This window comes from Pseudoalteromonas sp. S3260, assembly GCF_005886925.1.
GTDB lineage: Bacteria > Pseudomonadota > Gammaproteobacteria > Enterobacterales > Alteromonadaceae > Pseudoalteromonas > Pseudoalteromonas tetraodonis.
Genome location: NZ_PNCV01000015.1, coordinates 1 through 57,671 on the forward strand (window position 1 = coordinate 1; position 57,671 = coordinate 57,671).

Sequence of the window (57,671 nt, forward strand, 5' to 3'; positions counted from 1 at the left end):
AACCTAGTGGGCTAAGTAAAAACCGAGCAACAAAGAGTAAATCGCCCCTAGGCAGAACCCTTCGAGCAGGGTCTGTTTGGCATTTATGCTGCGTTATCGCCTATTTATGGGGAATAACCACACTACATAGGCTCTGCCTTGCCTAAAAGCCAAACATACAGCTGCAAATTAAACCTCGAAAGATAAACAGGCCCTTTACATCACTATAAACACACCACACCGAAGCGATAATAAAGACCACTGCAAACGATTTTGTACATCAGTATTCATTGAACCTGTCATAAAATTTCCTTAAAAAAGATATAAATAAACTAATAAGCAATAAAGACCGTACAAACTCCCTTTTATTTCATAATAATTGTAAATAGCTGTTAAGCTTGTTTAATAAATCGATTAACAAAGCAGCTATTTTTAATATTTTAATAAATAACAATATTGTTAAATTGCTGAAAGTTATTTTTAAACCTTTCGGTCTTTTATAACCATCAACATACAATTACAGAGAGAAAACGTTTGAAATATTCATCCTTGGCCGTATCTATAGCCGCTTTATTAAACACACCCGCTATTGCTTTTGCTACAACAAAGCCTGTAACAGAAAATGCTATAGAGCGTATTGAAGTAGCGGGCCAAAGTTTAAATTCTCAAGGACTTTCTGTTAAAGATGCAACCATAATGGCCCCTTTGGCGATAATTTAGCACTGCAAGATATAGCACGTTCAGTCACGCCTATTTCAAAAGAGCTGCTAGAACAACTTAACATTACTACCTTGCAAGACGTACTTGCTGTGAGCCCTAATACGTATGCCGCCAGTGGCTTTGGGGCACCAAGCTTACCCACTATTCGAGGCCAATTAGGTGAGCTCTTTCAAGATGGAACTCGTCGCCAAGCGGGTAATAACGGCTTTGGTGTGCCGTTATCATTTAACGCGGTAGAACAAATAGATGTAGTTAAAGGCGCCCCTCCGGTATTGTTTGGTTCAAGCCAGCGCAATGGTGGTTTTGTTAATTTACACTCAAAGCAAGCCTCAACTGAAGAACACAAAGGTAAAGCGAAGCTCTCTGCGGGTCGCTGGGATCAATACACCGCTCAGCTTGATTACACTGCACCGATTGTAAAAGACAAAATTGGTTTTCGTGTGAGTTATGAACACCTTGATCATGGAAGCTACTACGATTACTCAGGGAATAAAAGCGACAGTCTTTTTGCAGCACTGCGAGTATTGCCTGATGATAAAAGCAGCTGGGATATTAACTTTGAGCTATACCACGTTGAGTTTACCGACAACGCCGGTATTAACCGCCCTACTCAAGCACTCATCGACCATGGCCTTTATATTACCGGCCAAGGCGTTCAAGCAAACGGCAGCACAGTACCCGCAGCGGGTTCAATTGTATCTCCAACAGGGTTAGTTAACATTGATCGCAGCACGGTACTTACCGATCCTGATAACCAAAACGAAGCCACTACTTACCTATTACACAGTATTTATAAGCGCGAGCTTTCAGATAAAGCGTCGCTTAAAAATATTAGTTATTTTCAGCACTTAAAACGTGATGAAGTGGCTCAAAACAGTTTTGTTGAAATTATAGATGGTGCCGATACCGCACAAAACCGCACTGAACTAACGTATCAATGGAATAATGAACAGTAAACTATCTTAACCTTTGATGTGCGCTACAACAAAGTACTTGGCTACAGCCAGTTTACCACCGAGGCCGACACGCCAATTGATTTAACGGGCCCACTTTCAAACCGTCGCATTCCATTAACCGATGCGCAAAAAGCACGCTTAGTTGAGCTGCGCCCCGGTGTATTTGTATCCCCAGGTGGTCAATACGATATAAACGGCGGTGGCAGTGGCGATTTTAACTTATCAGACACCACCGACTCGCGTTCTTGGCAAACTGGCTTTGCTATAAACAAGACTCACAGTGGACAAATAAACTGCGTACCAGTGTGGGTTACCGCCTTGATTATTATAATGTAGAAGCACACGATCCCATAGCGCCACAAGGACAAACAGCAGCCAGTGATAGCATTAACGACACACTGCAATCTGGCCAAATCAGTTTTAATTACAAGCTCAATACTGATTTTACAAGTTACGGCACAGCAAGTTACAACGAAGCGACTTCAAATAGTATGGCCGGTGGTAACACCTTAGGTGGTGACAACACGATTAGTGCGCAAAACTTTGCAACCGAAAACACGCTGGTAGAATTTGGCTTAAAATACGCGCCTACCAACAGCGATTGGTATGCTGATGGCGCCCTATTTAGCCAGCGCCGTAGTTTACGCAACCGCGATGGCAGCAATACCGGTATTCGTACCTCAGGTTTTGAAGGCCAAGTATTTTACGACGCTTACCCATATTGGTTAAGTGCAGGTTATAGCTATATTGACGCGCGCTACGATAACTCTGCGACTGGCCAAGACTCGGCGCAAATTGCTGATGCGTTTGATAACTCACGCCCAGATATTATTGCCGGTAATGGTATAGGCGCGCCAAGTTATACAGCGTTTGCCCCTTCAAATAGCCAAGTACAAGGTATTCCTGAGCAATCGTTAAGCGTTAATGGTAGTTATTCAATTAATGAGAAATGGCAGGCAGGTTTTTCAGCTTTATATACAAAGAGTTACCCGCTGGACTTTTTACAAACAGTGAAAATTCGTGACCAATACACGTTAAACGTCAATACCAGCTACGCGTTTACGCCTAGCACTAAGTTGCGATTAGATGTGAACAACGTCACAAATCAAGATAACTGGCGTCCAGTGTTTGAAGGCGGCTATTTTGGCGCAACATTGGCATTTCCTGAATTACCAATAAACGCCAAGCTTACCCTAACGCATAACTTTTAAGCCCAAGAGATAATATGATTAAAAAACTATTGTTAGTATTGATTGCAGCAGCCGGTATTGGCATGTTCTTTCATTTTAATTTGCACCAGTTACTTACACTCGATGGCTTAAAAGGGTCGATGGATCAGTTTAACCAATACAAAGCGCAATCGCCGTTGTTAGTTATTGGCGGGTTCTTTTTGCTCTATGTGGTAGTAACGGCTCTCTCTTTACCTGGCGCAGCTATTTTAACATTGGCCGCAGGCGCATTATTTGGCTTAGTAGAAGGCTTACTGGTGGCGTCGTTTGCCTCAACGATTGGTGCTACCCTTGCCTTTTTAGTGTCACGCTATTTATTACGCGACACCATTAAAAAACGGTTTCCTGAGCGTTTAGCTGCTATCGATAAAGGCGTAGATAAAGAAGGCGCTTTTTATCTTTTTACTTTGCGTTTAGTGCCGGTATTTCCGTTCTTTTTAATTAACCTATTGATGGGCTTAACCGCTATTAAGTCGTGGACTTTTTATTGGGTGAGCCAAATTGGTATGTTGGCAGGCACCTTTGTATTTGTGAATGCCGGTACTCAACTTGCACAAATTGAGCGTTTATCGGGCATTTTGTCACTAGATTTAATTCTGTCATTTGCTCTATTAGGTGTATTCCCACTGATTGCGAAAGCGATTTTAAATGTATTTAAAAAACAACGGGTTTATAAAAACTACACTAAGCCCAAAAAATTCGACCGTAACATGATTGTTATTGGCGCGGGTGCAGGCGGCTTAGTTACCAGCTATATTGCCGCCGCAGTAAAAGCCAAAGTCACCTTAATTGAAGCCGGCGAAATGGGTGGTGACTGCTTAAACACTGGCTGTGTGCCTAGTAAAGCGATTATTAAAAGTGCAAAAATAGCACAGCAAATGCGCCATGGCGAAAACTATGGCCTTGAAAACACTACACCGCAGTTTTCCTTTAAAAAAGTAATGGCACGTGTACATCAGATCATTGCTGATATAGCCCCGCACGACAGCATAGAGCGCTACACAAATTTAGGTGTGGAGGTTTTAAAAGGCTATGGAAAATTGATTGACCCGTGGACAGTAGAAATTAAACTTAACGATGGCAGCACGCAAACTCTTACCGCTCGCACACTTGTTATTGCCACCGGTGCTCGCCCGTTTGTACCGCCACTGCCAGGTATTGAAGAAACCGGTTACGTTACCAGCGATACTTTATGGAGCAAATTTGCCGAGCTCGACGAAGCGCCCAAAAAACTGGTTGTTTTAGGTGGCGGCCCGATTGGTTGTGAGCTTGCACAAAGCTTTGCCCGTTTAGGCTCAAGTGTGACGCAAGTTGAAATGACTCAGCGCGTTATGATTAAAGAAGATGTTGAAGTGTCAGCTTTTGCACACCAATCACTGACCGATAGTGGCGTTAATATTTTAACCTCACACCAAGCGCTGCGCTGTGAAGCACGCGAGGGTAAAAAGTACCTCGTGGTGAAACACAACGACACCGAAATTGATATTGAATATGATGAGCTACTGTGTGCCGTTGGCCGAAGCGCACGCCTCAAAGGCTATGGCCTTGAAGAGCTTGGTATAGAAACTAATCGCACCATAGTAACTAACGACTACCTAGAAACACTCTACCCTAATATTTTTGCCGCAGGCGATATTGTAGGCCCGTACCAGTTTACTCACGTTGCGGCTCATCAGGGGTGGTACGCGGCGGTTAATGGCTTATTTGGCCACTTTAAAAAGTTTAAAGTAGATTACCGTGTTATTCCATGGACCACCTTCATTGATCCAGAAGTCGCCCGCGTAGGCCTAAACGAGCAAGAAGCGATTGATAAAGGCATAGACTATGAAATCACCCGCTTTGAGTTTGAAGAGTTAGACCGCGCCATTACTGAGAGCGCCAATAATGGCTTTATTAAGGTGATCACTCCTAAAGGAAAAGACAAAATACTCGGAGTTACTGTGGTTTCTGAGCATGCAGGCGATTTAATTGCTGAATTTGTTTTAGCCATGAAACACGGCCTTGGCCTTAATAAAATTCTAGGCACAATTCACAGCTACCCAACATGGGCAGAAGGCAACAAATATGCCGCTGGTGAATGGAAACGTAACCATGCTCCACAAACTGTTTTAAACATGCTTGAAAAATACCATGCATGGCGCCGAGGTTAAGCCTTTGTATACGTTATTGAAGTTTTTAGTTTTAAGTGCACTACTGGTCACGGCGTTTAAAAGTAGTGCACAAAACCTGCACGATAGTTGGAACACGCTATTAACTAAACATGTTGTCGCTATTAATCATGGGCACAGCACTGAGGTTGATTACGCTGCAATTAAACACGAGCACTACCATTAGCGGTGACAGTTTTTCAGTTGGGCTACCTGTTGCACCTAATTCACTACAAAATTGTTAACAATGGCTGTAGCCTTCATAAAATAGACTTGCTACATAAACGCCAATGAATATCCATAATGTGGCTATTAACCCTGAATAAACCGCAATCGTTTCAAACATCATCAAAATCCTTTTTAGGAACTAACACTTAGCTAACAAGCCAAAACCAGCTCTACAGTTATCGCAAATGCGGTATCTCCGGCACAGAATCTCCCTGAAAGTTTACAGTTTTATAGTGCGCTAATTGCTCACTTTTAAATAGGGAGGGAGGCAAACAACTGAACTATTTACTCATACACATTTTATCCTGCTTAGTGGATGCCTGATGTCTAAAATTTGATTACTTATTTGTACCTCTAAAAGCGCAGCGTCTCTTTACCCTCTTTGTGTATAATTCACTAAATTTTTTTGAACTGAGAAAAATAAATGAGAAATAAATGAGCGGGCTTCGAGTGACGAGCAGCGAGCTTGTGAAAACAGCCTGAAACCTAATCATAACAGCCCTGAACTATGACCTTTAACCTACTCTTTCAGCGCAGCGCTTCTTTGCTCTCTTTATGCATAATTCATTAAGATTTTTTCGTCTCATTAATAAATCATTTCTTTATCATTATAATTAACCACTAATCAAATGCTATCGGTATTAGTTTTAAAAAACAAAGCGCTACAAAAATGTAGCGCTTTCATTACTTATAGGTTGTTTGTTTAAACTAAAACGCGTTATTAAAAAAAGCCAAGCGGATCTTCGCTGTAACTTACTAGCAAGTTTTTAGTTTGTTGGTAATGATCCAGCGCGAGTTTGTGAGTTTCGCGGCCTATACCAGACTTTTTATAACCGCCAAACGCTGCATGTGCTGGGTACATATGGTAACAATTAGTCCATACACGACCTGCTTCTATTTTGCGACCAAAGTGATAAGCACGATTCATATTACGGCTCCATACCCCTGCGCCTAAACCAAATTCTGAGCTGTTAGCCAGTTCAAGTGCTTCGGCTTCGTCTTTAAAGGTCGACATTGAAATAACGGGGCCAAAAATTTCTTCTTGGAACACGCGCATGTCATTACGTCCTTTTAATAGTGTAGGTTGAATGTAATACCCGCCGTTTAGCTCGTCGCTTAATTGCTCAACATGGCCGCCAGTTAATACTTCAGCACCTTCTTCTTTACCAATTTCAATGTAGCTTAAAATTTTATCAAACTGGGCTTTAGAGGCTTGTGCGCCTACCATAGTTTCGCTATCAAGCGGGTTGCCACGTTTAATTTGTTTAGTACGTTTTAAAATACGTTCTATAAATTGCTCATAAATATCTTCTTGAATGAACAAGCGTGATGGACAAGTACATACTTCACCTTGGTTAAAGTAGGCAAGAATGGCACCTTCAATTGCTTTATCTAAGTATGAGTCGTCTTTTTCCATAACATCGCTAAAGAAGATATTAGGTGATTTCCCCCCAAGCTCTACCGTTGAAGGAATAATATTTTCGGCTGCACATTTTAAAATATGTGAGCCCACAGGGGTTGAGCCTGTAAAGGCAATTTTAGCAATGCGCGTACTGGTTGCCAGTGCTTCACCTGCTTCTTTACCAAAGCCGTTTACCACATTTAAAACACCTCCTGGGAGTAAATCGCCAATAATTTCCATTAACACTAAGATTGAGGCAGGTGTTTGCTCGGCAGGTTTTAATATTACACAGTTACCTGCTGCAAGTGCAGGCGCTAATTTCCATGCGGCCATTAATAATGGGAAGTTCCACGGAATAATTTGCCCTACAACGCCTAGAGGCTCATGAAAATGATACGCCACCGTGGTTTCGTCTATCTCGCCAATACTGCCCTCTTGAGCACGCAAACAACCGGCAAAGTAACGAAAGTGATCGGCGGCCAGTGGAATATCAGCGGCAAGGGTTTCACGAATCGCTTTGCCGTTATCCCATGTTTCGGCCACTGCAAGTAGCTCCAAGTTTTGTTCAATACGGTCGGCAATTTTTAATAGTATATTGCTGCGCTCGGCGACTGAGGTAGTGCCCCACTGGGTTTTTACTGCATGGGCTTTGTCGAGTGCAAGGTTTATATCGTCTTTATCTGAGCGCGGTACTTTACAAAATACCTTGCCATTAACTGGGCTTATATTATCAAAGTACTGGCCGTTGACTGGGGCAACCCACTCGCCGCCAATGTAATTACCATACTGCTGTTTAAATGTGACGAGTGCGTCTGGTGAACCTGGGTTTGCGTAAATCATATGTGTGTTCTCTTGTTGTTGTTAGCTAAAAGTCTAAGCCGAAATTTGTTAGAGTAATGTAGCAACTTGTTTTATATTTAATCGGTATTGATTGACATTAGACCATTAAGCGCTTAAAAACTTGCTTAGCTGTCCAAAAAAGTTGTCTGTGAGTCCACATTAAAAACGCTCTATAACGATTAAAAAAGGCTGAACATGCACACATCTCAGTTAAATAAAAAACGCCAACAACTTGATGTACTGATTGAAAACAAAGTGACCTTTGCTGCCGATAACTCTGAGCTAAGTATTTACGATACCTATAAAAGTGCGCAAAAAGTGGCGTTGCACTCAAACGAATTACTGTTTTGTGCCATGCTCAGTGGTAAAAAAATAATGCATGTTGAGAGCAGTCAATACCACAAAGCGTTTTTACCACATGAATCGTTTGTATTAGCACCTGAGCAAAGCGTGCTGATTGATTTTCCGCATGCATCCTTAAACGCACCCACAACCTGTTTAGCCATTGAAATAAGCACCGATAAAATAACCAATGTGGCTAATGCGCTTAATATGCAGCAAAGTTTTGCAAACGATGCCTTGTTTGAATACAACCCTAATTTAGTGCATACCCAACATAATACTCAAACGCAGCAGTTATTAGAGCGCATGGTGCATTTATTTAGTGAGCAAGGCGCCGAGCGACACTACTTAATTGATTTATCGTTAAACGAATTGATCACCCGTTTATTACAACAACAGAGCCGTGATTTATTGCTGGCAAACTGCGATAAGCTGCGCCTAAAAAGTAACGTGAGTGATGCACTGCATTATATTGAGGAGCATTTAAGCGAAAACCTCGACATAAACACCCTTTGCAAAATAACCTGTATGAGTCGTAGTAAGTTTTACCAGCAATTTAAACTTGCTTTTGGTACTAGCCCTGCACTTTGGCAGCAACAACTTAGGCTTAAAAAAGCCCGCACGCTTTTATTAGAAGGCCACGCTATAAGCAAGGTGTGCTACGATCTGGGTTTTAATAGCGCCAGTCATTTTAGTCGTTTATTTAAGCAAACTTTTGGTATTGCACCAAAAGCGTGTCGCCACTAACCTAACACAACAGTTTTTGTTATATTAAACAGCCTAATATGCTAGATTGTTTGCAATGTTGTAAGTAGTAATGAGTCACCGATGAGTAAACCCACCCGCTGGACATTAAAGAGTATTGCCAAAGAATTAGGTGTGTCTAATGCTACGGTATCAAATGCATTTAATCGCCCGGATCAACTCTCTGCTAAACGCCGCGAAGCCATACTTAAAGCGTGCAAAGAGCTGGGGTATTATGGCCCTAATAAAGCGGCGCAATCTTTGCGAAGTGGCACGTTTAATATTGTTGCATTAGTCCTTCCTGATAGCGTGGAATACATGGTATCAGACCCTGTTGCGAGCAGTTTTATGCGGGGAGTAACCTCGGTACTTGAAAAAAATAATATTAATGTTTTATTGTTTTCAGGCAACAGTGACAACCTCAACAGCGTTGTTGATTTTGTCGATGGTTTTATTTGTTATGGTCGCCCGCGCAATAAAGCACTAGTAGAGCAACTAAAAACAGTCTCTAAACATGTGGTGACGGTTGATTTTGACATTGCCCGTAACGCCTCAATTAATGTTAATAACGAGCAAGCCAGTTATGAAATAGCCAAACATGTTTTGCATAATCAAGATGATAAAGTGGCTATATTAGGTTTAAGATTACTTGATGAAAATGTATTGTGCCGGGTATACGAACATCACGAATTTGAAACTGGCCAATCTATTTCGCATCAACGTTTGCGTGGCTATCAACGCGCCTTAAGTGAGGCCAATATAACGGTTGCCGACGACCGCATTTGGAATATTCCTGAAAGCAGTGAGCGCTTTGCAAATATTGCCGCAAAAGAGGTATTAACAGCCTCCCCTCGCCCTAACGTGATTATATGCATGAGCGATTTAATTGCCCTTGCCACCATGCGAGAAGCCATAAAACAAGGGATAAAAATAGGCAGTGAGCTGCGTATTGTGGGGTTTGATGGCATAGAAGAAGCCGCTCGTTTTGTACCTCGCCTCACTACAATTCATCAAAATAGCCAAGAAAAGGGCGTTATGGCTGCTAACTTATTTATTTCTAAAGAAGAAAAACAATATGAAGTAGGTTACGCACTCGATATTGGTGCAAGTAGCTAAGCACTGTTAATAAAGCAAATAAAAAAGCCAAGCAGAAACTGCTTGGCTTTTGGTTTTTCAACAAATAAAGCTATTAAGCCAATAAACTTTGTAAGTTTAGAGTGCTTTCTTGAGTGCCATTAAGCTGCGTAATAAGCGCAGTACGGCTTGCAAAGTCAATCCTCAAAGAAATTGATTGTTGTTCAAGCTTCCACATTAAACAACAAACACTTGCGCCGCCTTGAGCCGAAAATTCACCTGCAAATGCGGGGTGTTCGTTACGCATTTTAATTAGCTCTATGAGCCCTTTTACTACCGGTTTATTAAGGGCTTGCTCTATTTTAGCCGCGTTCAAATATGGGCGATTTATATCACGGCCAACATTGGTTTTTGCTAACAGTTCCATATCGTTTTCACAAGCAAATAAGCCGCCGTAATAAACTTGCGGTACACCTGGCGCAAAAAATTGAATTGCTCGCGACAGCAAATAGTCAAAATCATTAGCGCCTAATGCATTGTAATAAGTACAGTTTACTTGATATAAGTCGACATTACTGGCAGCCGCGCCTGTTGCTTGGCGGCTTTGATTGTTACTATTTGCATGCATGGTTTCTACTAGGTTATCAATTTGTTCTGCATTTAATAAGCCTGGTTTTTCGCCCATTGGGCCTGCATCAATTATGCCTATGCCATCATGGGTGTCTAGTACCGTTAAACAATTACGCGGCGATATTTTTAGCCATTTGAGTAATGCATCCGCATTGTTATTAAACAAGCTATGTAGAATAAGTGGTGGCAACGCAAAGTCATAAACCATATTAACGCGCTTAGCTACATCTACTTGTGTTTGATAATGGCTATGAATTTCTGCAATGGTTTCCATGCCTAAATCGTTGGCTTGCTTTGATAAGTTATCTAAGTAGCCAAACGTTTCATCTAGCATAAAACAATTAGTACCCGCCTGCTTAATGGCATAACCCGCTGCATCTAAACGAATAATATTAACGTTGTTAGCAGAGAACTTAGTAAGTACATTATTTAAATACGCAATTCCTGCCTCTACTTTTACGTTTATATCAATTTGATTATCGGTAAAAGTGGTCCAAAAATCATACGTTTGACCATCACCGCATTTCATTGGCGTAAAACAACTGCCTGGGCGTGGACGGTAAATAGCTTGCTGCTCAGCCTCGCTCATGCCATTGGGGAACACGTCCTCTTTGGTTAAAAATAAATCCCAAAATTCTGACGCTTTACCTTTAGCCAGTACATCTTGAAACTGAAAAGATTGCGCCGACACATGGTTCACTATGAGATCAGCCATTAAATCATGGTCTTTACCGAGTGCCTTTATGTCGTCCCAAGTACCGATTCGAGAATCAACTTCACTATGATCAATCGGGTCAAAGCCTGCATCGCTGCCATCAATTGGGTTATAAAATGGCAATAAGTGCACACCACCAAAAACGCCCTCTAATGGGCCATGTAAAAGAGTGGTAAGTGCATTTATATCTTGGCCAGTAATTCGATCAGCGTATGTGATCAATTGAACTTTATTCTTCATCATTGTGTGATTACCATGTTGAAACTTAATCGATTAAGATATATCTTTAACTAGCACGTACGAATTTACAAGTTATTTTTATAAATTTTACATACAAATATCGTGGCGACATTAATACTATAATCAGTAACTGACTGACTTACTGGGTGTTAAGAACGCATTTAACGAGGAAAAGCACATGACAAAATCACACACACACGTAAGCAGCGATCCGTTGCAACAAATTCGCTGGCTCACATATATGATGTTTTTTATGTTTGCCATGACCTCCGATGCCGTAGGCATGATCATTCCCGAGCTCATAACTGAATTTGGTTTAAGCATGACCCAAGCCAGCGCATTTCACTATGCGCCTATGGCACTCATTGCCTTTAGCGGATTATTTTTAGGCTTTTTAGCCGATAGCCTCGGGCGTAAAAAAACGATTATGCTTGGGTTATTACTATTTTCTGCGAGTTGCTTTTTATTCGCCATTAGTAGCAGCTTTATATTTTTTATTTTTTTGCTTTGCTGTATTGGCTTAGCTATTGGCTTATTTAAAACCGGCGCTTTAGCGTTATTAGGTGATATTTCTCATAGCAACGCAGAGCACACTAAAACCATGAACAAAGTAGAAGGCTTTTTTGGTATTGGTGCCATTGTTGGGCCTGCACTTGTTGGTGTATTACTGGTACAAAATGTAAGTTGGACTTATTTATATATTATTGCTGGTATTATGTGCTTAATTTTAGCGTTTTTAGCGTGGCGTGCAGAGTATCCGAGCGTTGTTAAAAGCACTGAAAAGCCCGCTTCACTTGCTACCACCATGAAAATGATAAAAAACCCCTACGCGCTTGGCTTTTCGCTCGCCATTGCGCTTTATGTTGCAACCGAGGTTGCCATTTATGTATGGATGCCGACGCTGTTAAAAGACTACACAGGCTCTTGGCCCCTTTTGGCAACCTATGCACTCACCATATTTTTTATACTGCGTGCCGCAGGTCGTTTTATTGCGGTGTGGTTATTAAACCGCTATAGCTGGCAAGGTGTTATGGCTTACTTAAGTTTAGGTATCGCATTATGTTATGTGGGTACTTTAGTCGGTGGCGTTGATTGGGCTGTTGGTTTATTGCCGCTTTCAGGGTTATTTATGTCGATGGTTTACCCGACCTTAAACTCCAAAGGAATATCGTGCTTCCCGGTACAACAACATGGCGCAGTTGCTGGGGTTATATTATTTTTCACTGCACTTTCAGCCGCATTAGCACCTTTATTTATGGGTATGATCAGCGATTACTTTGGTCATGTACGTTATGGTTTTTATCTTGCAACCGGCTTTGCCATTATTTTATTTTTAGCGATGCTTTTTAACTATTTCCGTGACCCATCAGCCAGCGCTTTACAAGAGAGCAACCTAATAACTGAGTAAATCAACAAATTGGGTGCTAAAAAACACTATATAAATCAATAGATGAGTAAAAAAACAGCAAATAAAGAATAAAATAATTTGCTTATTGTAAAAGATTTGTTATTTTTACTTAATCGATTAAGTAAAAATAACAACCCCTTCGGGCTCACAAAACGAGGCGTTCACATGACAACACACAACACACCTTTATATTTAATGAGTGCTTTAGCGCTGGCTGTAAGCCAAGGCGTTTATGCACAACAAGAAGAGCAAAACACACAAGCGCAAGCTAACAAAGGTCTTGAGACTATCGTTGTAACCGGTGTACCACGTCGTACAACCATTATGGCATCAAGCTCATCAGTGAGCAGCCTATCGCTTGCTCAAGTTGAAGTATCTACACCCCGTTCAACTGCTGAAGCGTTTAGAATTATTCCGGGCGTACGCTCAGAATCAACCGGCGGTGAAGGTAACGCAAACATTGCTGTACGCGGCTTACCTGTGGCCTCTGGTGGTGCTAAGTTTTTACAATTACAAGAAGACGGTTTACCCGTTATGCAATACGGTGATATTGCTTTTGGTAACGCTGATATATTTATGCGCCTAGATAATACCGTACAAACTATCGAATCAATTCGTGGTGGTTCGGCCTCGACTGCAGCAAGTAATGCACCGGGCGGCATAATTAACTTTATATCTAAAAATGGTGAAAACGAATCAGGCAGTGTTTCTACAACACTGGGCCTTGATTACGACACTATTCGTACAGACTTTGAATACGGCACTTACCTTAGTGATAGCGTACGTTTTCATGTAGGTGGTTTTGTGCGCCAAGGTGAAGGCCCGCGTGAAACAGGTTACACATCAAATAAAGGTGGGCAAATTAAAGCCAACCTTACCAAAGACTTTGAAAACGGTTACGTGCGTCTTTATTACAAACATTTAGATGACAAAAGCGTGGGTTACTTACCAATGCCAATGTATGCAAATGGTGACTCAATCCCAGGGTTTGACGCACAATCAGATACCCCGCATTCAGCATTATTTACTAAAACAGTGCGTTTAAATGGCGAAAATCAAATTAGTAGCGGCGATATTCGCGATGGCATGAACCCGCAAGTTGACTCAGTGGGTTTTGAAGCTGTATTTGACTTAGATAACGATTGGCGTATTGAAAACCGTTTTCGTAAATCCTCTATTAGCGGTAACTTTAATTCACTTATTCCTGCTGAAGTAGGCAGCGCGACTGCTATTGCACAAAGTATTGGCGGCGCAGGTGCAACGCTTAGTAATGCAAATACCGGAGCTGCATTTAATGACGATTTAGCCATGCGTATTCATACGTTTGACGTCACAATGAACGACTTTGACTCTATTGTGAACGACTTCAAACTAACTAAATCACTAAGCGATGATACAAGCGTTACGTTTGGTTACTATGCTTCAACGCAAAATATTGCTATGTCATGGTTATGGAACTCTTACCTTATGGAGCTTAAGGGCGATAATGCGGCGCTACTAAATGTAACAGCTGCTGATGGTACAGCGTTTTCTGAAAATGGTTTATATGCATACGGAACGCCTTTTTGGGGTAACTGTTGTCAGCGTGATTACGATACAGAATACGATACCCGCGCCCCGTACGTTTCATTTTCAACAAAAATGGGTGATGTAAGTATTGATGCCAGTGCTCGTTACGATAGTGGTGAAGCACGCGGCAACTATGCAAGTGCCGTTACCTCAACGGTCGATATGAATCGCGATGGAGTGATTTCAGTTCCTGAACAAAATGTAGCAGGCATTGATACCGCAAATGCTAGCCCAGTAAATTACGATTGGGATTATGCATCCTATTCAATTGGGGCTAACTACCAAATAGATTCAAGCCTTGCGACATTTGCAAGACTGAGTAAAGGTGGCCGCGCAAATGCTGACCGACTTTTATTTGGTAAAGTACGCGCTGACGGTTCGGTTGCTGATGAAGATGCCGTTGATGAAGTAAACCAGTATGAATTTGGGGTTAAAAAACGTTTTGATTCACTCTCAGTTTTTGCAACAGCGTTTTATGCAGAAACAGAAGAGCAAAACTTTGAAGCAACATCGCAAACCTTTTTTGACCGTGAGTACGAAGCAAAAGGGATTGAAATTGAATCAACTTACTTCATCGATGCATGGGATTTTCGTGGTAACTTAACATGGACTGATGCAGAAATTGCTAAGGATGCACTTACACCTGAAGTGGTAGGTAATACGCCACGCCGCCAAGCTGATTTAATCTACTCTTTAATGGCTCGTTATAGCTTTGATAAAGGTGCTGCCGGTGTCAACTTTATTGGTACTACTGATGCTTACGCTCAAGACAATAACGACCTTAAATTTGACGGTTACACTCAAGTAAATGGCTTTGTAAGTTACGATTTATCTGAAAACCTTAATATTGCACTTAATGTAAATAACTTATTCGATACGGTAGGTATTACAGAAGCTGAAGAAGGCTCAATTCCAGATAATAACATTATTCGCGCCCGTACTATTAATGGCCGCACAACATCAATAACGCTTAAATACGCGTTTAACTAACCATCTTTAGTGTAACAAACGCTGAAGCTATGTTTTTCAGCGATTGTTACACTAACTTTAATTAGTTTTAATAATTCTCCCTTGAATTTTGACCTAGCTCTGCTGGGTTTTTTAGGATTTACACTATGACCAAATTACTTAGCCTCGGCGAGCTACTTATTGATATGCTGCCACAAGATTCTCAAAACAGTGCTTATTTGCCCATTGCAGGAGGTGCCCCTGCCAATGTAGCGGTAGGTTATGCAAAGTTAGGCGGCAAGGCTGCTTTTTGTGGCGGTATGGGTGATGACTACTTTGCTAAACAATTAAGTAAATCGCTTGAGCAATATAAAGTAAGTACAGAGTACTTATTTACGATTAAAGACTCTCAAACGGCCGTGGTTATTGTGAGTTTAGATGAAACCGGTGAACGCAGCTTTAATTTTTATCGCCACAATACGGCTGATTTACTGTTAACGAGTGATCACTTAAGCCATATTAAATGGGATGAATTGAGTACCCTACACTTTTGTTCCAACACGTTAACCAATCCAGCCATTGCAAACACCACCGTGTGTGCTTTAAAGCTGGCTAAAAACAACCATAAACTCGTTAGCTTTGATGTAAATTTACGCTATAGCTTGTGGCAAAATAGCAATGACATTGAACACAATGTACACGCGTGTTATGCCTATTGCGACATTGTTAAGCTATCGCGTGATGAGCTGAACTTTTTAGCTGAGCAAACACAGCAAGCACCTGATGATTACTTACAATCTATTTTAGATACAGGTGTTAAATTGGTATTTTTAACCGATGGCTCTGCACCGGCAACGGTTTACCACAAGGCGTTTATATTAAACAAATCGGCGCCAATCATTAATGCTGTGGATACTACCAGTGCCGGTGATGCGTTTATTGCAGGCGTGTTATATTATTTAAATCACACCGATGAAAATAGCTCGCTTATCGAAAAAATTAATAATGAGCATCTAGTAAAACACGCTTTAAGTTTTGGTTTGCGCTGTGGCTCTAAAGCCTGCTTAGCCAAGGGGGCATTTCCCGCATTACCTACACTTCAAGAGGTATAACACCAATCCGCAATAATACTTAATCATTTACGAGGCTAAACGTGTCGCTATCTGCGTTAAAAAATTCTCATTTAGAACAACTAAATAGCAAATTTTTGCCTAGCTATCAATACGTTTTTCCAGCCTCAAAATAGATCACTTAATTAAGCGAATTGGTATAAATACTTTAAAAATAAAGGCCGATTATGGCCTTTATTTAAGCATCCGCTTCTTCATCATTACTTTTTAACCATTCTAAAGCCGCAGTGGCGTTCTCAAAATATTCAATTTCACCTGATACAAACCAACTGCCTAATTTAGCGATGGTTGATTGCCAGTCTTTGTTGCCGTATATGGCTATTTTTTTAAATTCTTTGTTATGCTTTAAGCTAAGTTTTAAATCATCCCATGCAGCTCTAAGTTCCCAGCCATCAAGCTCAGTACCATCTATGAGTACATTAACAATAGGATGTTTAACTTCGCCAAGCGCAGAGTCAATCATCGGCGTGATCACCTCATAATCTTTGTGAGTGAGTGTACCTATAGCTTTTAAGGTTAAAAAAAACTCGCAACCAGAGCGCTCAATACCAATAGATAAGCCGTGTGTTAAATTTACCATAACCCGAACTCCACAATAATATGAGCATCAAGTATAGGTGATAGCTTATTAACCAATAGTGAAGTAGATCAAAAAACAGGCACATCACTTTTATTGTGCCCATTTTAATTAAATGCTTAATTATGCATTTTTAAGCCGTGCTATTTGATTTTCAACATCTGTTAAATGACCGATTTTAAGCCACACTCTGGCTCCTTCACTGCCTGCTGTTGCTTTAATTTCGCTGTTAGGCGGCACTCTTAACCAGCTCTGCTTTACTAATGTATCGCCCTGCTCTTCAAGCGAGCCTTCAAGAACTAAAAGCTCGCCCCCACCTAAGGCGTTTAACGATATTTCACTGTTAGGTGCAAATGCAAAAATACTCACCTCTTCAAAGGCATCTTCATAAAGAGAAACTACATTTACATTACTAAACTCAGGGTGAGGAACACTGCACATGGTATTAGTTTGCAAGCGAACATGCTCTCTATCCTCTGGCTGAAACTGCCATAATTTCACAAATATAACGCACCCGTTTTCAGAGCTTGGTGTATGTTTTGACTCAGGCGGATTGCGAATATAAGAGCCCTTGGGGAAATCACCATGTTCATCTTGAAAAACACCTTCAAGCACAATAAATTCTTCACCGCCGGTATGTGTATGGGCAGAAAAATGGCTGTTTGGCGCATAACGTACAATGCTGGTTGCGCGTGCAACCTCATTGCCCACTCTATCAAGTGGACGCCTATCAACACCCGCCATCGGTGAGGCTATCCATTCTAACGATTCGCTATGTACAACAACACGTTCGCTAAAATCAGCTGCAATTTTCATATTTGACTCCATATCTAAACAGCAATACTTGGACGCTGAGCGACCTTTTCTTGCCATGCTATTAAATGTGATAACTCACTAGGAATAGCTATTTTTGCAAAGCCTGCAAACACCAGACCGGCGTACAAAGTAATATCTGCAACACTGAATTCTCACCAGCAACATAAGCAGAGTTAGCTAATACGCTATTAAAATAAACAAAGCCTTGGCGCGCTTTTTCACCTTGCTTTTCTCCCCAAGCAACATTTTGATAGGTTTCAAGCGCTGGGCCTAAGCATGATGAAAGTAAGTGGCTACAGCATCAAGTACCATTGACTCCGCACGCTTTTGCATCATATTAATCACCGCGCGTTCTTTTGCCTCAAAACCTGTTAATGAAGGGCCAGCAAAAGCGGTATCAATATATTCAGTAATCGCGGTGCATTCTGCGATGAACGTTCCATCATCTAGCTCTAAAACAGGTACGCCTGCTAAGGGGTTTTTAGCTAAAAAAGCCTCAGTACGGTGCTCACCATTTATAAATCGACAGCAACAAACTCTACTTTATCAGTCGCCTTTTTTTCAGCAAGCGCAATACGTACACGTAATGGATTAGGAAAGTTTTCTACATCATAAATTTTCATAATTATCTCTTTATATTTTTAATCACAGTTTGAGCTAATACTGGCAAGAATAAACACCTACCTACTGGTAGGTAATTTATATTAAGATCTCGACCTTTGCAAACTAAAAATAAAAGAGCTTGAAAATAACTACCTACTGGTTGATAATTTTTTGCAGCGATATGAAGGAAGTTTAAAATGACAAAAAAAGCAGCCCTGTTAAAAGCAGCAGAAAACAAAGTTAGACTTGGTGGCTATAGCAATTTTAGCTTTAGAGAGTTGGCCAATGAAATTGGTATTAAAAGTGCCAGTGTGCATTATCACTTTCCAACTAAAGCTGATTTAGGTGCAGAGCTTGCGCATCAATATACCGATGCCTTTATCGCTGTACTTGGTGAACCAGAGGCACACAAAGCAAACGGTAAAAACCCTATTGATATTTACACTCAGTTATTTAGAAATGCACTCGTGATTGATAAAAAAATGTGTTTATGTGGCTTGCTCGGCGCAGAAAGCGACAGCCTACCTGATAAAGTGCGGGTTGAAGTTCAGCGGTTTTTTAATAAAAATTTAGCCTGGTTAACCCAAGCACACGCTGCGAATGGTGAAAAAAACCCTGCTCGCGCGGCAATACAAACAGTGAGCTTATTAGAGGGGGCGATGATGATTAGTAAAACCCTAGATGATATCAGCTACTTCGAACAAGCCACTTTTTAGCGATTGGCGATCAAGTATAAAAAAAGCGAGCCTTTATAAGGCTCGCTTTTACATTTTTGAGATTACGATTTATTAAGCCGTACGCACTTTATGCTTTGAATGCACAACAGCTAATACAATAAACCCTATAACAGCCACCACTGCACCAATCGGTTTACCTAAATCACTTGATAAGTTTAACCCTATTGCCGCAGTCATTATGTATGACAAGGTCACTGCTGTAGCGATTACTGCTGGTATACTAGTGATCCAGTGGAATGTACCACGGTCAAATAAGTACTTGGTCGCAAGCCACAACACACTGGTTGAAAGCAGCATATTTGAGAATGCGAAGTAGCGCCAAATCACAGAGAAATCGAGCTTAGTCATAAAGTAAGCAATGGTTAAAATAGGGATTGCTAGCAATAAACGATTACGTAAACTTTGCGGAATACTAAACGCATCAACCACGGTTAAGCGCAGTGAACGAAACGCCGTATCGCCTGAGGTAATAGGGAAAACAGCAACAGCAATAATTGCCATAATACCGCCAAATACACCTAAGTAGCTGTTTGCAATATGGTTAACCACCAAACCTGGACCGCCTAAATCAAGCATAGCTTTTAAACCCGCATAGCCTTCAGGGAAGGCAGCAATACCAGCTAATGCCCATACACAACCTACAATGCCTTCACACATCATCGCACCATAATAAACTGGGCGTACGTATTTTTCGTTGGTTAAACAACGGGCAATAATAGGTGCTTGCGTTGAGTGAAAACCACTAATAGCACCACAGGTAATGGTTATAAATAGCAGCGGCCAAGTGGGCAGTCCATCAGGATTTGGTGCTAAGAAGTCATGAGCGTGATCGGCCTCAAAGTATGCTAAAAAGTCGCCCGCTACTGGTAAATGCGGTGCGTTTATTAGCAGTGATACCGCAATAGCTACTGTCATCACAATCATTAACAAACCAAAAATAGGGTAAAACTTAGTGATGATTTTATCAATGGGTAATAACGTGGCTAAAAAGTAGTAAGCTAAAATAGCCAAAACCCAAAAGGTATTATTTGCAAATATTGTATCCTTAAATATATCAAGGTTACTTAATAATCCTGCCGGGCTCATAATAAATACAACACCAACAAAAAATAGTAGCATCGCAGTAAAAATAAGCATAAAGCCTTTAAATACAACGTTGTAGTAGTGCCCTGCTATTTCCGGTAAGCTTTTCCCGTCTTCTTTTATACTCATTACTCCTGAGAAGAAGTCGTGTACAGCGCCACCCAAAACATTACCAAGCACAATCCATACAAGCGCAACCGGACCATATAATGCACCCAATATTGGGCCAAATATGGGGCCTACGCCTGCTATATTTAAAAATTGAATCAAAAATGCACGAACAGGGTGAATTGCAACGTAATCAACACCTTCGCTAAAGCGTTTTTGTGGTGTGTCGACCGTTGAATCCATGCCCGCTTGCTTTTCAACAAACGGGCTATAAAACTTATAGCCTAATATTAAAATAGTTAGGCAAATAAAAAAGATGATCATAAAGCACGCTTCTCTTTTTGTATGTGTGTATAGGGCCAAGTATTGCAGCCCAAATTTTAAAATAACAATTGAACGTAGCATATGAAAAAGCACGCAACAATGAGACGTTTGGCTAATGCTCTGGCAAAATCAAATTTATTTAAAAAAATAAAACTAAGTAACAGCATAAGTTACTTATAAAAAAGCGTTAAAAAACGTTAAAAGTGCTTATATTGCGACTAAAATCTATACGCCAATTTACAACAATAGCTACACCTGAATGATTAATTAGCCTACGATAAACATTATTACTACTTTTAATGTACTGCCGTTGGCCTACGTGGCTTTATAAAAAACAAGGATGCCCTCAATGACACAGTTTACTACGCCCGATTTATACGATGAACATCGCGACCATGTGCAAGTCGCTGACAGTGGCTTGCAACACTTTGGTAATAAAACTCTCTTTTATGGTCAAGTAGTGACTGTCACCTGCCCAGACGATAACTCGTTTGCTGGCAACATATTACATGAAAATGGTGAAGGCAAAGTGTTGGTTGTGGATGGCTTTGCTAGTAAGCGTTTTGCCTTCATTGGCGATATGATTGCAGAGCGAGCCCTAAAAAATGGCTGGCAAGGCATTATTATTAATGGTTGCTGCCGCGATATTGAAATTCTTGCCACGCTTGATTTACCCGTGATGGCACTAGGCGCTACGCCGCGCTGCACCACTAAGCGCGGTTTAGGTGCCAAAGATCACCCGGTTAATATGTTAAACACCACAATTAATACCGGTGATTGGGTATATGCTGATGTCAATGGATTAATTATTAGTAATAAAGCCTTGTTATGAACAATCAAAGTGGCTGTTCGCGATAAAAAAAGCAGCTCGAGAGCTGCTTTTTTTAAAATCAAACAATAAAGTTTTACATTAAAGTGCTAACCATACATCGGTTGAACCAGGCTCGTTCCCTTGAGTCCACCACTTAGCTTGGTACTTGTTGCCCTGATAAGAGACTTCATCACCGCTGTTATAAATAGCCGATGACTGCCAAATTGCAGCACCTGTATCATCTGTAGGCTGTGTTGTTGCCTCCCACGCACCACCTAAATCAGGACGCTCACCTTGAGTCCACCATTTTGCTTTATATTCAACGCCATTATAAGTGACGACATCGCCACCAACGTATGCAACGCTCGCATCCCAATCTCCTGTTGGTGGAGTGATAGTATCACCATTTGTCACTGTTACGCTAAAGCTTTGTGTTGTAGTTAATTCGCCATCACTGACTGCAACAGACACTGTGAAGTTTTTGTGACTTATTTTAGTATTTAGTGTTCGGCTAACTTTGTTTAGTTAACCGCTGAGTGATTAAACAAACGAGCAAAAGTAAGCTAGCGCTTACCCACAAACAGGCCTGCAGCCCATATACTTTATACATAAAACCAGAAAGTACTGTCCCGACCAGTCTTCCTGCAGCGTTAGCCATGTAATAAAAACCTACATCCAAAGAAACACCATCACTTTTAGCAAGGCTGACAATCAAATAACTGTGTAATGATGAGTTAATAGCAAATGCAGCACCAAAAATAAATAACCCAACAATTAGCGTAGTGTTTACAGCTATATTCAACTGCATCAAACAAGCTAATAACAAGGTGACACACGCCAATACTCCCCCCCAGTAAAACGCTTTCTTTATCGCATCATTACTGACAAGTGACTTACCCGTAATTTTTGGTGCTTGAGATTGCACTACCCCATAAGCAATCACCCATAGTGCCATAAAACCACTAACCCACCAGTGTGGCCAATTAAATTGCGAGGCTAAATAAACAGGCAGTGCAACAACAAACCATACATCACGAGCAGCAAATAAACAAAACCGAGCGGCACTGAGTAAATTAATTGCCCTAGACTTAGAAAATAACGCTTTAAATTTTGGTTTATTTTTAGCTTTGCCTATATCACCCTCTAAATACACTAAGCTAATGATCCAAGCGATAGTTAAAAGCATAATTAAAGCAACTAACGCTCCAACAAATCCTAGTAAAGTAAGTAATAGCCCCCCTAAAAAGAAGCCAACTCCTTTTAATGCATTTTTAGAGCCCGTTAATATAGCAATCCATTTGTATAATTGGCTTTGCTGATTGTCACCTTCGGGAACTAAATATTTAATCGCACTTTTAGCGCTCATTTTATTGAGATCTTTGGCAACCCCACTTAAGGCTTGCGCTAACATTACATAACTTACCGATAACCAATCGCTTGGTGCACACAACATAGCTAAGGCCACAACTTGCAGCCCTAATCCTATGTTCATGGTTTTATTTAAACCTAAATGCGCACCTAACCAACCGCCAATTAAGTTAGTAATAACCCCAAATAACTCATAAAACACAAACAGCATGGCAATCGCGAGCGCGCCATACCCTAACTGATGAAAATACAGCACCACCAGCATGCGAAGTGCGCCATCTGTTAGTGTAAAAGCCCAGTAATTACCCGTAATAATGCCATACTGTTTTAAAGCCGATGGTAAATTGGCGATTTGCGAAAACATCTTCAATACCCTGAACTAGTTTACTAAATCACTTTGTCCTACTTTGAGCATCAGCTCAGCAGTCCGGTTGGCATAACCCCATTCATTATCATACCAAGCATAGAGTTTAAGTTGAGTGTGGTTTATAACCATTGTCGAAAGCGCATCTATAATTGTGCTACGAGGGTCTGTTTTGTAATCAATAGATACCAATGGCTTTTCTTCATAGCCTAAAATGCCTTTTAGCTCGTTATTAGCCGCTTGCTTAAACCATCCATTCACTTCTTGTTCGGTTACACCACGCTCTAGTTCAAACACGCAATCAGTAATTGATGCATTCGTTAGGGGGACTCGAACTGCATGGCCGTTTAATTTTCCTTTTAGCTCAGGGAATATCTGCGTAATAGCCGTAGCACTGCCTGTTGTGGTGGGAATTAAACTGGTACCACATGAGCGAGCTCGACGTAAGTCTTTATGAGGCGCATCTATAATTGTTTGGGTGTTGGTAATGTCATGAATCGTTGTTATGGATCCATGCTTAATCCCTACTTTTTCTTGCAATACTTTTACCACAGGCGCTAAACAATTTGTTGTGCATGAAGCCGCGGTAACAATTTTATGTAACTGCGGATTATAAAGATGATCGTTCACCCCTATTACCACATTTAAAACACTTTTTTCTTTAACTGGGGCAGTAACAACCACACGCTTTACACCTTGCGCTAAATAAGCGTTGAGTAATTCTGTTGTTTTCATTTTACCGCTGGCTTCAATCACCACATCACATTGTGACCAGTCAGTCTCTGCAATCGATTTATTATTCGTTACTTTAACCGTATGCTTTGCTACAGAAAAACTATTATCATCGGCTTGCACCTCATATTTTAGGCGCCCGTGAACCGAGTCAAATTCTAATAAATGGGCATGTGTTTTCGCATCAGCAGCCACATCATTAACATGTACAAATTCAACCTCAGGCCAATCAATTGCCGCTCGTAAGGTTAAACGTCCGATTCGTCCAAAACCATTTATGCCTACTTTAATCGTCATTATAAAATTCCTTTAGTTAGTCACAGCATTTTAAAATTCGCTCAGGACGCTTGCCCATCACATTTAAACGCTGTAATTGATGCTCATAAAATGTAGGGGTGGCATGTAATGTTTTTGTAATTACATCTTTCGCCCAATCAGGTAGTGATTTATTTAAGCTATAGAACACCCATTGATTTTGCTTACGATCAGCAAGCAAACCGCATTGACGTAATACAGCTAAATGCCGTGAAATTTTAGGCTGGCTTACATCAAGTGCCTCCACTAATTCACATACACATAACTCATCTTCATGCGCAATAAGCAGTATTGTCTTTAAGCGGGTGTCGTCAGCGATACATTTAAAAAAATGCAGAGGATTTAGTTGATTCATACAGTGTAGTCTTGTTTTGCATACAACAACAATATATGAAAAGAAAGACATATGGAATAGTGAATATGTGAAATTTCATATATTCAGGTAAAGTTATCTATTTTCCGCGTCAACTCAAGTTTGGCTTTTAGAGGTGTGCCCAATAAAAAACACGCGATGATCACTCATGGCGTGTTTTTATAAACAATATAAAGAGGTAAATTAAATAACTGAAAGTTCTACCTCAATATTACCGCGTGTTGCGTTTGAGTATGGGCATACTTGATGTGCTTTATTTACAAGCTCTTGCGCAGCTGCTTTATCCATATCACCTAGTGATACAGCAAGCTTTACAGCAATACCAAAACCGCCTTCAATAGCACCAATAGACACTTCAGAGTTAATGTAAGTATCGCTTGGTAAAGCAACTTTTTCGCTACCGGCTACAAATTTAAGTGCGCCAATAAAACACGCTGCATAACCTGCTGCAAATAATTGCTCTGGATTAGTGCCTTGCCCATCGTCACCACCTAACCCTTTAGGCGTTGATAAGTTAACATCTAAACGACTATCATCTGATTTAGCAACGCCTTCACGTCCGCCTGTTGCCCTAGCTTTTGCTGTATAAGCTACATTTTGTAATACATTCATAGTGAACTCCTAAGATTTAAAATTTTCACATTACTTACTTTGTGTGCAAAATAATAGAACAACTAAATTCTGATTGCAAATACTTTGCATACAAACTAAAATACTCTGTATTGAAATGAAGGATAAAACGATGTCGTTTGAACAGTTAAAATTAAAAAATCAGTTATGCCATCGTTTATATATGGCGTCTAACAGCATAGCCCGTGCCTATCGAGAACCTCTAGCTGAGCTTAACCTTACCTATCCTCAGTATGTTGTTATGATGGCGCTGTGGGAACAAGATGAAGTAACCATCGCTGAGCTAATAGATAAAACCGCAATTGATGGTGGCGCGCTTACTCAAATATTAAAAAAAATGACCGACAAGTCATTACTTAACGTTATAAAAGACGAACACGATAAGCGTAAGCGTTTGGTGCAACTGACTCACACGGGTCACTCTTTAAAACTTGAAGCTGCCGACATCCCAAAAAGGATTTTTTGCAAATTTGACAGTATCGACACAACCCAAGCACAACAATTAATGCAGTTACTCGACTTAGTGGTCAATGATCTGACCGACTAAAAACCCAGCTTTACCCAGCTATAACTTAACAAACAAGGCGTTAATTAATGACTCATTTAAAAAACGACTTATTGCTATTACTTACAGCATTACATTACTGGTAAGTAATGGAGCACTTGCCAATAATAGTGAATTAACCACTGTTGCGACATTTGATGCACAACACCCTCCTGGCAACATAGCCATTACGCCATCTGGCCGTAAGTTCTTATCTATACATGGTTTTTATGGGCAAAATCAAAAAATCATGGAGCTATTAAGTGATGGCACCACTAAACCCTACCCTAATGAGCAATGGGCTTACGCATACAACAAAGGTAAGGGCTTTTACGGGGTACTCGGTGTTAATGTATTAAGCGACGGCATACTATGGATGCTTGATACCTCAGGGCCAGATCATGCGGGGAGATTAGTTGGTTGGGATACCAACCAAGAGCAACTGCATAAAATTATTTACCTAGCCAAACCAACAATTACCGATACCTCGTTTTTAAACGATTTAGTTATCGATAATAAACACGGCGTTATTTACATTGCCGATACAGCACAAGGCACTCAGGCTGCAATTATTATAGTAAACCTAAAAACCGGTGAAGCGCGAAGAGTATTACAAGATAGCCAATACACCACCGCCGAAAATATTGATATGGTTATTAATGGCCGAACAATGCGCCTGGGCGGACAACGTGTTAACCCAATTACGCTTGATCCTAACGAAGACTGGCTTTACTTTGGGTCAATGTCGGGGACTTCGGTTTATCGTATTGCCACCAGCGCAATTAACAACGAGCAGCTTTCAGCAAAAGCGCTAGAAGCCAAAGTAATGCGCTACGGCACTAAACCCATTTCCGACGGCATTACGGTGGATGGGGGCGGTAACGTCTATGTGACCGATATAATCAATGGTGCAATTGGCGTCGTAAAACCAAATGGCGACTATGAAGTGTTATTTAAAGATGATCGCCTAAGCTGGCCAGATGGCTTTAGTTATGGTGCAGATCATAAAATATATTTTACAGTAAACGATTTGCACAACTCGCCGGTGTTAAGCAATGATAAAACTCAAAACCCTAATAAGTTTAAAGTGATGTCGTTTACGCCCCTTGTAAAAGGTAAAGTAGGTCGTTAATAACCTAACGCAATTACCCTAGCCCTGTCATGTAATGCAGGGCTTTATAACATCACACCAAAAAAGTGCATATTTTATAATTACTCCCCCAATTTGGTGCCTCAGCCAAACTAGGTATTAAAGAAATAATAGTAAATATCTGATTTATATTCATAAAATATTCAATAAACAATTGGCATACTTCTTCCTTATATTTAATTGTCATTAGTTACACCAAGGAAAAAAATTATGTCTAATTTATACAACACTCTTTATTTTTTATGGCGCTTAGATATCACAGTGTGGCAAGTTAATGAGCCAACAAATACGCATACCACCAGTGAAAAAGAGCGTATCTACTCGCGTTAAAACTATTTTTGAACAGACTTTGCAAGCTAAGTCATAGCGTTGTATTGTAAAAGACTATTTAATTGGTTAGTGGAACGTGTATGCATGCTTTAGAAGTTAATTTTGACGGCTTAGTCGGCCCTACTCACAACTACGCAGGTTTGTCGTATGGAAATGTTGCCTCGTTAAACAACGCGGCGAGCTTTTCAAATCCGCAAGAAGCAGCATTGCAGGGCTTGGCTAAAATGAAAGCCATGCACGATAAAGGCTTAACCCAAGGGGTATTTGCGCCTCATGCTCGCCCAGATTTAAATGTATTGCGGCGTTTAGGGTTTACTGGCAACGATGCACAAGTCATTAATAAAGCCTTTAAAGCCGATCCTATTTTATTGCGCGCTTGTTACTCTGCCTCAGCCATGTGGACCGCTAATGCAGCCACCGTATCGCCTTCACCTGATACTAACGACGGCAAAGTACACTTCACTGCGGCTAATCTAAATAATAAATTTCATCGCTCTTTAGAGCCAAACACCACTACACGTTTGCTCAAAGCGATGTTTAATAACGAACAATACTTTGCACACCATTCACATTTGCCTGAGCAAGGTTTTTTTGGTGATGAAGGCGCAGCAAACCATACTCGGCTGTGCGACAGCCATGGTGAAACCGGGCTAGAATTATTTGTATTTGGTGCAAGTGCCTTTAACAGTCAGCTTGTTAAACCCGTTAAGTTCCCTGCAAGGCAAACTTTGGAAGCATCGGAAGCCATTTGTCGATTGCACAATATAAAAGATACCAGCCAAATACTATTACAACAAAACCCTGATGTAATTGACCAAGGGGTGTTCCATAATGATGTAATTGCGGTGGGTAACGCCAATGTTTTATTATGCCATCAGCAGGCGTTTTTAAATCAAACGCAAGCATTAGACGATATCCGCGAAGCTTATGTAGGTAACAAACAGCTTTATATTATTGAAGTACCAACCAGCAAAGTGAGTATTCAAGATGCCGTTAGTAGCTATTTATTTAATAGCCAACTGGTTAGCCTTAGTGACGATAAAATGTTGCTCGTTGCCCCACAAGAATGCCAGCGTAATCCTGCTGTAAAAGCGTATATTGAAGAAATGATTATTGACGATAACCCCATAAATCAAGTGCAATTTTTTGATTTGCGCCAAAGTATGCAAAATGGCGGCGGGCCTGCTTGTTTGCGTTTACGCGTGGCGCTTAATAGCCAAGAATTAGCAGCGGTAAATCCTGAGGTTATTTTAGATGAGCAAAAGTACACCCAATTATGTGATTGGGCTACGCGCCATTACCGCGATAAACTCGGTGCCAACGACTTTGCAGACCCTGCTTTACTTACCGAAAGTTATCAAGCGCTTGATGAGTTAACCCAGTTACTTAGCCTAGGATCGGTATACCCATTTCAACTAGAAGCTTAATTGCTTTCGGCTACTAGGGTTTGAAACATACGTTCAAACCCTTATCGCTAATCTCTCTAAATTCAATTAAGGTTAAGTTTATATAATTATACTTATAGCTTAACTATTCAAAAAAATATGATTCTATCTATTAGGGTAATGAATTACTCCTGATAGCATGCTTAAACGACATTACTGTCACTTAATTAACCCTAACTAACTCATTTAATTGAGTCTATACACTCAAGCTTGGCAGAATTCCAAAAAAGGAGACAAACCATGGCAACACAGAAAGTAATTTTAATTACCGGCGCATCGAGCGGCATTGGCGAGGCAACCGCTAAAACATTAGTTAATAATGGCCACAAAGTGATCTTAACCGCGCGCAGCGAAGATAAACTCAATAAACTAGTTGACGAGTTAGGCCATGAAAATGCATTTAGCGTTTCAGCCGATGCCACTGCATTTAATGAACTTGAGAATGTAGTGAGTAAAGGCGTTGAAAAATTTGGCCGATTAGACGTAGCATTCGCTAACGCCGGCATGGGTGTGTCATCACCTGGTACAGAGAATGGCGATCCTCAAGAGTGGTCAGCCATGGTTGACCTTAATATTAAAGCATTGCTTTGGACTGCTAAACTCACTTTGCCTCATTTACGTGAAAACCAAGGACATTTTATTTTAACCAGCTCTGCAGCAGGACGAAGACCCATTGATGGCTCTATTTATGGTGCCACTAAATGGTTTGCTCATGGCTTTGGTCAAAACCTTGCAGAAGAAATGAAACCTTGGCATGGCCGATGTACAACCATAGCCCCAGGCATGGTGAATACACCATTTTTTGATGAAGCAAAACCAGATAAGCTCGACCCTCAAGACGTGGCCGATGCCGTTTTGTTTGCCATTGAAGCTAATCAGCGTAATAGCGTACGCGAAATCTATTTAATGCCCACCAACTAATAATAAAATATAAAGGCCAATGTTTATTGGCCTTTACTATAAAAGTGCTTACCTGTGCTTTATTCAAATCACTATCTATTCAATCAATAAAAAGTCACTCATTGAAACGCCGCTTACCATGCTAAATCACAACTTTATGTCTATTATATAAAGAAAGTAATTCAATAACTGGAACCCATTTAATGGCTCCCAATAAAACTAATAATATGCCAGCTCATCAATATGTTACTAATGACCCGTTGCATCAACTTTTTGATGCTGTCGATTCTATTTCAGTACAAGGTTACGATGAGCAACGACGTGTTATTTATTGGAATAAAGGCAGCGAATTACTTTATGGGTATACACACCAAGAAGCCATTGGCAAAAAACTCGAAGATTTAATTATACCCGCGCCAATGCGAGAGCCCGTTATTAAAGCGCATAGTAATTGGATTAAGTATGATATTGAAATTCCCGCATCAGAACTCATACTCAGCCATAAAAATGGCAATGATGTAGCCGTATTTTCAAGCCATGTTATGTTTACCAATCAGTACAATACCAAACAAATGTACTGTATTGATATTGATCTGTCTGAGGTGCACAAAGCACAAGCAGAAGCCGTATTTAATGCCACCATGCTCAAAACTTTATTTGAGGCAATTCCTGATTTATTTTTTGTATTAGAGCAAAATGGCACTATTACTGACTACCATGCAAATAATGAAAACGATTTATATATTTCACCTAACCAGTTTATTGGTAAAAAATGGTGGATATATTACCTGAAAAAGTAGCGCAAAAGTTTCAGGTTCATATAGAAAAAACAATAGCTCAAAACAGTATGGTCAGTTTTGAATATGAATTGAGCATGCCTGAAGGCGTAATTTATTATGAGGCGAGATTGCGCCTACTGCCCAAAAAAAACCAAATCATGGTGATTATCCGTGATATTAGCGAACCACACCGCTCCGCTGAACTAATTCGCCATCAGGCTCTCTTTGATAGCTTAACCGATTTACCTAATCGCTTTTTATCTCTAGACCGCTTATCACAAATATTACTGGAAGTACAAAAGAGCCACGAAAAAGCCGCGGTGTTCTTTTTAGATCTTGATGACTTTAAAAAAGTGAATGACTCTTTAGGCCATGAAGTCGGTGATGAACTATTAATTGCGGCAGCAGCAAGATTACAGCAAACACTTAAAAAAAGTGACACAATAGGCCGATTGGGCGGCGATGAGTTTATTGTTTTAATATCCAATTTAAATGATGAGAATGATGCTTTAGCGATTGCTGAGCGGTTACTTCAAGCATTTAGGAAACCCTTTAAACTTGTAGGTAGAGACTTAATACTAACATTAAGTATTGGGATTGCTATTTCCCCTAAGGATGGCACCTGCGCCTCTGTGTTGTTACGAAATGCCGACACCGCTATGTACCAAGCAAAAGCGATGGGGCGAAACACGTCCTCTTTTTTCACCCCACAAATGAACGTCGCCATGCGCCGCCGCTTTGAAATAGAAGAGCAAATGCATGGTGCACTGGAGCGTAATGAATTTGAGCTTTATTACCAACCACAAATAGATGTAAAAACAAACACCATCGTTGGCGCTGAAGCCTTGCTTCGTTGGCATAATATAGTGTTAGGGGAAATAACCCCAGATGAGTTTATCCCAATTGCAGAGCAAACCGGCTTAATTACGCCTATTGGTTTATTTGTTCTTCAACAAGCCTTACGCTTTTTAAATGAATGGCAATCAATTAACAAGCAAAACTATACCATGGCGATTAATTTATCACCGCGCCAATTCAGAGACCCTGAACTGGTCAATATAATTAAACACACTCTACATAAAAATAGCATTAATAATGAATGCTTAGAGCTGGAAATTACCGAAGGGGTACTAATGAATAGCCAAGCCTCAATTCATGATGCCTTAGTGCAAATTGATGAGCTGGGCATAAAACTGTCAATGGACGACTTTGGCACAGGCTATTCATCATTAAGTTACTTACGAGAATACCCTTTTGATGTGCTAAAAATTGACCGTAGCTTTATTGCAGGGATAACAGATAACAAGGCAGACTGTAATTTAGTGAAAGCGGCCATAGCTATGTCACACAGCCTAGAAATAAAAGTGGTTGCAGAGGGAGTAGAAACCAAAGAGCAGCTAGATTTACTCAACGAGCTAAACTGCGATATTGCTCAGGGGTTTTATTTAAGTAAGCCCTTATCTGGTGCCAAGTTACTTAATTTTTCATTACATTACTGCAAAGCGACTTAAAAGCACTTTAGTTAAAAAGTGCTTTTACAGCTACGAGTTAGCTCATGATTTTAAAGAGTAAATCGCGCACAGTAGCGGGCTCAAACGGTTTGTCACAAATGGCGTCCACACCCGCTTGAGCAATATTAGCTAAATGGGTATCGTTAGCTTCTGAGCTCACCATCAAGATTGGGATATGCGAGTACGCATTCGATTGCCTTACCGTTTCAGTTAATTCTTTACCATCCATTTCTGGCATATTGTAGTCAGTAACAATTAAATCAAATGATTGGCTGTTTAACATTTCGATCGCTTGTTTACCGTCTTCAGCCTCTACAGGTTCAGGAATACCCATCCCCGCTAGCACTCGTATTATGTGTTTTCGTGCAAAACGGCTGTCATCAACTACAAGCACTCTAAGAAGCGTCACATCAAAGTGCTCTAGTTCCACTTCTTGCTCGCTAATAATATCTAAAGTCGCTTTAAGCGCCCGGGTTATTTCGTCGGCACTAAACGGTTTAGGTAAAATCGCTAATACCCCCGATTGCCTAAGTTGCTCTAAATGGCGCTTATTACGCTCGCTCGATACCAACATAAATGCCTGTTGCTCGGTATTACTATTACTGCGTATTGCCTGTAATAAAGAATCAGCTGTGCCATCACTTAAGTACATGCTGCTGATCACTAAGTCAGGGTGATAATTTGATAAAGCAGCCAGCGCGTTTTCTTGAGTGCTGGCCGTTTCAATTTGTGTAACACCGCACTGAGCCAGTGATTTTTTTATTAGCTTTTGTTGAACTTCAGAAGGCTCAACTAATAAAATAGATAAGTTGGCTATTGCCGTTAAATCACTCATTTCAATCCTGTTAATATTAATTCTATAATTTTTATAACGCTCATTATAAAGTAATAACTTACAAGAAAAAGCTAAAACAGCAACAAAACAGCTTGTTTACCTAAACTCAACACACTCAGCTTAAAAACGATAGTTTATGCCCGCATAATAACGTCTTCCCGAATAGCTTGAGTTTAATAACCGAGACTCTGTATCGTTACCTAGGCGCTTTACCGACTCAGATTTAGTTAAATTAATAACTGCAGCGGTCAAACTCAAATCCTCTAATAAATTAATCGAAGCATTTACATCAACTTGCTCGTATGGGTCTTGGTATACATTTAAGCCGCTATTTAAACCCAACACAGTTTCACCGCGTTTATTATAAGAAGCTCTAATATTAAAGGCATCTCCCTCATAATATATCGAGGTATTGTATTGATACTTAGCACTGCCTATTAGTGGCGATTTACCAAACTCTTTACCACCCACTTCTACATCGGCCTTATTGGTTTTGTTATAAGTGTAGTTTGCATAAAAACCAAAACCACTATCAAAGGCATGCTGTATAAATACTTCCGCCCCTTTAGATACAGCATCAGTACCATTGCCTACAGTGCTATATGGCGATATAGTAATATTTCCTGCCTCAACTATGCCCTCTTTACCTGCAAAATCTTGTTGTACGTCAATAACTAAGGGAACAACAAAATTATCAACAGTTTTATGAAACAGCGCTAAACCAATGGCAGAGCCTTCGCTGTAATAATATTCAATAGATAAATCAGCTTGCACCGACTCAAATGGCTTTAAGTTTTTATTACCGCCACTGCCACTAAAACCCGGAATTTCATTAAACTCAGCTCTATCGTCTGCCCACTCATCTGAGACAAACGTAATGCGTTGTTGTGCGCCTAAATCGGCATAATCAGGTCGTGACATCACTTTAGCAACCGCGCCTCGTACCACTACATCATCACTTATATCCCACGCAATATTAAAGCTAGGAAGAATTTGAGTATCGGTACTCTCTTGAGTAATAAGTTGATAGTCTTCAACAAATCGATCATCTCCCGTTACCGGCTCGCCGGTGTCATCATTGATATGATCTAATAAATAAGTATATAGGTCGGTTGATGATGTCATGGTTTTAGTGCGCACCACACGTACCCCTAAATTACCTCGCACGCTATTAAACTCAAAGTCACCTTGCAGATAAAACGCCGCTATTTGCTCTTCAATATCATAAATGAAATTATCTTCTTTACGCGTATACGGAACATAATGACTGGTCACAATATCGCGGTATTTATCCCAATCAATGCCGGGCATTTGGTTTATATTAAAACCACCCGCAATATTACCTTCGTTGATAAACACATCTTGTGCTAGTGGCATACCGTTGTTCCACTGATAACTGTCAAAACGTGTGATCCCCCCCTCGCTGGCTTCTCCTGCAGCAATATCAAAATTAGGATCTAAAAAGAAGGTATTACCGGTTTCGCGATGCAGCGTAGCTTCTCGGTACTTTATGCCGGTTTTAATTGTTCTTAAAATTCCCCAATCGGTGTAAAAATCTAGATCGCCTTGGTAGTAACTTTCTTCAAGCTCGCTGCGTACAAAGCTTGAGTTTGATGAACCCGGATCGCGCCCACCGCCTACGCCACTGAGTAAATTAGCCAGTGTATTTGGGTCTATATTTAAACTAATGTCGTTTTCATTAATTTGCCAACCCGCTGTTTGCGATGCATTTTCTATACGGCTTTCATTTTCACCGGCGTTTGAACTTTTATACGCCGCTTCCCAACTCTCCTTTGGCCCGCCTTCAGAGCGCGTATTGCCCGCCACAAAACGGGCTTTAAAATAATCGCCTTCATAGGTTAAATTAAAATCAAAGGTGTCTGAGGTCGACTCTTCACGCACATAACGGCCTCGCATCCACGGCAATTGCATATCATTCTCTGCGCCACTCGCAGCTGCATCAAATTGCATCCCATTGATAATAGTGCCCGACTCATCCAAACTTACATCGGTTAAAAAGTCAGGATTTAAAGACCATTCAGGTATATCAATCACCGACTCAGTTCTATTTTTATCAAGTGAAAATCCAAAATAGTTAAAGCCAATTTCAACACGGCTTGTTGGGCGCCACTGCGTGCTAAATTGCATCCCTTCTCGCTCACGTAATTCGTTTACAATTGAGCCACGAACCACTTGAGGAAACCAAACATTGTCATAACTATTACCCTGAGCATCACTTACTGAGCCCCACTGATTATTGTTTTCAACCGGCGCGCCATTAACATCAACCGGGTTTTCACCAATAAAGCGCCACACATTTGCATCGGTGCCACCCGAAAGAGTTCGGTTAGTGCGTTTTTGTGAGGTGTAACCAAACAACACACCAAAAGTATCAGCCTCATTCTTCCAAGAATAAAGTGCGGTTAACTGCGGCTCAGACTCTTCAGTCACATCGGCATAGGTGCTTTCAATGTTAATTATCCCAGAGTTTGCCTCCATACTCAGCGGTTTACGACTATGCATTAATACTGTACCGCCAACGCCCCCCTCATCTAAACGTGCCTCTGGTGATTTATACACTTCCACGCTTTCAATCATGGCTGAGGGGAGTAATGCATAATCAAACGAACGAGATGGCTCGCCTGGTGATGACGCAATAAAATTTCCATTTAGCTGAGAAAAGGTGAGTTCAGATGATAACCCCCTAATACTAACCGATGAGCCCTCGCCTCCGTCACGGTCAATCACCACGCCAGGTACGCGTTGTAATGAATCAGCGACATTTTTATCAGGAAACTTACCAATATCTTCTGCTGTTATGGCATCAACCACAGAGCTCGATAAACGCTTTATATCTAAATTAGCCGCCATACTGGAACGGATACCGCGTACCTCAATAACTTCTATATCGGCATTATTTTTAACAGGTATGGCTGGTTGCGCCGCATACGCGCTACCTATTGCAGATAAAACAGATAAACACAGTGCTGATTTTATAAATGTTAATGCAGGTAGTGAAAAGGGACGATTATTGCAAGTACTCATGACAGTGTGCGGTTCCGTTTTATGCGCTTTTGATACTTAGCGGCAGCGCTATCAATAAAGGTCAATAGCGGGTCAAAAATTGCTGCTAAGTCTACAGCGCCAAACTTAATGGCCGATTAATAAAGTCGATAACTTACTGAATAACTTATGTAAATAACAATGTTTAACGTTATTTATAAAAAAGCCGGTAAAACTTTTACCGGCTTGACGTTGCACACTATGTACTTGGTTGGTTTTTTACTTGGTTGACTTACTTGGCAGTGGGCCGAGGATCTCAGTCATTAATGAGGCAGGCGGTAAACCCATTTGCATTTTTACCGCCCCATTAGCATCGTGATAAAAAGTAGCGGGGGTTGCTCTGGCACCAACACTCATCATTATTTGATGGTTTTTCATTAATTGCGCATTTATCTGCTCAGGGGGATTTTTTAGCGGCTGTAATGTACGCGCTAAATTATCGTTTTCAAACTTTTTTAATACTTCTTCAGGGTTACTGGCACTCATAATAGCCGCCGCTTTGCCTAAACTGTCGGCTTTTAAAATACCCACTAAAATATGGCGTATTTGTACCTCTCCCGCATCCACCCAAGGACGCGCATTTTGCCAAAACTGTCTGCAGTAAGGGCAATTGGGATCGGTGAAGGTATAAATTACTCGCTTTGCCTTGGCTGAACCATCGACTATCCAATGGCTACTCTCTAATGTTTGCCAGTCTTTTTGCGCTTTAGGGCCTGTAGCGTAGTCGTTTGCCGCTTGCTCTCCTACATTATTACCATTGGCGTCAAGCATAGGGCCGGTAAATAAATATTGCTCGTCGGCGGTGATATATAAAGTAATAACTTGGCCTTTAAAGTCGGCAACATAGCCTTTCATGTTGGCAGGCGCTGCAAACTCGCTGACTATTTCACCGCCTTGCTCAGTAACTAACTTAAGGGGTGAAGGCAGTGCTTTTTGTTGGGCCAATAGGGGCGAGGTAAACGCTAGTAATGGCAGTAAATAAATTAACTTCATGAGGCATCCTTATTGTGCAGACTGTTGATTTATAGCTTGCATGTAATAACGCAAACTCGCGTGTGAGAGCTCTCCCATGTGACTGGTTACTAATTTGCCATCACTGCTATAAAAAAGCGTGGTTGGTAGCCCAGCAGCTCCGGATTCACGACTTACATTACTGTTTTGATCAAAAAACACATTGCGTAAGTCGAGCTGCTCAGCATTAATAAATTTTTGTACCGTAAATAAGTCCTCTCCTTGGTTAACAAAAACAAAAGCTATATTAGGATTGTTTTTTTGCGCAGCCTGTAATACCGGCATTTCTTTACGGCACGGTGGGCACCACGACGCCCAAAAGTTAATAACGACAGGTTTGCCTTTAAATGACTGTAAATCAACCTCTTTACCACGCAGGTTATATACCGCAGATTGTGGCAGCTCAACCCCAGCTTTATAAATAGAGGCAGCAAAGGTAGGCACCATAATGGTAAGCAACGCGACAATAGCCGCTATGAAATAGGTTTTCAGCACTGCTTTTTTGCCTCGCGCATACAGTGCCAACACAAGCGCACCCGCCACCCAGCCATAAGAAGGCATAAAGCCGCCATCACTTATATTAATAAGTTGCCACCAGTTTTCTTGATACGCATCCCACATAGTCAAAACAAACATTAATCGCGCAACAATAAAGCCCACTACAAACGCTTTAAATACCGTATCTAAAATTGCTTTTTGCTGTGGTTGCTTACGAGTTTGTAAATGGGTAAGCCCCCAAAATACGCCTAAGCCTAATAAAATAATAAGCTGCGAAATGGCAATAACAAACGGCCCAATTGAAATACTTAACATAGCTATAAATCTTCTTTAAATACGGTTAGCCGCTATAGTATACAAAGCGTTAATTAAGCCAATATTAAGAGCAAAAATTAATAGTAAATAAGCACATAGCAGTTACTTAACCTGAACTATGGTTAAGAGATTTACTAACGTATTGAATCATAGTTATATTTAAATTTATTTTCTCTAGCCAGAGATTTTCAGTGAAAACAAGGCCAATTTACGCGTCAATAGCTGGCCTATTGCAAGTAAATTCAACGCAGTTAGCGCTGAAAATAGCTGCTTGAGATAGATTTATTATCCAAAGCTCAGGTTACTTAACCAATGGAAACAGGTATTCTAGCTAGGGTATTTTAAACAGGGTAGCGAGTATGTTTGTATTGTTAGTGGAAGATGATGACGTAATAGCCGACGCTATTTGTACTTACTTAACCCACCAAGGGCAAGCCGTTGAGCACGTTAGTACCCTAAGCGCAGCGACTACTTATATGCAATCGAGCAATTTTGATTTATGCATTCTTGATTTAAACCTACCCGATGGTAATGGCATTAACTGGTTAAGCTGGCTGCGTGACAATCGTTTTTCGCTCCCCGTGCTTATTCTTACCGCGAGCAATACCATAGATGACAAAGTTATTGGATTAAAAAAAGGCGCCGACGACTACCTGGTAAAACCTTTTGATTTAAGAGAGTTATTAGCGCGGCTATTAAGCTTAAAGCGCCGCGCAAGCGATAGGCTCAGCAATACAATTACTCACGGCGCACTGCAATACGATTTAGAGCAACATAAAGCATTACTCAATGGCACGCTTGTTTGCTTATCACGTAACGAGGACTTATTACTGCAAACCTTTTTAAATAGTCCGCAACAAATTTTAACCCAAAGCCAGTTAAAAAATGTACTTTATGGCGTGTGCGATGATGTAGCGAGTAACGCACTTAACGTACATATTTTTAATTTACGTAAAAAACTAGGCGCACCGGCAATAGAAACCATACGTGGCCTAGGCTTTAGATTAGGCACAATAGAGGTGAGCCACTAATGAGCTTGCGTTTACGGTTAACGGTATTGGTTGCAGCGGTATTTTTAGGCTTTTGGCTTATCGCCAGTGTGTGGATGATATCGGGGTTAAATAATAAGTTAGCGGTTAACTTTGATCAGCGCCTTCGCTCAACCGCGTTTATGTTAGGTAACATTTTAGCCCATGTACCCAAAGATGCGCTCAGTAAAAGCCTCCCTGATATTATAAATGCCAGCGGGGTAAACACTGAAAAAGGCCTAACCTGTCAAATTAGCTCTTTGCAAGGCAGTATAATTGCCAGCAGTAATAGTCAATCGTTTCCCCATCAACCTACCCTAAACCAAGGTTTTAGTTATGTAAGCTCTGAGCAAGCTAAGTGGCGTACGTTTACCTTAATTACTGCGCAATATAAAATTACCATTGCCGATAAGGTGGCCGAGCGCGATGTGCTCTATCACGACTTGCTCATTAGCATACTCATTCCACCTGCGTTAGCTATTTTTGTTGCCCTGGTATTACTTTGGTTTGCCATAGGCACAGGAATACGGCCAATAAAGTTATTAATACATGCGCTTGAAAAACGCGGCAGTCACGACTTAGAGCCGATACAGTTAAACCAGCCTTTAAAAGAACTGCAACCGCTTATTACTAGCCAAAATGCCTTAATGGCACGCTTAGCAAAAGGGATCAGCCGCGAAAAACACTTTACCAGTAATGCCGCGCATGAGCTAAGAACCCCACTAGCCGGCATTTTAGCGCAAATACAATTAGCAGAGCTTACGCAAGATGCCACCCAACAAAAAGCACTAGGGCAAGCTAAAAAAAGTGCGCATAGATTAAATACCATTTTAGACAACCTACTGGTATTGGCCCATGTAGATGCCGACACGCCGCCAAACACTACAGAGCCTTGGGAACTTGAGTCGTTGATTACTACTGTGGTAACAGAATCAAACAACAATAGCGCCCGCTTAACCTATAGCATAACAGCAAGCCAGCCAGTGTGCTGTATGCCCAGTGCCATGCTCACTATAGTGTGTCGTAATTTACTTGATAACGCATTTAAGTACAGCAAAGCGAATACAGCTGTGGTTTTAGCCGCTAATTTAACAGCCACAGCACTAAAAATAACCATTAGTAACCACGCTCATATTAACCCGGCCGATTTAGCTAATATGGCAACTCGTTTTTGGCGTAAAGGTGCAGAAAACGGCGCAGGGCTTGGTCTGTCAATTGTGGCCAGCATCGCTGAAAAATACCAAGGCTCACTCATTCTTAAAAATGATAACGCGTTATTTATTGCCGAATTTACCGTGCCCGTTAAGGTTAATAACTAAGTTACGAAGTAACCAGATGCAATAACCTTCCTGTTACTGCATGTTTTATTTTTTAGGTTAATAGCAGTTTTATTAAAATATGCTGAGCACTTGCTAATACATGCGCAGCAACCCACACGCTATCTCGTGCTAGTGGCGGTTGATATTATTAATAAACCAGCGATGCCCTACACACCATTTATTTACCTGCCGACTACAACATCAACAATTAATTCACCCTATTCACCTAGTATTGCTAGATTTAGAAAATAACAACTGGTATAACAGGTATACATCTAAAGCAGTGTTATCCATCTTTGTGTATTAAACTCTGCTAAAAATAATAGGAATACCCGCTATGCATCGCCTTTTTTTAATGCGCTTACGTACTCATTCATTGCGAGCTTTACATGTTATTTTTTGCCTTATGGCAATCTTGCTTGGCTTAACTTCTCAAGCGTATGCTGGCGAGCGCGTTGCACTACACTGGAGTGAACAAGCCGCGCCAGTAGAAGCCGTTTCTCGCTATGCGCCTCTAGTTGGGGTACATAATGAATTACTAATAATTGCTGGCGGAATAAGCACTAACAACTCCCGTAGTAGCGCACCCAAATACCTCAGTTCAATATGGCTTGCAGAGAAAAACCCTAATCAGCCACGTGCTTTAAATTGGAAAAAAGCAGCCATAAAGCTGCCTTCACCACGTGCTTATGGGGCCTCTGCCTCTTTTGAAAATGGCATAGTACTGCTTGGTGGCAGTGATGAAACTCATACCTTTAACGACACTTTGCTAGTGCGTCGTAATCAGGCATCTGGCATAGAAATGCATACATTGCCTGCACTGCCTATTCCTATGCGTGAAGGTTCTGCTGCCTTTGTTGGTAGTACCTTATATGTACTGATAACGGCAACTGACACAGGTAAAACCACTGCACTCTATGCGCTTGATTTAACCACAGCAGCGCTAGCTACTTTTACCCAAGATAGTGAGCCAAAGCACTATACTGCAGCTGCAAACTGGCAAAAATTAACCCCTCGCCCGCAAGCAATTACATTAGTTAGCCAAAATGACGGCCGTGGAGATGTATTATTTGCTTTAGAAATGCCAAATTCCGACAGCCAAAGTTCACTATGGAAATATAATACTGATAATTCACAGCCATATTGGATGCCACAAAGCGGGTTTAACAGTGCGTTACCTAATTTACAGTTAAGCTCTGGTAATGCGCTGGCAATTGGTCAGTCTCATTTTTTAGTGTTTGCCAGTAGCGCCAACCAAACACAAGTGCTGAGCTATAACGCCATCACTAATGTGTGGGCAAAATATGACAGCATTGACCCACAGCTTTTGGCTATGCCTGTTCATCAAGCAGCAAGTTCAATAGCAGTATTACCTTGGAATGGAAAAATACTCGTTCATCAAGCCAGTAAATTTAATAGCAGCCTAAAATTGGCAGCAATAGCCGAGGCGAGTGACGCCTTTGGCTGGCAAAATATGACAGTGTTGGTGGTTTACTTATTCGCTATGGTCTTAATTGGCGTGTACTTTGTGTTTAAAAACAAAAACGTGAACGACTACTTTCGCGGTGGCCAACATATCCCTTGGTGGGCCAATGCGTGCTCTATGTACGCCACTATGCTCAGTTCACTGACCTTTGTGGGTATTCCTGCCATTGTTTACAGAACCGACTGGTTATATTGGGGCGGTATTTGGATGATTTTAGCGGTAACGCCCATTGCAGCTTATGTCGCGATGCCGTTCTTTCGTAAAATAGACGCCACCAGTGCGTATGAGTTTTTGTCACTGCGCTTTAACATGCCGGTAAGGCTGTTTGCCAGTGCGTTATTCACCTTATTTCATATCAGTCGCATGGGTATCGTAATGGCATTAACTGCGCTGGCACTGGCAGCGGTCACGCCATTTGATGCGTGGCAATGCGTATTAATCATCGGCTTATTAAGCTTAATTTATTGTACTCTTGGCGGAATTGAAGCAGTAATTTGGACCGATACCATACAAACCGTGGTCCTGCTATTAGGTGCGCTATTATGCTTTGCTTATATTGTCAGCGGTGTTGATGGTGGTATAGCAGAAATATTTCGCAGTGGCATCGCTAATGATAAATTTAGAACCCTTGATATTGATTTCAGTATGGATAGTTTTACTAAACTGTCGATTTGGGTCATCGTACTCGGTGGCATTGGGCAAAACCTATCAACCTACACCGCCGATCAATCTATCGTACAACGTTACATGACCACTAAAGACGTCGCCTCTGCCCGCAAATCAATTTGGACCAATGGTATTATGGCACCGGTAGCGTCTGTACTGTTTTTTATCATTGGTACTGGCTTGTATGTTTTTTACCAGTCGAATCCCGAAAAACTCGATCCAACCAAACAAATTGACCAAATATTTCCGGCTTTTATTTCCAGCGAACTGCCGATTGGTATTGCAGGGCTTATCATTGCTGGTATTTTTGCGGCCGCACAGTCCACCGTATCAACCAGTATGAATTCGATGTCGACTACCCTCGTAACCGACTTTATGCGCCCTTTTAACCTTTGTCGTAGTGAAAAAGGCTATTTAAATGCAGCGCGGCTGTTAACCCTATTGGTAGGCATTTCTGGCACTTTGGTTGGCTTGTTATTTATTAGCCCCGAAATCCGTTCGTTAATGGAAGAGTACTTTAAAGTAGTGGGTATGTTTATGGGCGCACTCGGTGGACTATTTATTTTGGGAATTATAAGCACCCGAGCCAATGCCTCTGGTGCCATGGTTGGGCTATTTTTTGGTGTAATAACTATGCTACTCGCCTGGGTATTTGAACTAGTAGAAGGCTACCTATTTGGCTCCATTGGCATCTTAAGCTGTATTTTGGTGGGCTACCTTGCCAGTGCCTTATTTAGCAATAAACCGGCTAATAGCTTAAACGGCTTAACCATTCATACCATGAAGTGAACGGCTAGCTGCAGCCGTTTAAACCACTATTATTTAACCCTTGCAGCCGAGGAGTTTTAAATGAGTACTGTGCAACCTTCACTGACACACAACACAGTGATCCGCAATATTTTTGAGGCCGAAACAGAGGGCTTTGGTAGTTATCGTATTCCGGCATTATTGCCTATGCCAGATGGTAAACTACTGGCATTTTGCGAAGCACGTGCGATATTGTCAGATCATGCTCACAATAAAATCGTACTAAAAACCAGCCAAGATAACGGCACAAGCTGGAGCGAGCAAATTCTGGTAGCCGATGCTGGCGATAATGCCTTAAATAATCCTTTGGTTGTAATTGATGCAAGCTCAGGCGATATAGTATTAATGTACCAAGAGTATCCCTATACCACAGCCGATGCAGTAGCAGATCCCGCAGCATGGGTGTCGCATGCTGGGCAAAATTTTCCGTCTAATGTACACGAAGGGGCAGTAGAAACTGGCTACCAAGGGCGCATCTGCCGCACCTTTGTGCAGCGCAGCAGCGATGCGGGGCTAACTTGGTCAGCAGCCGTCGAAGTCACACGGCAAGTGAAACGCCCTACTGAGGTGACTTGCTATGCTGGGGGGCCAGGAATTGGTATTCAACTCCGTACCGGACAGTATAAAAACCGTATTATTATGCCCTTCACACAAGGTCCTTGGGACAATATGAAAGTGTACGCGGTATACAGTGACGACGGCGGCTATCAATGGCAATACGGTGAGGTAGCGCCTGCTGCAGTTAATGAACATGCCAATGAAACACAAATGGCGGAACTATCCGATGGCCGAGTGATCCTCAATGCCCGCAGTTACCAGGGTAATTACTTGCGCAAAACCGCTGTTAGTGACGATGGTGGAATCAGTTGGTCTGCACTGCGCGACACTCCAGATTTACCCGAGCCCGAGTGCCAAGGTAGCATTATTAGCTTGCTGCACAATAGCCAACATAGCGGCTTAGCTTACTGTGGCCCAGTAAACCCAACGCAACGCAGTGAAGGGGTACTAAAAATAAGTCAAGATGATGGCAGTAGCTGGCAACATGCAGCTTCTGTATATACTGGTTCATTTGGCTATTCTTCTATTTGCCAGCTTGGCAGTGGTGAAATTGGTGTGATGTTTGAACGCGATAACTATAACGCTATTTCATTTGCACGCGTGAGCTTACATAACCATACAAGGTAAACCAGCCTTTCCCTCATAACCCCCTCGGCTAGCTTCGTGCTAGCCGCATTAACCTCGTTGTTAGCCGCAGTTAATAAATAACCTAAATAAAATTAATAATGTAGCGACTTTCATGTAAATAAACGGTAAAAAAATAAATTTTAACTTTGACAATTTAAACTGCCAAATGGTAAGTTGGTATAACAGGTTGATGGCATACTTGTAGCTGCAGTGCTTTGTTGTACTTTTTGTAATCACACAACAACGCTAGTTATGAATAAACATCTAAAAATAAGTATAATTTTGGGGATATCATGATGAAATCAAAAACGTTCGTTAAGTCACTACTGGCGATAAGTATTGCTTCGCTAGCCACCTCTACGCTTGCTGCTGATGAACAAGACATCAAAGTAAACGCAAAAGTAGAAAAAATTATTGTTACCGGCTCACACATTAGTAAAGGCGATTTTGAGTCTGCTTCTCCGGTAAAAATACTGGACGCTGATGATATTGAAGGTGTTGGTGCTGTTAATGTTGGTGATTTACTGGCTAAAATGCCATCAGTGGTTGGCGATACTACTTCTGCCAGCTCTAATATCAGCGAGCAAGATTCTGGTTTAAATACCGTTGCGTTACGCAACTTAGGCTCTTCGCGGACTTTAGTATTAGTTGATGGTAAACGTTATGTTTCCGGTATGTCTGTAGGCTCTGGCTACGGCGTTGATTTAAACACGATCCCCACCACTATGATTCAAAGCATTGAAGTACTTACTGGGGGGCAATCTGCCGCCTATGGCTCTGATGCGGTTGCCGGTGTTGTTAATATTATTTTAAAGAAAAACTTTGATGGCGTGGCATTTAAAGCGCAAGCTGGCCGCAGCGGCAAAGGTGATAAAGACACCACAGATATCGAATTTTCAATAGGTAAAAACTTTTCCGACGGTAACGCGTGGTTGTCTGTGGGTTATTCTGAAGATGACGGCTTAATGGCGCGTGATCGTGATTACTCGCGCGTTCATAAAGATGCGGTAGACACCGATGGTGACGGTATCAGAGACACCTCTGCCTATGTCGGTTCGTCGCATGTTTATGGTGGCCGCATTGATAAATACAATGGCGATGGCAGCTTATTTACCCGCACTGACGACCCTGCTACATCAGATGCATTTAACTTTCACGATTTCCGCTCAATGATAGCGCCCCTTACACGACACTTTATTGCCAGTGGTTTATCGCTGGATTTAAATGAAAGATCACGCATGAACTTTACGGCTAACTATGCGCGTGTCGATTCGCGTGCACGTTATGAGCCGATTCCGCTTGATACTCGAAACGATATCTTTAAATTATCTAAAGGTGGCACAACCGGTATCGATATCGCAACCCACCCATGGTTTGCAGGAACGACGCTGGGTAATAACTTACTTAACGACGGCATCACGAATCTTGACGATGCCAGTTTAACATTCAGACGCCTCTATGAATTTGGTGACCGGGGTGCAGAAAATACTCGCAGCACATTTAGAGTTGCCGGTGAATATGAGTATGATATTTCAAATGATATTTACTTGAAATTAAGCGGTACTTACGGTGTTACTGACCAAAAACAAACCAACCACGGTGACATTAACTTAGACCGCGCTCGCTATGCATTAAATGTTGAAGACAATGGCGCAGGCGGCTATCAATGTGCCGACGATATTGCGCGCATTAATGGCTGTGTGGTGTTTAACCCGTTTGCACTTGATGGTATTTCCCCTGAAGCCGTTGATTATTTAGCTGCTGATACCAACTTAGAAGGCAGTATTGAACAAGTTGTGGTGACTGCTGTTGTTGCTGGTGCGTTAGACTTTGCTGTTAGTAATGACGTTGACGATATTGGTTTTGCAGCCGGGGTTGAGTACCGTGAAGAAAAAGGCCATGAAACTCCCGACCCATTACGCCAAGCCGGCATTGTACGTGGCGCAGCCATTGCAAAAACCAAAGGCTCATTTGACGTTGTTGACGTGTTTGGTGAGTTGCATATTCCACTACATGAAAAATTAAGCTTATCTGCTGCGGTACGCTTTGGTGATTACTCATCGGTAGGTAGCACCACAAACTGGACATTAGGGTTAGATGCACCAATTACAGACAGCATTCGTTTACGTGGTGCGGTAGCAACAGCAGTACGTGCACCTAACGTAAGCGACTTATACGCAGGGGGTACTGCAACTGCAGCACTGGTGACCGATCCATGTGATGGCCTAACCAATGCAGACACAGGTAATATTGCGGTAAACTGTCGCTCGGTTGCCGCTATTCAAGATCGTATCGATAGCGACGGCGCATTTAACTTAACGCAAGTAGAACGTCAAAATACCGCTGGTTTATTAAGCGGCTCTACCGACGTTAAAGAAGAAAAAGCCGATACTTTCACAGCCGGTATCGTGTTTACGCCTGAGTCAATTTCTGGCTTACAAATGTCACTTGATTATTACGACATTAAGATTGATGATGCCATCGCTAAAACAGACCGTACCGTTATCTTAAACCGTTGTTACTCTGCAGATCCAAGTAACTTTGATGCAAACTGTAATGGCTTAGTACGCCGTGATGGTCGCTCGGGTGCTGCACTGGACGTCAATGCTGCATCTGGAAACGAAAACCTAATTGAAACTAAAGGTCTTGATATTGATGTATCATATATGACTGATTTAGGTGATGGCGACTTGTACGTTGGCTTTGCTGCAAATATTTTAGATACTTACAGCATTACTGGCCTTGAAACTGGTGACAAACAAGAACTTGCCGGTGAAGTATTGTTCCCAGAACTGCGCTTTAACATTAATGCCTCTTACACAATTAATGACTTCAATATGTATTGGCAATTACGTTACTGGGATGAAACAAAAGACCGTAACGATAACACCGTGTTGACTGAAGAGCTTAATTCTATTGACTCACAAGTTTATAATGATGTGCGCTTTAGCTATAACTTCACCAACCAAATTAATGCTTACTTTGGTATCACTAACTTATTTGACGAGCAACCGCCACATTTAACAGCGGGTCATAAGTATCAACAGCAAGGGACATTAACCAACGGTACTGCATACGATTTAACCGGGCGCGCCTATTACGCCGGTGTTAAATTAAACTTTTAGTCATCCAACTCGCTTAAGTAAGCCGTTTGATACCTTAAAGTATTAAATGCAAGGTGGGCTGAACTTTCAGTCCACCTTTTCCCACTGCAGCACAAACCGAGAAGACTTTCATGATCACTACATTAATCGCCGATCAACTGTTTGATGGCAAAACACTGCACGTTAACCGCCCAATCAGTATTGAAGATGGCAAAATCATTGCGTTCGATACCATCAAAGGCGCCACTGAAAAAAAAGTAAGAGGTTTATTAACCGCCGGATTTATTGATACACAAGTTAATGGCGGCGGCGGTTATTTACTTAATCAAGATACCAATTTACATACCTTAAAAGCAATGAGCACGGCGCACGCTAAATTTGGTAGCAGCAGTTTGCTACCCACACTTATCACCAGCAACGTGCAAAAAATAGCGCAAACAGCCGACTTGATCAGTAACGCTATTGCACAACATACCCCAGGGATTATTGGAGTGCATTTTGAAGGGCCGCACATTAGCGAGCCTAAAAAAGGCATTCATAGCGGTGAACAAATTCGCAGCTTATCTCAGCAAGAGCTAGATATATATTGTCGTGATGATTTAGGCATAAAAATAGTTACACTCGCCCCAGAAAATGTCAGCTGTGAAATCATTAAAACCTTAGTCGCTCACAATGTGCATGTCTGTTTAGGGCACTCAAATGCGACCTTTGAGCAAGCACAAGCAGCCTTAGCTGCGGGCGCTACAGGCTTTACCCATTTGTTTAATGCGATGTCAGCACTTGAGTCGCGCGCACCGAATATGGTGGGCGCCGCGTTACTCGATGAACACAGCTGGTGCGGGCTTATTTTAGATGGTCATCATGTGCACCCAAGCTCAGCTAAGTTAGCGTATAGAGCCAAAGCAGCGCATAAAATGATGTTGGTTACCGACTCAATGTCGACCATAGGCAGTGAGCAAAGCCAATTCCATTTCGATGGTCATGACATTAATTTAATTGGCGACAAACTAACCAGTAATAGTGGTCAATTAGCAGGTTCAGCATTGAATATGATCACAGCGGTGAATAACGCCACACAAATGTTAGCTATTCCATTAACCGATGCCCTTAATATGGCCAGTTTATATCCCGCAGAGTTTTTAGGCATTGCAGACACGCGTGGACAGTTAAGCATTGGTGCTAACGCCGATTTAACCCTTCTTTCTACAACAAATTCGTCGCCCCGTGTAGTAAATACATGGATTGGCGGCAAAGCACTATTTTAAAATTACAGAGGCTTGAAATGAATAAATTAACTGGGCTGATTGCAGCCCCCCATACTCCATTTGATAACAATGGCGATGTTAACTTACCGGTGATTGACCAATTAGCAACATTACTTATCAAACAAGGCGTTAAAGGCGTTTATATTTGTGGTACAACGGGCGAAGGGCTTAATTGCTCGGTTGCCGAGCGTAAAGCGGTTGCGGAGCGCTGGGTAGCCGCGGCGCAAGGGAAGCTAAGTATTACTGTGCATACCGGTGCATTGTCAATTGTTGATACGCTGGAGTTAACTAAACACGCTGAAACACTGGATATTTTCGCAACTTCTATCATTGCACCTTGTTTCTTTAAACCGGGATCTGTTGATGAATTGGTGGATTACTGTGCTACTGTCGCAGCCGCTGCGCCCACCAAAGCATTTTATTACTACCATTCAGGTATGTCAGGCGTGATGTTCGATATGGAGCAATTTTTAATTAAAGCCGACAAGGTTATTCCTAACCTTGCGGGTATTAAGTTTAACCATGTTGATCTGTACGAATTCCAACGCTGTAAACGCGTGTGTGACGGTAAGTTTGATATTCCATTTGGTGTTGACGAATTTCTTCCTGGCGGCCTAGCAGTAGGTGCTATCGGTGCTGTGGGCAGTACTTATAATTACGCAGCGCCCCTTTACTTAGATATTATCGAGGCGTTCAATAATGGCGATCAACAAACAGTAACGGCATTAATGGATAAAGTAATTGCGCTTATTCGCCCACTGGTTCAGTACGGTGGAGTCGCTGCAGGCAAAGCTGCAATGCAACTGCATGGCATTGATGTAGGCAATCCTCGTTTACCAATTCGCGCACTAAGTGATGCCGAAAAGCAAGATGTGGTTGCAAAAATGCAAGCCGCAGGCTTTATGGATCATCAACCTGCGTAATAACCACTAAGTAGTGCACTGCTTCTTAGCGCACTATTGGGAGTTAATGTTTTGTTATCCCGTTATTAGCCGCATTTATGCGGCTTTTTTTATAGCTATAAAGCTAAATTATCACTAATAATGTGTTGTAATAATTGCCAACTTTGCAAGTTCTCATTAAAACTAGGAAACATTGTAAAATGATCAATACCCGCTAGAACATGGAACACAATATTAGCTTCGTTACTGCTGCTTACAAAACTAATAGCCTGTTTTATATTAACTTCTTTGTCTTTATCGCCATGCATAATTATATATTTTACGCTATTGTCAATTAACTGTGCGGGGTTACAATTTTTTATACGACTATGCCCATCAGCAAATTCACCAGCTAATAATTTTACTATTTGTTGTGGTTGCCCTAAATCATTGCGGCGCCTTAAATCAAGCACCCCCGCAATAGCAATGACTGTTTTTATAGCTAAGTACTCGGCTTTGTACAACGCTGAATTTTTATCTATCATACCGCGGGAGGCCGCCCACGTTGCTAAGTGTCCACCTGCTGAATGACCAATAATCATCACATTGCGTAAATCTAATTTATGCTCTGTCGCCAAGGTGGTTAAAAAATCGATGCCTTGTGCAACATCATTAAAAATACTGGGCCATGGCGCACTCACATTAGCGCCGACACTATTCATACGGCGATATTCTAAATTCCATACCGCGACATTTTTATTCGCTAAATATGCAACAATCTGTTTAGTTGGGTAACTGTCTAAACTATGGTTATCTTTCCAATAACCGCCATGAACCACAATAACAACGGACAAAAACGCATCATTTTGTGGACGAAATAACTGACCAAATTGTTGTGAGTCCGCCCCATAGTGATAGATGTGCATGTTGAATCCTAATTAATTTTGTAAATCAGCAGTTGTGTTAAAAGTGCACCGCTGGTATAACAGCTACACCAGAGTACATCAAAACCTTGTCTTTATGGAATAAAAATAATAATGATGTATTACTCATCACTAATGCACACAGCTTGAAAGGAATAATATGAAAGTACTTGTAGGGGCGTACGCATCAGTGCCATCAGACGCTAGCTGGGATCAACAGGCTGAGCAATTATTTTACCGACAACTAAAAAATAATCCGTATATTGATGGTTTAGAAATTCCATTTACAGGTAAATTGCATAAATTTGATAATGACTGGTTTTATGCTCAGTTAGATGAGCGTTGGCGCTATGTTATTACCTGTATTCCTGGCACGATGGGAGAGCTTAGTAAAGACCCGCATTTTGGTATTGCGTCTAATAATGAAGCGGGCCGCCTTAAAGCTATTAACTTTTATAGGCAAGCCAATCAAGCAATAAAACAACTCAATAACCACTTTAACAAACCTGTGGTGACACATATTCAAATACACAGTGCACCGACGTTAAATGCGCAGGCATCCTCATCAATAAGCGCATTAGTTAAATCGCTGCAGGAACTACAAAACTGGGATTGGCACGGTGCTAAACTAGTGCTTGAACATTGCGATGCACAACGTGAAACTTACCCCAGCGAAAAGGGCTTTATGCGTTTAGAAGATGAAATCAGCGCCTTAACAATAGCCAACCAGCACGCTAAGCATACATTAGGCATTACAATAAATTGGGGACGCTCTGCAATCGAAGCACGTAGTGCTGATGGTGCTATACAGCATATGGAGCTTTGCATAAAAGCAGGCTTACTCACTGGGCTGATATTTTCTGGAGCCAGCAGTCAGTCGGCACTCTACGGCAGCTGGAAAGATAGCCATATGCCGCCACAAATAAACACTTTTGATCAGCCTATAAACAAAGATTCGGCGCTCAATGAGCGTGAAATAAATCGCTGTATGCAGTTGCAGCAATTGGCTAATTTAGACTTTGTTGGCTGTAAAATTTCGATTTTGCCACAGCAACAATCGTTAGCAAATAGAGTACGCTACATCGAAGAAACAGTGGCGATGATAAACCACGCGCGTTTGTCTATTACCACTAAATAAGGGTATTTTTCAGCTAAAAATTAGCGAACTCCCTATTTTATGGTACGATAGGGTAATAGCTAAACAATTGATAGGTTTTTAAATGACATTAAAAGTTACTCGCCCAGTTGAACGAAAAAAATTATCTGAAACCGTTGAAGAAGAACTCGAGCGGATGATCAGGCAAGGTGAAATCGCAGAGGGTGATGCCTTACCATCAGAAAGAGAGCTTATGGCTGCTTTTGGTGTTGGTAGACCATCAATTAGGGATGCACTCGCAGCACTTGCACGCAAAGGTCTTGTAAAGATAAGTAGTGGCGAAAGAACCCGAGTTACCCGCCCATCCGCAGATACAATAATTGCTGAACTATCAGGGATGTCTAAAGACTTTTTGGCTCAACCAAATGGTTTAAAGTATTTTGATCAGTTAAGACGTTTTTTTGAGTCAAGCCTTGTAAGGCATGCAGCAGCATCAGCGACACCTAGCCAAATAAAAGAACTGGAAGAAGCGCTAGAGTTAAATGGAAAGTCTATCGAAAATGATAGTCAATTTAGACGGACTGATATTTATTTTCACCGTGTGATAGCCTCTATACCTGGTAACCCTATCTTTTTAGCTGTTCACCAAGCCTTAATGGATTGGCTAATTGACTCGCGTCCAGATCGCATTAATACCGCGGAATTAAATAAAAAAAGTTATGATGATCACGTAGCTATTTTTGAGTGTATAAAAAATGGTGATGTTGAGGGCGCAGATGCGCAACTTTCAGCTCATATAGACTATGTTTTTGATAATTATTATGGCTGATATAAGTACACTTTATAAATTAAAAAAAGGCTAATTTTAGCCTTTTTTTGTATCTTAAATGTTAAAACAATAGATTTATGCCGAACCTAGTGGTATAACAGGTATACACTACAAACAGGTATACAGTTGCACTATGAGAAAAATAATTACATTTTTATTGCTTCTAGCATCAAGCCATTCATTTGCGCAAACACAGTTAAACTGGCACCCCATAAGGGGGGGAGCTGAACACTTAACAGTAAATAAAAATACAGTTTACTTCGCAAATAATGACTCGGTATTTATTTCAAATAGTCATTACAACAAACTGATTAAATTTGATCTAACAAACAATAATATTATCTCACTGCTCCCCCTTAGCCCGACTGAGGGTAATAGAGCCGCAGCGATATCTCTACAATATGGCAAGAAAACGTTTATATTAGGAGGTGAGTTAGATTCGATTCAATCGACTATGGTAAATGTGTTGCAGTGGAATGAGTCATCTAAAAAATTAGTGTCTTCTCAGTTTACTAATTTACCGCGTCCACTTAAGCAGATCAGTGCACAAATATATGAAAATAATTTATATGTAGCTGGCTTCGACCAACAATGGTATTTTTTTAAGATTGCAGTTGATAGTGAACAGCGTAATTGGACTCAGATCAACAGCGATATATTTACATCAACTAGTACTCGCCAATTAAAGTTAGCAATACAAAATGATGGAAAAAATGACCGAATTTATGCCATTTCTGAAAACTATCCATCTAAAAGTTATGACGCTAGCTCAGCGTTACTTATGCATATGTTTAACCCTGACACCAATACTTGGATGCCCATCGTTAATCGTACAGCTAGTCAACTTGTTGAGACAAACTCGTTAATTTATGCTTCCGCTTTAGGCCAGTCGCATTTATTAATTATTACAAAAAATGGTCACGCTAAATCGTTTAATACCATCACAAAAGCCTGGTCAAACTATGAAAGCTCAAATTATACATTTCATAACATAGTGGCTAATAGAGCGCACACTTATGCTCTAGTCACCGATACCATCACCGCTAAAACAACACTCGTTAAAGGCAATATTAACAATACAGCTCGTGAATTTGGCTGGCAAAACATGCTGGTATTAGTGGTTTATTTACTCTCAGTTGTTATGGTTGGTTTATATTTTATGTTTAAAAACAAAAATACCGATGACTACTTTAGAGGGGGGCAATCTATTCCTTGGTGGGCAGCAGCCTGCTCAATCTATGCCACTATGTTAAGCTCATTAACCTACATAGCACTGCCCGCCATTGTGTATCAAACAAACTGGGTACTGCTGATTGGCATTTGGATGATTATTGCCGTTGCTCCAATTGCCGTTTATGTTGCTATTCCATTTTTTAGACAACTAGATGCCACTAGCGCCTACGAATTTTTATCAAAACGATTCAATATGTCAGTACGCCTTTTTGCCAGTGGTTTATTTACATTATTTCATATTGGTCGAATGGGTATTGTAATGGCACTTACTGCGCTGGCTTTATCTGCAGTTACACCAATTAGTGCAACTGAGAGCGTGTTAATTATGGGCGTATTGTGCTTATTGTATTGCACTTTAGGTGGCGTAGAAGCAGTTATTTGGACTGATACGATTCAAACGGTAGTACTACTAATTGGGGCTGTAGTCTGCTTTTTTGTTATTATTGCTGGGTTGGATGATGGTTTTACAAGCTTCATTCAAATAGGCTTTGCAGATGACAAATTTACCATTGTAAACACCGACTTTAGTTTTGAAAGTATTACCACTTTATCTATTTGGGTAATAATTCTGGGTGGAATTGGGCAAAACTTATCAAGTTATACGGCCGATCAAGCCGTTGTTCAAAGATACATGGTTACTAAAGATCCGGCTGCTGCTGCAAAATCTATTTGGGCCAATGCTATTCTTGCTGCCCCTGGCGCCTTATTGTTTTTCTGTATAGGTACGGGCTTATATGCGTTCTATCAACTTAATCCTGAAAAACTCGATCCGAGTATTCAAATAGACCAAATTTTCCCTACTTTTATTTCTAATGAGCTCCCTATTGGGGTAGCTGGGTTAATTATTGCCGGTATTTTTGCAGCTGCGCAATCAACGGTTTCAACTAGTATGAACTCAATTGCAACCACAGTACTTACTGACTTTGTTAGGCCATTTAACTTCGTTAAAAGCGAGAAAGCTTATATGAGCCTAGCGAGAATTTTAACATTTGTATCGGGGGTTTTAGGCACGCTTGTCGGGCTTATATTTATTGATCCTGAAATCCGTTCACTAATGGAAGCTTACTTTAAAGTTATCGGTATGTTTATGGGGGCACTTGGCGGTATTTTTATACTCGGTGCATTGACCAAAAAGGCAAATTCGATTGGCGCTATTGTTGGCATTATTAGCGGAGTGAGCTTAATGATTTCAGCCTGGAAATATGGCTGGGCTAACGGCTACTTGTACGGGACGATTGGCATTCTAACCTGCTTAATTGTTGGCTACTTTGTTAGCTTACTATTTCCTGCCCACAATAAAGATTTAACCCGATTAACCTTGTTTACAATGAAAGACTAAGCAATATCAAGAGTGAAAGTTATGAAAAATTACGCATTAGAAAACGAGTTAATTAATCAGTTGAAAAATAGCTTAATTGCATCATGTCAGCCTGTAGATAATGGCCCAATGGATAAACCTGAACATATTGTTGCTATGGCATTGGCAACACTTGCGGGAGGTGCAAAAGCATTGAGAATAGAAGGGATAGAAAATGTACGTGCGGTGGCAAAAGTAGTAAATGTCCCGATTGTTGGTATTGTAAAGCGAGATCTTGATGATACTGAAATTCGAATTACACCTTATGTTGAAGATGTAATTGCGCTTGCGCAAGCTGGTGCCACCATTATTGCTTTTGACGGTACAGACAGACCGCGACCAGTGGATAGATTAACGTTATTAGCTGAAATTCATAACCAAGGCTGTATTGCGATGGCTGACTGCGCCGATTTTACTGACGGTAAACTGCTGCATGAGGCTGGCTGCACCTTTATTGGAAGCACCCTCTCGGGGTATTTAAATTTAGCACAAACACCCGATGAGCCAGACTATCAGCTCGTCACCGAGTTGGTCAGTGCGGGTGTGAATGTTATTGCTGAAGGGCGATATAACTCACCAGAACGTGCAGCAAACGCTATAGCCTTGGGTGCACTGTGTGTGACGGTTGGCTCAGCAATTACCCGTGTAGAACATATCACCAGTTGGTTTGTAAATAGTATCAACAATGCTCAGGACGATGCTTAAATATGGATATTGCAATTGATATTGGCGGCACCAAAATAGCGTGTGCCCTTATTGATAATGACCAAATTGTCGACGCTATAAAAGTAGACTCTATCATTCATACAAATATTGATGATTTAGCACCCTATGTATATGCACAAATTAAACATTGGGTGGTACAAGCACGCTCAATCAATATTGCCTGTACTGGCCAAGTGAGTCCTGATGCTGTTAATTTTTTATCAGTGCGTCGACAATTACCATTACAGGCTCAGTTTCGCAGTTTAACGGGTCTGCCTGTCACCATTATTAATGACGCCTCTGCAGCTGCTTGGGCAGAGTACGTATTAAATGAGCAACTGAATAATAAAAACTTTATTTATATCACCGTCTCAACAGGTGTTGGGGCAGGTATTGTTTTTAACAACGATATAATAACCTGCGCCGATGGGTTTTGCGCCCACTTGGGTCACACCACAGTTAAAACCTTATCAAATCAACACTACGCTTGCCATTGTGGCCGAGAGAACTGTGTGGAAGCGATTGCCTCTGGCACTGCTATTGCAAAATATGCAAGCCAAGCATTAGACAAAACGATCAGCGCAAAAGATGTATTTACAGACTACGCTGAGCACCCAGATATTATGCCTATTATTAACAATGCCGCTGCAGCCGTAGCCGAACTTATATTTAATATGAAAGCTACTTTTGGTAATAGCAATGTTGTTATTGGGGGCAGTGTCGGCTTAGCACCATTATTTTTTAACAAGGTGGCGGCAAAAATTCAACACGCACCCGAGATTTATCAAGTCAATTTACTAGCACCTAAATCGGGTGCCAATGCCGATGTTATTGGTGTTCATCACTATGCTAAAAAACAATTAAGCGAGAACTAAAATGCAAGTACTTATATTTGATGATAAAGCCGCTGTTGCCAACAATGGCGCTGAGCTTATTAAAAAGTTAATCAATACTAAACCTAATGCCAATCTAGGACTTGCAACTGGTAGTACGCCTGTTGATTTATATAAACAGCTAATAGTAAAGCATAAAAACAAAGAGGTTTATTTTAGCCAAGTCAGCACCTTTAATTTAGACGAGTATTACGACATTGATGAAAATAGCATCAATAGCTACCGTTACTTTATGAATGAACAGTTGTTTAATCATATAGATATCGACCCAAAAAACACCTTTTTACCCACCTGTAATCGTCATCAAGATCCAAGACAACAAGGGACGATGTTTGAAAAAAAAATCACAGAGCTGGGCGGAATTGATCTGCAATTACTCGGTATTGGTGGCAATGGGCATATTGGCTTTAATGAACCTTCATCCAGCTTTGCATCACGCACTCGCATTAAATCTTTAGCAAAACAAACAATACAAGATAATAGCCGACTATTTACGCCCCAAGAACCGCAACCAGATATGGCAATGACCATGGGAATTGCGACCATCATGGAGGCAAAATATGTGTTATTAATTGCCACCGGTAAAAATAAAGCACAAGCAATACAAGAGATGGTAAACGGTCCTTTATCAGCCAGCTGCCCAGCATCTATATTACAAATGCACCAAAATGCCATAATAATGGTCGATAATGAGGCGGCCAGCTTGCTAGATAATAAAGAATACTTTACGTGGGTGAGTCAACAAAACCAGGAAATTAACGACTCTTATGGTTATTTCCCTGATTTATAAACTAAGAGAGTTTGATGTACTGACCACAACTTAATACACCAAACGATGCCCTTAACCCATCAATCTCACATACTTCTCTGCCAGTTCGTCCACACTTTCTCGATGATTAGGGTCGGGCTTTATACAATCAATGGGGCATACACTGACGCACGTTGGCTTGTCGTAATGACCCACACATTCGGTGCATTTTGCAGGATCTATTTGGTAAATTTTAGCGCCCATATAAATGGCTTCATTTGGGCACTCTGGATCGCACATGTCACAGTTAATGCATTTGCTGTTTATTAATAAAGCCATGAATTACCCGTTAAACAGCTTGTTTGAAAGGATTACGGGTGTCTTGGTTTTCATCCAAGTTGCGCATAAGTATCGCGTGCTCTAAATCAATGTTGTCAGGCAGTCGGATTTTTACGATATGGCCAGAGCCTTTAGCATCAGTAATACTTTCGCCTTTTTTGTTTTCCATACTCTCAAGGGTAAAGCTAATATTGCCTTTTGGCGTCATTAGCTCTAATGAATGACCAACACAAAATTTATTTTTTACATCTATTTCAACTAAACCATTAACATTACGACCAAGT

The 57,671-nt window shown here is 41.1% G+C and carries 42 protein-coding genes and 5 pseudogenes (1 of these 47 running past the window's edge); 28 read left to right on the forward strand and 19 right to left on the reverse strand.

What is annotated here, in order from left to right; translation table 11 throughout:
• The first annotated feature begins 513 nt into the window (after window positions 1–513).
• From CWC14_RS03190 to CWC14_RS03200, 3 genes and pseudogenes are all read left to right on the forward strand, one after another.
• Window positions 514–2,866: pseudogene (locus CWC14_RS03190) on the forward strand (TonB-dependent receptor).
• A 14-nt stretch (window positions 2,867–2,880) separates the two neighbouring features.
• Window positions 2,881–5,034, forward strand: a complete 2,154-nt coding sequence (locus CWC14_RS03195) for a dihydrolipoyl dehydrogenase family protein (RefSeq protein WP_138561255.1) — start codon at window positions 2,881–2,883, stop codon at window positions 5,032–5,034.
• A pseudogene (locus tag CWC14_RS03200) lies at window positions 5,015–5,209 on the forward strand (DUF547 domain-containing protein); the annotation flags it as partial. The gene CWC14_RS03195 and the pseudogene CWC14_RS03200, both read left to right, overlap by 20 nt.
• Window positions 5,210–5,212: 3 nt before the next feature.
• On the opposite strand, the pseudogene CWC14_RS19635 reads toward CWC14_RS03200, so the two are convergent.
• Window positions 5,213–5,377 (reverse strand): annotated as a pseudogene (locus CWC14_RS19635) (DUF998 domain-containing protein); the annotation flags it as partial.
• Between the two features lie 603 nt (window positions 5,378–5,980).
• On the reverse strand, window positions 5,981–7,501 hold the full coding sequence (gene exaC, locus CWC14_RS03210) for an acetaldehyde dehydrogenase ExaC (RefSeq protein ID WP_016900596.1): 1,521 nt from the start codon (window positions 7,499–7,501) through the stop codon (window positions 5,981–5,983).
• A 195-nt stretch (window positions 7,502–7,696) separates the two neighbouring features.
• Here exaC and CWC14_RS03215 point away from each other — a divergent pair, with 195 nt between their 5' ends.
• Complete coding sequence (locus CWC14_RS03215; protein ID WP_138561257.1) at window positions 7,697–8,590, forward strand: AraC family transcriptional regulator; 894 nt, start codon at window positions 7,697–7,699, stop codon at window positions 8,588–8,590.
• Between the two features lie 81 nt (window positions 8,591–8,671).
• Window positions 8,672–9,703 (forward strand): LacI family DNA-binding transcriptional regulator, encoded by a 1,032-nt coding sequence (locus tag CWC14_RS03220; RefSeq protein WP_016900594.1) that lies wholly within the window; start codon window positions 8,672–8,674, stop codon window positions 9,701–9,703.
• 73 nt (window positions 9,704–9,776) lie between these two features.
• Here CWC14_RS03220 and gtfA read toward each other — a convergent pair whose 3' ends face one another.
• Entirely contained in the window at window positions 9,777–11,249 is a 1,473-nt protein-coding gene (gene gtfA / locus CWC14_RS03225) for a sucrose phosphorylase (protein ID WP_076921972.1), read from the reverse strand.
• A 175-nt stretch (window positions 11,250–11,424) separates the two neighbouring features.
• On the opposite strand from gtfA, the gene CWC14_RS03230 reads away from it, so the two are divergent.
• The 3 genes from CWC14_RS03230 to CWC14_RS03240 all read left to right on the forward strand — a co-directional run bounded on the left by CWC14_RS03230 (window position 11,425) and on the right by CWC14_RS03240 (window position 16,283).
• Window positions 11,425–12,654: an MFS transporter gene (locus CWC14_RS03230; RefSeq protein ID WP_036983784.1), complete on the forward strand. Its 1,230-nt coding sequence runs from the start codon at window positions 11,425–11,427 to the stop codon at window positions 12,652–12,654.
• 165 nt (window positions 12,655–12,819) lie between these two features.
• Window positions 12,820–15,213 carry a TonB-dependent siderophore receptor gene (locus tag CWC14_RS03235; protein ID WP_138561259.1) on the forward strand — a complete coding sequence of 798 codons (2,394 nt, stop codon included), beginning with the start codon at window positions 12,820–12,822 and terminating at the stop codon, window positions 15,211–15,213.
• A gap of 125 nt (window positions 15,214–15,338) precedes the next feature.
• The gene (locus CWC14_RS03240) at window positions 15,339–16,283 is read left to right on the forward strand and encodes a carbohydrate kinase family protein (RefSeq protein WP_138561261.1); all 945 of its coding nucleotides are present in this window, start codon (window positions 15,339–15,341) and stop codon (window positions 16,281–16,283) included.
• Between the two features lie 196 nt (window positions 16,284–16,479).
• Here the strand turns inward: CWC14_RS03240 and CWC14_RS03245 are convergent, their stop codons facing one another.
• The 3 genes and pseudogenes from CWC14_RS03245 to CWC14_RS03255 all read right to left on the reverse strand — a co-directional run bounded on the left by CWC14_RS03245 (window position 16,480) and on the right by CWC14_RS03255 (window position 18,317).
• Complete coding sequence (locus CWC14_RS03245) at window positions 16,480–16,881, reverse strand: SpoIIAA family protein (protein ID WP_138561263.1); 402 nt, start codon at window positions 16,879–16,881, stop codon at window positions 16,480–16,482.
• A 120-nt stretch (window positions 16,882–17,001) separates the two neighbouring features.
• Complete coding sequence (locus CWC14_RS03250; RefSeq protein ID WP_138561265.1) at window positions 17,002–17,694, reverse strand: cupin domain-containing protein; 693 nt, start codon at window positions 17,692–17,694, stop codon at window positions 17,002–17,004.
• 14 nt (window positions 17,695–17,708) lie between these two features.
• Window positions 17,709–18,317: pseudogene (locus tag CWC14_RS03255) on the reverse strand (glutathione S-transferase family protein).
• A gap of 177 nt (window positions 18,318–18,494) precedes the next feature.
• On the opposite strand from CWC14_RS03255, the gene CWC14_RS03260 reads away from it, so the two are divergent.
• Window positions 18,495–19,013, forward strand: a complete 519-nt coding sequence (locus CWC14_RS03260; protein WP_013463009.1) for a TetR/AcrR family transcriptional regulator — start codon at window positions 18,495–18,497, stop codon at window positions 19,011–19,013.
• Between the two features lie 72 nt (window positions 19,014–19,085).
• On the opposite strand, the gene CWC14_RS03265 is transcribed toward CWC14_RS03260, so the two are convergent.
• On the reverse strand, window positions 19,086–20,549 hold the full coding sequence (locus tag CWC14_RS03265) for a carbon starvation CstA family protein (RefSeq protein ID WP_036955146.1): 1,464 nt from the start codon (window positions 20,547–20,549) through the stop codon (window positions 19,086–19,088).
• Window positions 20,550–20,898: 349 nt separating this feature from the next.
• Between CWC14_RS03265 and CWC14_RS03270 the strand changes: the two genes are divergently transcribed.
• Window positions 20,899–21,381 carry a putative 4-hydroxy-4-methyl-2-oxoglutarate aldolase gene (locus CWC14_RS03270; RefSeq protein ID WP_138561267.1) on the forward strand — a complete coding sequence of 161 codons (483 nt, stop codon included), beginning with the start codon at window positions 20,899–20,901 and terminating at the stop codon, window positions 21,379–21,381.
• Between the two features lie 78 nt (window positions 21,382–21,459).
• Here CWC14_RS03270 and CWC14_RS03275 read toward each other — a convergent pair whose 3' ends face one another.
• The 5 genes from CWC14_RS03275 to CWC14_RS03295 all read right to left on the reverse strand — a co-directional run bounded on the left by CWC14_RS03275 (window position 21,460) and on the right by CWC14_RS03295 (window position 25,124).
• The gene (locus CWC14_RS03275; RefSeq protein WP_249928682.1) at window positions 21,460–21,831 is read right to left on the reverse strand and encodes a carbohydrate-binding protein; all 372 of its coding nucleotides are present in this window, start codon (window positions 21,829–21,831) and stop codon (window positions 21,460–21,462) included.
• A 40-nt stretch (window positions 21,832–21,871) separates the two neighbouring features.
• The gene (gene arsJ, locus CWC14_RS03280; RefSeq protein WP_058155776.1) at window positions 21,872–23,092 is read right to left on the reverse strand and encodes an organoarsenical effux MFS transporter ArsJ; all 1,221 of its coding nucleotides are present in this window, start codon (window positions 23,090–23,092) and stop codon (window positions 21,872–21,874) included.
• 15 nt (window positions 23,093–23,107) lie between these two features.
• Entirely contained in the window at window positions 23,108–24,121 is a 1,014-nt protein-coding gene (locus CWC14_RS03285; protein WP_138561269.1) for an ArsJ-associated glyceraldehyde-3-phosphate dehydrogenase, read from the reverse strand.
• A gap of 16 nt (window positions 24,122–24,137) precedes the next feature.
• Window positions 24,138–24,494 carry a metalloregulator ArsR/SmtB family transcription factor gene (locus CWC14_RS03290; protein WP_138561271.1) on the reverse strand — a complete coding sequence of 119 codons (357 nt, stop codon included), beginning with the start codon at window positions 24,492–24,494 and terminating at the stop codon, window positions 24,138–24,140.
• A 201-nt stretch (window positions 24,495–24,695) separates the two neighbouring features.
• The gene (locus CWC14_RS03295) at window positions 24,696–25,124 is read right to left on the reverse strand and encodes an organic hydroperoxide resistance protein (RefSeq protein WP_138561273.1); all 429 of its coding nucleotides are present in this window, start codon (window positions 25,122–25,124) and stop codon (window positions 24,696–24,698) included.
• A gap of 130 nt (window positions 25,125–25,254) precedes the next feature.
• On the opposite strand from CWC14_RS03295, the gene CWC14_RS03300 reads away from it, so the two are divergent.
• The 5 genes and pseudogenes from CWC14_RS03300 (at window position 25,255) to CWC14_RS03320 (ending at window position 31,801) form a co-directional block, all read left to right on the forward strand.
• On the forward strand, window positions 25,255–25,689 hold the full coding sequence (locus CWC14_RS03300) for a MarR family winged helix-turn-helix transcriptional regulator (RefSeq protein ID WP_024602753.1): 435 nt from the start codon (window positions 25,255–25,257) through the stop codon (window positions 25,687–25,689).
• A gap of 70 nt (window positions 25,690–25,759) precedes the next feature.
• On the forward strand, window positions 25,760–26,818 hold the full coding sequence (locus tag CWC14_RS03305; RefSeq protein WP_249928684.1) for an L-dopachrome tautomerase-related protein: 1,059 nt from the start codon (window positions 25,760–25,762) through the stop codon (window positions 26,816–26,818).
• Between the two features lie 428 nt (window positions 26,819–27,246).
• Window positions 27,247–28,593: an N-succinylarginine dihydrolase gene (astB, locus tag CWC14_RS03310; protein ID WP_138561277.1), complete on the forward strand. Its 1,347-nt coding sequence runs from the start codon at window positions 27,247–27,249 to the stop codon at window positions 28,591–28,593.
• A 258-nt stretch (window positions 28,594–28,851) separates the two neighbouring features.
• Window positions 28,852–29,532 (forward strand): SDR family oxidoreductase, encoded by a 681-nt coding sequence (locus CWC14_RS03315; RefSeq protein ID WP_058155772.1) that lies wholly within the window; start codon window positions 28,852–28,854, stop codon window positions 29,530–29,532.
• A 182-nt stretch (window positions 29,533–29,714) separates the two neighbouring features.
• A pseudogene (locus tag CWC14_RS03320) lies at window positions 29,715–31,801 on the forward strand (EAL domain-containing protein).
• Window positions 31,802–31,838: 37 nt separating this feature from the next.
• Here the strand turns inward: CWC14_RS03320 and CWC14_RS03325 are convergent.
• The 4 genes from CWC14_RS03325 to CWC14_RS03340 all read right to left on the reverse strand — a co-directional run bounded on the left by CWC14_RS03325 (window position 31,839) and on the right by CWC14_RS03340 (window position 37,523).
• Complete coding sequence (locus CWC14_RS03325) at window positions 31,839–32,636, reverse strand: response regulator transcription factor (RefSeq protein ID WP_138561279.1); 798 nt, start codon at window positions 32,634–32,636, stop codon at window positions 31,839–31,841.
• Window positions 32,637–32,756: 120 nt separating this feature from the next.
• Window positions 32,757–35,681, reverse strand: coding sequence for a TonB-dependent receptor (locus CWC14_RS03330; protein ID WP_138561281.1), 2,925 nt, complete (start codon window positions 35,679–35,681; stop codon window positions 32,757–32,759).
• A gap of 237 nt (window positions 35,682–35,918) precedes the next feature.
• Window positions 35,919–36,692: a thiol:disulfide interchange protein DsbG gene (gene dsbG / locus CWC14_RS03335; protein WP_008108707.1), complete on the reverse strand. Its 774-nt coding sequence runs from the start codon at window positions 36,690–36,692 to the stop codon at window positions 35,919–35,921.
• A 9-nt stretch (window positions 36,693–36,701) separates the two neighbouring features.
• Window positions 36,702–37,523 carry a TlpA disulfide reductase family protein gene (locus CWC14_RS03340; RefSeq protein WP_138561283.1) on the reverse strand — a complete coding sequence of 274 codons (822 nt, stop codon included), beginning with the start codon at window positions 37,521–37,523 and terminating at the stop codon, window positions 36,702–36,704.
• A gap of 359 nt (window positions 37,524–37,882) precedes the next feature.
• Here CWC14_RS03340 and CWC14_RS03345 point away from each other — a divergent pair, with 359 nt between their 5' ends.
• The 7 genes from CWC14_RS03345 (at window position 37,883) to CWC14_RS03375 (ending at window position 49,306) form a co-directional block, all read left to right on the forward strand.
• The gene (locus CWC14_RS03345) at window positions 37,883–38,554 is read left to right on the forward strand and encodes a response regulator transcription factor (protein WP_008108703.1); all 672 of its coding nucleotides are present in this window, start codon (window positions 37,883–37,885) and stop codon (window positions 38,552–38,554) included.
• The gene (locus CWC14_RS03350) at window positions 38,554–39,870 is read left to right on the forward strand and encodes a histidine kinase dimerization/phospho-acceptor domain-containing protein (RefSeq protein WP_008108702.1); all 1,317 of its coding nucleotides are present in this window, start codon (window positions 38,554–38,556) and stop codon (window positions 39,868–39,870) included. The genes CWC14_RS03345 and CWC14_RS03350 overlap by 1 nt, the downstream gene beginning before the upstream one ends.
• 337 nt (window positions 39,871–40,207) lie before the next feature.
• Window positions 40,208–42,811 carry a sodium:solute symporter family protein gene (locus CWC14_RS03355; RefSeq protein WP_138561285.1) on the forward strand — a complete coding sequence of 868 codons (2,604 nt, stop codon included), beginning with the start codon at window positions 40,208–40,210 and terminating at the stop codon, window positions 42,809–42,811.
• 60 nt (window positions 42,812–42,871) lie between these two features.
• The gene (locus CWC14_RS03360) at window positions 42,872–44,014 is read left to right on the forward strand and encodes a sialidase family protein (RefSeq protein ID WP_008108698.1); all 1,143 of its coding nucleotides are present in this window, start codon (window positions 42,872–42,874) and stop codon (window positions 44,012–44,014) included.
• Window positions 44,015–44,307: 293 nt separating this feature from the next.
• Window positions 44,308–47,139 (forward strand): TonB-dependent receptor plug domain-containing protein, encoded by a 2,832-nt coding sequence (locus CWC14_RS03365; RefSeq protein WP_138561287.1) that lies wholly within the window; start codon window positions 44,308–44,310, stop codon window positions 47,137–47,139.
• 110 nt (window positions 47,140–47,249) lie between these two features.
• Window positions 47,250–48,383, forward strand: coding sequence for an N-acetylglucosamine-6-phosphate deacetylase (gene nagA, locus CWC14_RS03370; RefSeq protein WP_138561289.1), 1,134 nt, complete (start codon window positions 47,250–47,252; stop codon window positions 48,381–48,383).
• A gap of 17 nt (window positions 48,384–48,400) precedes the next feature.
• Complete coding sequence (locus CWC14_RS03375; protein ID WP_008108691.1) at window positions 48,401–49,306, forward strand: dihydrodipicolinate synthase family protein; 906 nt, start codon at window positions 48,401–48,403, stop codon at window positions 49,304–49,306.
• A gap of 95 nt (window positions 49,307–49,401) precedes the next feature.
• Here the strand turns inward: CWC14_RS03375 and CWC14_RS03380 are convergent, their stop codons facing one another.
• Window positions 49,402–50,190, reverse strand: a complete 789-nt coding sequence (locus CWC14_RS03380) for an alpha/beta hydrolase (protein ID WP_138561291.1) — start codon at window positions 50,188–50,190, stop codon at window positions 49,402–49,404.
• 157 nt (window positions 50,191–50,347) lie between these two features.
• Here CWC14_RS03380 and CWC14_RS03385 point away from each other — a divergent pair, with 157 nt between their 5' ends.
• From CWC14_RS03385 to nagB, 6 genes are all read left to right on the forward strand, one after another.
• Complete coding sequence (locus CWC14_RS03385) at window positions 50,348–51,325, forward strand: DUF4862 family protein (RefSeq protein ID WP_008108687.1); 978 nt, start codon at window positions 50,348–50,350, stop codon at window positions 51,323–51,325.
• Window positions 51,326–51,407: 82 nt separating this feature from the next.
• A complete protein-coding gene (locus tag CWC14_RS03390) occupies window positions 51,408–52,112 on the forward strand; it encodes a transcriptional regulator NanR (RefSeq protein WP_008108685.1) in 705 nt (234 codons plus the stop codon).
• A 133-nt stretch (window positions 52,113–52,245) separates the two neighbouring features.
• A complete protein-coding gene (locus CWC14_RS03395) occupies window positions 52,246–54,684 on the forward strand; it encodes a sodium:solute symporter family protein (protein WP_249928683.1) in 2,439 nt (812 codons plus the stop codon).
• A gap of 21 nt (window positions 54,685–54,705) precedes the next feature.
• Window positions 54,706–55,407, forward strand: a complete 702-nt coding sequence (locus tag CWC14_RS03400) for an N-acetylmannosamine-6-phosphate 2-epimerase (RefSeq protein ID WP_138561293.1) — start codon at window positions 54,706–54,708, stop codon at window positions 55,405–55,407.
• A 2-nt stretch (window positions 55,408–55,409) separates the two neighbouring features.
• A complete protein-coding gene (locus CWC14_RS03405) occupies window positions 55,410–56,282 on the forward strand; it encodes an ROK family protein (RefSeq protein ID WP_138561295.1) in 873 nt (290 codons plus the stop codon).
• Between the two features lies 1 nt (window position 56,283).
• Entirely contained in the window at window positions 56,284–57,090 is an 807-nt protein-coding gene (gene nagB / locus CWC14_RS03410) for a glucosamine-6-phosphate deaminase (RefSeq protein WP_138561297.1), read from the forward strand.
• A gap of 51 nt (window positions 57,091–57,141) precedes the next feature.
• Here nagB and CWC14_RS03415 read toward each other — a convergent pair whose 3' ends face one another.
• Both CWC14_RS03415 and trhP read right to left on the reverse strand, forming a co-directional pair.
• Window positions 57,142–57,387 carry a YfhL family 4Fe-4S dicluster ferredoxin gene (locus tag CWC14_RS03415; protein ID WP_138561299.1) on the reverse strand — a complete coding sequence of 82 codons (246 nt, stop codon included), beginning with the start codon at window positions 57,385–57,387 and terminating at the stop codon, window positions 57,142–57,144.
• A gap of 10 nt (window positions 57,388–57,397) precedes the next feature.
• Window positions 57,398–57,671, reverse strand: the final stretch of a protein-coding gene (trhP, locus tag CWC14_RS03420; RefSeq protein WP_138561301.1) for a prephenate-dependent tRNA uridine(34) hydroxylase TrhP. The gene runs 1,112 nt beyond the window's last position; 274 of the gene's 1,386 nt are visible here — the last part of the coding sequence; its start codon lies off the right edge, out of view; it ends in the stop codon at window positions 57,398–57,400.

Excerpts from the sequence above, each read along its gene's own strand:
- astB (WP_138561277.1), top strand. The coding sequence starts at position 27,247 with ATGCATGCTTTAGAAGTTAATTTTGACGGCTTAGTCGGCCCTACTCAC.
- CWC14_RS03260 (WP_013463009.1), top strand. The coding sequence starts at position 18,495 with ATGACAAAAAAAGCAGCCCTGTTAAAAGCAGCAGAAAACAAAGTTAGA.
- CWC14_RS03220 (WP_016900594.1), top strand. The coding sequence starts at position 8,672 with ATGAGTAAACCCACCCGCTGGACATTAAAGAGTATTGCCAAAGAATTA.
- arsJ (WP_058155776.1), bottom strand. The coding sequence starts at position 23,092 with ATGTTTTCGCAAATCGCCAATTTACCATCGGCTTTAAAACAGTATGGC.
- CWC14_RS03385 (WP_008108687.1), top strand. The coding sequence starts at position 50,348 with ATGAAAGTACTTGTAGGGGCGTACGCATCAGTGCCATCAGACGCTAGC.
- CWC14_RS03390 (WP_008108685.1), top strand. The coding sequence starts at position 51,408 with ATGACATTAAAAGTTACTCGCCCAGTTGAACGAAAAAAATTATCTGAA.
- CWC14_RS03395 (WP_249928683.1), top strand. The coding sequence starts at position 52,246 with ATGAGAAAAATAATTACATTTTTATTGCTTCTAGCATCAAGCCATTCA.
- gtfA (WP_076921972.1), bottom strand. The coding sequence starts at position 11,249 with ATGATGAAGAATAAAGTTCAATTGATCACATACGCTGATCGAATTACT.
- CWC14_RS03365 (WP_138561287.1), top strand. The coding sequence starts at position 44,308 with ATGATGAAATCAAAAACGTTCGTTAAGTCACTACTGGCGATAAGTATT.
- CWC14_RS03265 (WP_036955146.1), bottom strand. The coding sequence starts at position 20,549 with ATGATCATCTTTTTTATTTGCCTAACTATTTTAATATTAGGCTATAAG.
- CWC14_RS03235 (WP_138561259.1), top strand. The coding sequence starts at position 12,820 with ATGACAACACACAACACACCTTTATATTTAATGAGTGCTTTAGCGCTG.
- dsbG (WP_008108707.1), bottom strand. The coding sequence starts at position 36,692 with ATGAAGTTAATTTATTTACTGCCATTACTAGCGTTTACCTCGCCCCTA.
- CWC14_RS03290 (WP_138561271.1), bottom strand. The coding sequence starts at position 24,494 with ATGAATCAACTAAATCCTCTGCATTTTTTTAAATGTATCGCTGACGAC.
- CWC14_RS03345 (WP_008108703.1), top strand. The coding sequence starts at position 37,883 with ATGTTTGTATTGTTAGTGGAAGATGATGACGTAATAGCCGACGCTATT.
- CWC14_RS03375 (WP_008108691.1), top strand. The coding sequence starts at position 48,401 with ATGAATAAATTAACTGGGCTGATTGCAGCCCCCCATACTCCATTTGAT.
- CWC14_RS03380 (WP_138561291.1), bottom strand. The coding sequence starts at position 50,190 with ATGCACATCTATCACTATGGGGCGGACTCACAACAATTTGGTCAGTTA.
- exaC (WP_016900596.1), bottom strand. The coding sequence starts at position 7,501 with ATGATTTACGCAAACCCAGGTTCACCAGACGCACTCGTCACATTTAAA.
- CWC14_RS03300 (WP_024602753.1), top strand. The coding sequence starts at position 25,255 with ATGTCGTTTGAACAGTTAAAATTAAAAAATCAGTTATGCCATCGTTTA.
- CWC14_RS03355 (WP_138561285.1), top strand. The coding sequence starts at position 40,208 with ATGCATCGCCTTTTTTTAATGCGCTTACGTACTCATTCATTGCGAGCT.
- CWC14_RS03250 (WP_138561265.1), bottom strand. The coding sequence starts at position 17,694 with ATGAAAATTGCAGCTGATTTTAGCGAACGTGTTGTTGTACATAGCGAA.
- CWC14_RS03195 (WP_138561255.1), top strand. The coding sequence starts at position 2,881 with ATGATTAAAAAACTATTGTTAGTATTGATTGCAGCAGCCGGTATTGGC.
- nagB (WP_138561297.1), top strand. The coding sequence starts at position 56,284 with ATGCAAGTACTTATATTTGATGATAAAGCCGCTGTTGCCAACAATGGC.
- CWC14_RS03350 (WP_008108702.1), top strand. The coding sequence starts at position 38,554 with ATGAGCTTGCGTTTACGGTTAACGGTATTGGTTGCAGCGGTATTTTTA.
- CWC14_RS03315 (WP_058155772.1), top strand. The coding sequence starts at position 28,852 with ATGGCAACACAGAAAGTAATTTTAATTACCGGCGCATCGAGCGGCATT.
- CWC14_RS03330 (WP_138561281.1), bottom strand. The coding sequence starts at position 35,681 with ATGAGTACTTGCAATAATCGTCCCTTTTCACTACCTGCATTAACATTT.
- CWC14_RS03215 (WP_138561257.1), top strand. The coding sequence starts at position 7,697 with ATGCACACATCTCAGTTAAATAAAAAACGCCAACAACTTGATGTACTG.
- CWC14_RS03325 (WP_138561279.1), bottom strand. The coding sequence starts at position 32,636 with ATGAGTGATTTAACGGCAATAGCCAACTTATCTATTTTATTAGTTGAG.
- nagA (WP_138561289.1), top strand. The coding sequence starts at position 47,250 with ATGATCACTACATTAATCGCCGATCAACTGTTTGATGGCAAAACACTG.
- CWC14_RS03270 (WP_138561267.1), top strand. The coding sequence starts at position 20,899 with ATGACACAGTTTACTACGCCCGATTTATACGATGAACATCGCGACCAT.
- CWC14_RS03245 (WP_138561263.1), bottom strand. The coding sequence starts at position 16,881 with ATGGTAAATTTAACACACGGCTTATCTATTGGTATTGAGCGCTCTGGT.
- CWC14_RS03405 (WP_138561295.1), top strand. The coding sequence starts at position 55,410 with ATGGATATTGCAATTGATATTGGCGGCACCAAAATAGCGTGTGCCCTT.
- CWC14_RS03400 (WP_138561293.1), top strand. The coding sequence starts at position 54,706 with ATGAAAAATTACGCATTAGAAAACGAGTTAATTAATCAGTTGAAAAAT.
- CWC14_RS03415 (WP_138561299.1), bottom strand. The coding sequence starts at position 57,387 with ATGGCTTTATTAATAAACAGCAAATGCATTAACTGTGACATGTGCGAT.
- CWC14_RS03285 (WP_138561269.1), bottom strand. The coding sequence starts at position 24,121 with ATGACGATTAAAGTAGGCATAAATGGTTTTGGACGAATCGGACGTTTA.
- CWC14_RS03295 (WP_138561273.1), bottom strand. The coding sequence starts at position 25,124 with ATGAATGTATTACAAAATGTAGCTTATACAGCAAAAGCTAGGGCAACA.
- CWC14_RS03340 (WP_138561283.1), bottom strand. The coding sequence starts at position 37,523 with ATGTTAAGTATTTCAATTGGGCCGTTTGTTATTGCCATTTCGCAGCTT.
- CWC14_RS03230 (WP_036983784.1), top strand. The coding sequence starts at position 11,425 with ATGACAAAATCACACACACACGTAAGCAGCGATCCGTTGCAACAAATT.
- CWC14_RS03240 (WP_138561261.1), top strand. The coding sequence starts at position 15,339 with ATGACCAAATTACTTAGCCTCGGCGAGCTACTTATTGATATGCTGCCA.
- CWC14_RS03360 (WP_008108698.1), top strand. The coding sequence starts at position 42,872 with ATGAGTACTGTGCAACCTTCACTGACACACAACACAGTGATCCGCAAT.